Source organism: Fluctibacter corallii (genome assembly GCF_025751585.1).
In the GTDB taxonomy this organism is placed as follows: Bacteria; Pseudomonadota; Gammaproteobacteria; order Enterobacterales; family Alteromonadaceae; genus Fluctibacter_A; species Fluctibacter_A corallii.
This window is the reverse complement of the sequence record NZ_JAOWKX010000013.1, coordinates 1-45,401: the sequence shown is the minus strand read 5'-3', so window position 1 is coordinate 45,401 and position 45,401 is coordinate 1. Positions and strand designations below refer to the sequence as shown.

The window sequence follows — 45,401 nt, the reverse complement described above, 5'->3', positions numbered from 1 at the left end:
TCTTAGACTATGTGTCTTACCAGACAAGCGGCCTGATAGAGTATATCCAAGAGCGGTGAGGGCAAAGCCAAGCAAATATCCTAAAAAGAAAAATGCCAGTCAGCTTAACTGACTGGCATTACGGCTTAGGCCGGGTTTTTTGTTTAAGGCTTAAGAAATTCTTGTAGAAATGCATTGGACACCCACAGGTTGTGCATTCAATGTCGAGTGGATTCTATAAAGTAGTTTGACTGCAAGAAAGCTTCTCTGTCGGCTCACCGATACGTGCGAAGGCACTTGCTTAGCGATAAGCGCGAGCAATTGGGCGTCTATGCGAAGCTGAGCCAAAAGCATGTAATTGAATTAAATATAGACAATTGGAACAAATGCCTGTATGGTGTCGGCGTCTATAGGCGTTTGTATTACTGATGTTTTGCTCTGTATTTTCTTACCTTTTCTGTCTCGAATAAGTTATAAATCTACAATCGCTCATACCTAGTTACGTAATTTCTATAGAAAATATAGTGAGTTATCACTAAAAGTTTATAATTTATTAGAGGTTTATTACATGTCAAATTCAATGACTGGCGTTGTTAAATGGTTCAACGAAGATAAAGGTTTTGGTTTCTTAACTCCATCAGAAGGTGGCAAAGACGTTTTCGTTCATTTCCGTTCTATCGCGTCTGAAGGTTACAAAACGTTGGTTGAAGGCCAAAACGTACAGTTTGACGTAGAGCAGGGAAATAAAGGCCCTCAAGCTGCGAACGTTATTGTTCTATAAGATACCTATCTCTTATATATTGTAGGTCGGGTGTCAATCCGGCCTATCTGTATCAGACTATTCCCTGTCTTCGTATTTTTCTCTTATTCTCTATTAATTCACTGTTTTGCCGACGCAATGCTTAGATCGACTTGTTGAATCTCAGTGTCTATGAAATAGAGCCCCTATTACTTCATAAGGAATGTAATCTATTGTCCTATTCTTATAACGGTAAGGAAATTACTATATTGCCACCCATTACCACTATTTCAGTTAACAAAAATAAAGTGGTATTTTCAGATGGGCTAGGCCCCAAACGTGTTCAGCTAAATAGCTCACTTGAAACACGAAATTTTTTAAACTGGTTGTACGTGAACTAAGTCCTTTCAAACACCTTAATATTGTCTATATTTTTTCGACGCCATTCTTCCAGGCATTTTTACGCTGAATCAGCGTGTTGACTCTACGCAGCTCCACCCTGTACGTTGCTCTAAAGCTAAGTTTTGCTAGGCTCTGGCTTGATTGCATCTGGGTTTATTAGGCTAATCAGTTGCGTGCCAGGTTGTATCGGTTTTTGTGATTCTTTTTTAAACGGTGAAATGCGTCCTTTGGGATCTTGCATAAATAAAGGCGTGTAGTTATTGGCATACTTTTCGTGGTATTCCTGTATGCCGAATTGCTCTGTCAGTGTGGTTTTCTTCACCACTGCGCCACTGGCAGTTAGGCTGGCAAGTTTAGAGTAGGTCAGTGCGCCAAATAAGCCTAGGCTTTTTAAGTATTTATAGTTGGGTAAGTGCGCGTCTGAGTTATTCATGTCGGCGTGATGTAAACCGAATACCCGGTCTTCGCCGAAGATGTGCTGAAAATATTGTGTAATTTGTGCGTTTAAATGCTTGTGAGGTGACAGTACTAATACGTTGCCAATACCAGTTAAGTCCATAGTGCGTTCAGCATGCGCAGAGCTCGGGTTGCCGTAATACGTGGGTATGTTTTCCATGCGTGCTGCTGAGATTGCATCCCAGTTGGTATCACAAATCTTAACGGTAATGCCTGCATTTTGTAACTCTTTTGCCAGCATACGCGCAAAGTTCTGCCCGCCAAAAATAAGATATCCAACGGGAGCAGGTTCACGTTCTCCTAAGAATTGCGCAATTTGTGTTGTGGTTAAGCTTTGAATGGTCACGGTGAAAATAATCACAAAAAATACCAGAGCTACCAGCATCTGTGCGTTTTCGTAACCTTGTTGCTCTAACTTTAATGCAAATAATGCAGAGACTGCCGCTGCAATGATGCCGCGCGGCGCCATCCAAATCACTAACCATTTTTCTTGCCATCGAAGTGACGTGCGCCATGTCGCTAAATACACGCTGATGGGGCGGGCAATTAATAAAATCACCCCGAGAAGGGCAATAGAGCCTAAGGCAATATCCGCTAATTGGTTTAAATCAACTCGCGCTGCGAGAATAATAAATAAGGCAGAAATAAGTAGAACGCTCAGGGTTTCTTTGAACTCGATGATTCTTTCAACGTCGACGTCACGCGCGTTGGCAAGCCAAACACCAATAATGGTTACGGTAATTAATCCCGCTTCGTGGGCGGCAATGTTAGCAAGTTCAAATGCGCCTAATACCATGGTGAGTACGGCAGTGTTAATGAGATAATCAGGAATGGAACCCTTTCTGAGCAAGACACTCATACCATAGCCAAATACAACACCCACTGCCACGCCAACGAGGATGGTTTGGCCAAATGTCATCAGGGTGTGCAGTGTCGCGTTTTGTGAAGAGATAATGTATTCGAACACCAAAACAGCCAAAATCGCCCCGATCGGATCGACAATAATTCCTTCCCAGCGGAGTATTTGCGACACGTTCTTGCTTGGCCTAACGGCTCGTAGCATCGGTAAGATAACGGTCGGACCTGTGACCGTAACAATGGCGCTGAAAAGAAAAGCAATTTCCCAAGAAACGCCGATAAAAAAGTGTGCTGCCGGTGCAACCACAACCCAGCCAATCAGCACGCCTAAGGTACATAATCGCGTAACGACTTTGCCATGAGCTCCGAGCTGCTTAAAATCCAGCGTGAGTGCGCCCTCGAACAGAATAATGGCGACTGAGAGTGACACCAGAGGAAATAAAAGATCGCCAAATAGCGCGTTGCTGTCTAGTACATTAAATACTGGGCCAACCATTATCCCAGTAATAAGAAGCGGTAAAATTGCAGGCAAACGTACTTTGTGCGCAAATAGCTGACAGCTAATTGACAGTAAGCCAATCAGTACCAAAAGAACGATGGGATCTAAACTCATGATTTCACTCCATGAAAGCGCAATAATAATGTTCTGACATAGTCACAATCTGCTTCACTATCTCACAGGGTTGTCATGCAATACTAGACGCTTTATTGAATAAAGTCAGACTTTTACCCAGAACTCAGCAAGCTAAGTTAGAGATGTTCGTTCAGATAATTGATAATGAAATCTCGCAGGAAGCTGGCGCGTCGTGAAAGTAAATTTCCAGTGGGCCAAACTGCATAAATGTCTCTTACTTCACCCGTCCATTCTGGCAATAGATGGATGAGTTTTCCGGCCTTGACTTCTTCCATGACCTCAGTGATTGGGAGTAGGGAAATTCCTTGGCTGTCCAAGGCCATATATTTCGCAAAACTGGTGTCGTTAAATGTATTGGCAAATCGTAAAAATAGCGACTGAGTTTGGTTTGTCGCAGTATGCGTTAAACGCCATTCTTTGGTGATGGTGGTGCCAATAATGCGATGATGCTTTAGTTGCTCAGGTGAAGACACCGTTGGGTTTTCGCTGACATACTGATTAGACGCCACCATGATTTTTGTGATTTGCCCAATCCGCTTTTGATATAGCGAAGAATCAGGTTGCGGTCCTACTCGAATGGCTAAGTCGGCTTTGCTTTTTATTATGTCTTCCATTTGATTACTTAAAATAAGTGTCAGTTGAATTTGCGGATATGCACGTGTAAAGCCTAACCACATGTTTTTCAAAATAGTGTGAGACAGATTGGTGGGCGCCAAAACCGTTAACGGCCCTTGCAAGGAGGCACTTTTGTTCGCCAAGTGTTTTTGGGTTTGCTCAAACTGAGCGACAAGTGGCGCATAGGCGTGAAATATTTCTTCGCCTTCGTGGGTGAGATCACATTGTCTGGCAGAACGGGTAAGGAGTTTAATATTAAGCTGTTGTTCAAGCCGCTGAATTCGACGTGTCACTGTTGCCGCCGGAATGTGAGTGAACCGCGCGGCTTGAGAAAAGCCGCCTTGCTCTACAACATGAACAAATAAACAAAGATCATCAAGCATAATTGCAAAAATGGAAAATAAGATTGGTTAAATGAGTGTATCAACCATTTTAGGAATCTTCTATGATGGCAACGGTAGGTAAAGGATTCACTTTAAGCTAGGAGCAAATCAATGATTCCAACTCGATATACACGCTTTGTTTTTGCCTTTGTGATGGCGTTTATCATGTCTTGTTTGATGTCGTTTTGCATTACCTTGTTCAATGTAGGGTGGATAAATGGCGTTATGGTGATTTGGTTAAAAGCCTGGGCGTTTGCTTTTGCGTTGGCTTTTCCCATCGTAGTGATTATTGCACCTTGGGTGCATGCGATCGTGAATAGGTTGGTTAAGCAGGAGCCAGCACTTGCCGCCGAAGCAGCAGAAATAAAGAAAGGAGCATAAAGTGGAAAAAGCATTTTGGATGGAGCGATGGGAGACAAACCGCATTGCGTTTCACGAGGGAGAGGTGAATGCGTATTTGGCTGCGCATTTTTCTGGGTTGCAGTTAGCTGAAGGCAGTACGGTGTTTGTGCCTTTGTGTGGCAAGACGGTTGATATGGCCTGGCTACGCTCTAGGGGCATCAAGGTTGTGGGTGCAGAACTCAGTGAGCGTGCGGTTCAAGATTTTTTTCATGAATTAGGCATATCACCTAGCGTGTCGAATTCTAGCACGCATCGTGTTTACCAAGCAGACGGCATCACCTTGTATGTGGGTGATATTTTTGAGCTTGATGCTGAGCAAATTGGTCACGTGGATGCCGTATACGACCGAGCGGCGTTAGTCGCACTGCCATTTGAAATGCGAGAACGGTATGCAAAGCACTTATTGGCGATAACAAACCACGCTAAACAATTTGTTGTGCTGTACCAATACGACGAGAATCTGATGCAGGGCCCCCCATTTTCTGTGCCGAATGAAGAACTTAAAGATTGGTATGGGCCTCATTACCAATTTGAGTTGAAAGTGAGTGCGCCCTTACCAGAAGGCATTCGAGGCACGCCTGTATTTTCAAGTGTGTGGCAACTGAATCCCGCTGTGTAACGTTGTTTTAATCGTTTGTCTTCATGCCGTGTTACTCGCGCTACAACTGAGGATGAACTACACTTATCGGTGCCTTTTTACCAAGAGGACGCAACGATGAGTGAGAAAAAAGACCGTTGGGAAGTATACGCAGACAACGACAATAAATGGCGTTGGCACCGTGTCGCCAGAAATGGAAAAGTCGTCGGAGCTGCAACAGAAGGGTATGCCAACAAGGCCGATTGCATTAATAATATGCGCCGAAATGGCTATTCACCACAAATGGGCTATAGCGAGTTAGAGCGTTAAATCTTGAACTACGCGGGTATGGCCCACAAATACTAAAACGCGCATGGACGGAAAGCCTGTTTGCTAAGACTTAACATGCGCGTTTATATTTCGAACGATTGAGCATAATGGTGAATTAGATTTGCTGAAAATCGTTTTCGCTTTCTTGCTTTGATGAAATGCGTCGCTGAATACGAGATTTCCATTCTGGATCAAGGCCACCGGCCTCTAACGCTTGACGTAAATTGTCGATAGACGCATCAACACCATTCATTAAGGTGACAAAGCGCTTTACGCTCAATGAGGGGTTAGGGCGTTCAATGAGTGTAATGGTATCACCTATTCGCATCGTGCCGTTCTCTAATACTCGGTAGTACCAACCGGTAATGCCTTTTTCTTCGATGAAGGCTTCGATATCGGGCACTTCTAACTTGGCACCAATCTTCCAGCAGGGTTTTCTCGGTGAACTTACTTGTACTTTAATGTCACCTAATTGATAGATATCACCAATGAATACGTTATCGTCACGCATGTCTGTGCTACTAATGTTTTCACCGATTGCGCCAGGGCAAAAGCGTTTGTGAAAAAGTGGATAGCGCTTCATTAATGCCTCATAACCTGACAGCGCATACTGGTGTAATGCTTTTTCCGGGCCACCGTGAAAGCGCTTGTCTGCCTGGATATCATTGGTCATGCCAAGCTCATTGACTTGCGCTTCTTGAATCGGGGATTTGTAGATCCCTGATTTTTTGCCCTGTGGTCCAAGTGGCCGCAGCGAACCTGCGAATAAGCCTGTAATATGCATGTCCTTGTGTCTCCAGTGAGTATCTAAATCGCGTTGTACTGTTACTATGATGGGAGGGAATGTACGTCGGGTCAAAATATTTTTTTGCGCCTTTAAACCTTTCTGATTTACCCTGCGACTCATCTTCTAAACAACAAGCAAGAATACGAACCCATTGAATACACAAGGAAATGTTGTCTCTGCTGAAGAAGCGTTTGCCAAAAAAGCCGAACGTGACTTGATTTCAGCGGTGAAAAACGGCGACAAACAGGCATATAAACAACTCTATGAGTTGCACGTTGGTCAGGTGTATAGCCTGTGTTTGCGACTGACAAGCGACAAGGGGCTTGCGGAAGACGCTACGCAAGAAGTGTTTATTCAGCTGTGGCGTAAAATAGCCAATTTTAATGGCGAGAGTAAGTTTTCTACGTGGCTGCACAGCGTGACATCGAATATTACGATCTCATACATGCGCCGCCAAAAAGGCTGGTTTCAAAGAATGTTTAACATTGAAGACTCTGAAGCCATGCATTATGAAGCGTCAGCATCAACCGATGCGGTTGATTTAGATAGTTACATCAGCCGATTACCTGAACGCGCACGGATTGTTTTTGTGCTCCATGCGATTGAAGGTTATCGACATGAAGACATCGCGCAAATGACGAATATGGCAGTGGGCTCCAGTAAAGCCCAGTTTCATCGGGCAAAGCAATTGTTACAAGAGTGGATGGGCTATGAGTAATCAAGATTTTGAGCGCCAGTTGGCTTCGCAAATTGCCCAGCTGGATAAGCAGAAACAACCGGAACGTGACCTTTGGCAGGGTATTGAATTGTCGTTGGCGAAAGATCAGGCCGAGCCTCAGCCACGGAAACAAGCCGGGAATACGGTGATATTACGACAAACCTCAACGTGGGTAGCGATGGCAGCAACATTTGCTTTTGTGGGGGTACTGAGCTGGTTTACGCTTAATCAGCCCGCACCGCAATCTTCACCCGATATGATGGACGTTGCGATGACGTTGAGCCAGCAACATGAAGCGCAAAAGCAGGCGCTGTTGGTACGCTTTGAAGACCAGCCGGCTCTGACCCAAAATTGGCAGCAGCAACTCGCCGAATTAGATGAAGCCGCTAAAGCGATAAAAGCGGCACTGGCACAAGACCCGAATAATATTGCACTACTTAAAATGTTGCAGCATGTACACCAGCAACAAATTGATTTGATCGAAACAGTGCACGCGCCAAAGTGGCAACAGATTTAATTCCTGATAGTGAAAGGATAAGAGTATGAAATACATGTTAATGGGAATCGGATTGTTTAGCGCAGCCTTTTTGGCTGGCGCGGGCGAAAAAATCGATGAAACACTAGAAGTTGAGATGCATTCCCACATAAAGATAGAGCACCTAGGTGGCTATGCGAAAATTATCGGCTGGGACAAATCTTCCGTGCGCGTAGTAGGAGAGCTTGGCGACCGAACTGAAGAGTTTATTTTTCGTAAACGCGGAGATGATGTACTGATCAAAGTGGAAGTAGAGCGTAGCCGAAATAGCTGGAAAAATTGGTCCTCAGATGACGGCGACGAGCTTGAAATTTATCTACCTATTTCAAGCAGCATCAAGTACTCCTCAACCAATGCGAATGTGGAAGTGAATGATGTGCAAGGTGGAGCGAATGTAGAAACGGTTAATGGCACTATCTTAGCGTCTAAACTGGCAGGCCGTGTGCGCTTAGAAGCAGTGAATGGCTCGGTGGAAGCAAAGGATATCTCTGGCCCATTAAAAATGGAAACCGTTAATGGCGATATCAAAGATCGCAGCGACAATACCCATGAGAGCAAATACGAAACCGTGAATGGCGATATTTTGGTTTTCACGCGTTCAACGAGTATCAACGCTGAAACGGTGAATGGCGATATTGAAATGTCTCTTGATAATATCGATGATCTGAACGTGGATACCGTAAATGGTAGTATCGATGCCCGCTTTACTGCGTTGAATAAAAAGGCTGATATAAGGGCGTCTTCAGTTGGCGGTGCAATTTCACTGTATTTTGATAACAACGTGTCTGCACGTTTTGATATTGAAGCGCATGCGGGTGGGCGCATTATTAATAACCTTACCAATAATGCGCCATCGAAAGCCAAGTATGGGCCACGCCGCTGGCTAGAGTTTTCTAAGTCGGGCGGCGACGCTTCGGTAAAGGTATCCACCGTTCATGGACGCGTAAGAATAGACAAAAAATAAGGTAAGGATGCTACATCGTAAAGTGAAGTCATCATTTTAATCACTGAAATACTTAACATAAACACCGCTCATGGATAGCGGTGTTTTTCATTGTTGGCGCGATGCTATTTAAAATCCTGCGCGAACACGGATGCTGCCCTATTATTTCGACTGAAATTGACGCATAATTAGCGTCTTCCCATTAGTGAATTTGATTGTTGAAATCGTGAAAGTAGTTTCTCAGAAAAGCAGCGACGAGAAGGTCGAAAATCTAAAAATACCTCCCCATTCTATCGAGGCAGAGCAATCGGTACTGGGTAGTATGCTGATTGCGCCTGACTCTTGGGATAAAGTCGCTGAAGTCGTCGTTGAAACGGATTTCTATAATCGTTCTCACCAGCTTATTTACAAATCAATACTGGGCTTGCTCGCGAATAACCAGCCTGTTGACATGATCACCGTGTCTGAAGAGCTGGAACGTCAGAATAAACTCGAAGAGGCGGGTGGCTTTGCTTATCTTGGTGAACTAGCCAAAAATACTCCCAGTGCGGCCAACGTGGTGGCCTACGCCAATATTATTAAAGAGCGTGCGATTACGCGTGAACTAATTGGCGTAGCCCATGAAATTGCTGAAACTGGGTACAATCCCGACGGCAAGAACAGTTCGCAAATTTTGGACATGGCCGAAAGCAAAGTGTTTGAAATTGCTGAAAAGCGTTCTGGCAACAGCGAAGGGCCACAAGAAGTTGAACTGGTGTTAGGTAAAACCATCGATCGCTTGGAAGCGTTGATTAAAACCAACAAAGAAGTGACTGGGGTATCAACGGGTTATACCGACCTTGATAAAAAAACCAGTGGCTTGCAACCGTCTGATTTGATTATTGTTGCCGCACGTCCGTCGATGGGAAAAACCACGTTTGCCATGAACTTGTGTGAAAACGCAATGTTGCTGGAAGAAAAGCCTGTGTTGGTCTTTAGTCTGGAGATGCCGGCAGAACAAATTATGATGAGGATGCTGGCGTCGTTAAGTCGGGTAGACCAAACCAAAATTCGTACCGCGCAATTAGATGATGAAGATTGGGCGCGTATTTCGAATACCATGGCGATGCTAAAAGACAAAGATAACCTGTTTATTGACGACTCATCGGGTTTAACACCAATGGAAGTGCGAACACGCGCACGTAAGCTTGCACGTGAACGTGGCGGTATTAGCATGATCATGGTGGACTATTTGCAGTTAATGCAAGTGCCTGCATTAGCTGATAATCGTACATTAGAGATTGCTGAGATTTCTCGCTCTTTGAAAGCCCTCGCAAAAGAACTCAAAGTACCTGTAGTGGCGTTGTCACAGCTGAACCGTAGTTTGGAGCAACGTGCTGATAAACGCCCAGTTAACTCAGACTTGCGTGAATCAGGCTCTATCGAGCAGGATGCCGACTTGATTATGTTTATTTACCGAGATGAAGTGTATCACGAGAACAGTGAGCTAAAAGGTATCTCGGAAATCATTCTAGGTAAGCAGCGTAACGGCCCAATTGGTACTGTCAGATTGACATTCCAAGGGCAATTCTCGCGTTTTGATAATTACGCGGGTCCTGCCTTTGTGGAAGAATAAGTATATTTAAATATACGAAATGGTTGAGCAATGGAATGCCTTTAGTGTATAACTGTCTTACCTTTCCCATATAATAAAAATAAGCCGTAAAGGGATTTTCGTGGTTCGCCTCATTGCGTTTTTTTTCGTTTGCCTACTTAGCTTTTCTTGCAAAGCGTATGATTCCGCATCCTCTGTAGATATTGGCGTATTGAATGGTGGAGCGGTTGAGCTTAATGGCATCATGTACGAGGCGAGTGAAAATCAATGTGATGATGTCACGGTGTATACCGTTAGGCAGTGCAATGCCCTGAGATCGGTGCGTGTTCATTCACCTAATTACGGCTTTATGGCAGACGTTAAATGGTTTGTCTTCTCGGTACACAATAGCAGTCATGAACGACAGCTCGCTTATGTAGAAATCAATCATCCGCTTCTGGATTACATTGATTTTTATCATGTAGACGACCAAAATCGTTTACTCAAGGTTGTCAAAACCGGCGATAAATTGCCTTTTCATGAGCGTCCCGTTAAGCATCCGGCTTTTACTTTTCCCATTGAGCTTGCACCTAACGAAAAGCGAGATATTCGAATTCGTGTAGACACCCTATCGTCTATGCAAATCCCAATTAAAATCTGGCATCCTGATGATTATGTGAGCTTTCTCAGCTTTGAGTTATTGGTGTTTGGCTTGTTTATTGGTGCGATGGTGCTAATGGCCCTGTACAACTTTTTGTTGTTCTTCTCTACGCTGGACAAAGCCTATCTACTGTTTGCACTAACGTTGTTCTTTTATGCATTGGTACAAACGGATCTTACAGGTATCAGCTATGCCTATTTATGGCCTCAAGCGGTAGAGTGGAATGACAAAAGCTTGTACGTGATGGGCAGCTTGGCGCTGATTCATCTTGTGATGTTTGCTTATTATTTTCTAAATTTGGCCGAAAATAGCACCTTTACGCGATTACTCGTCAAAGCCGTAACTGGCTTCTCGTTACTTGGCCTGTGTATCACCCCGTTTGTGCCAAATCACTACTTGGTTGTATCCCTTGCTGTGAGCATCGCTGCGGTGCCTGTGGCCGTTTACTTCAAAGCAGCAGCGCTATTTATTAAGGGCTATACGCCAGCTCGCTACTTTTTGCTTGCCTTTTCATTTTTTGTGGTGTCGATTTGTATATTCATTTTGAATAAATTTGGTGTGTTACCACGTACTTGGTATACCGAGTATTCTTTTCATATCGGCGCAGCGGGCGTGGTGAGCTTACTTTCATTGGCGTTGGCAGATCGCGTGAATCAAGAAAAAAGAGCGCGTGAAAGCGCTCAAACAAAAGCCATTGCAACGCTCAAAAAATTCGAGGAGCTTTATCAGAACTCGTCAGAAGGTCTGTTTCGTCTGAATATGAAAGGGGACTTTATTGCTGCTAACAACACCATGCTGGCGCTGCTAAACGAACCTCACATAGATATGCTTAAGCAGGATGTGTCGAACATTCGGGCGTTAACGCTGGAAGAAAATGATTTACTCGCAGACGTGCTAGAGCACGACCATGTCATGATGGATCTAGAGTTACAGCCTGTTGATAAACCACCTTTTTGGGCGCAACTGCGTTTACGTAAAGTGCTCGATCCGCTTGAAAAAACCCATATTATCGAGGGGTCGGTGGTAGATATTAGTGAGCGCAAGCGAAGCGAAGAGCAGCTAGTGTATTTGGCTAAGGTCGACCAACTAACCGGCTTATGTAATCGGAATGCATTTCAAGAAGCGCTTTACAGTGTTATCCATGAAACTCGCCATCAATGCGGTCAGCATGCGCTTTTTTATATTGACCTTGATAGGTTTAAGCTAGTTAACGACACCTGCGGACATCATGCGGGCGATGAATTGCTTAAGCAATTGGCGACGATGTTTAAATCGCTGTTCTCTGAATCAGCATGTTTGGCACGCATTGGCGGCGATGAATTTGCAATTATTATGCGTAATCTAGGGCGTGATGCATGTGAAGCTTTAGCCAGCGATGTTCAACGTCATCTGGCAAGGTATCGGTTTACGTGGGATGAAAAGCATTTTGATGTGGGGGCCAGCATCGGTATTGTGCCGATTAATAAGTACGCACAAAGCGTGGCTATTTTAATGAATAAAGCCGACTCCGTTTGCATGATGGCAAAAGAATTAGGGCGCAATCGTTTTGTGTATATGGATGAAAACGAAGAAGATGTGCGTCGCCAGATGACGGCAAAAAATATGCTGCTAACGATTCATGAAGCCATTGAGAACAGTCGCTTTGTTTTGTTCAGACAAAAGATTGAGTCACTTCATGATGCCTCATTCAATGGGTTTGAAGTGCTGATTCGCATGCATCATGAAGGTGGGCTGTTAATGCCAGGCGCTTTTATTGATACTGCCGAACGCTACAATGTGATGGTTAATATAGATAAATGGGTGATTAGCGCATTAGTAGATGAACTCAATCGCCACCCTGATCTGCTGGCTCGTTTAGACATGGCCACGGTGAATCTTAGCGCCCAGACCTTGTCGGATAGAAACTTTTTGCCTTATTTGCTCGACTTACTTGAGGCGCATCCTCACATTAGTCAAAAGCTCTGTTTTGAACTAACAGAAAGTGCCGCGCTTAATAATTTGTCAGAGTCATCAGAGCTTGTCGTGCAAATGAAGTGTTTAGGCGCTAAGTTTGCAGTGGATGATTTTGGCAGTGGTTATGCGTCATATAATTATCTTACCAAGCTCCCCGTAGATTTTGTCAAAATTGATGGCTCGTTTTGTTTGAACATTGAAAATGATCCGGTGAATCAAATGGTCGTTCGGTCAATCACCGAAATTGCTCATACTATGGGAATCAAAGTGATCGCCGAGTTTATTGAGAACGAAGCCGCTTTGAATTGCCTCAAGGAGATTGGCGTTGATTTTGTTCAAGGGTATTTCATTGAGAAGCCCGTGCCAATGTTAAGCCAACCGCAACTTTCTTCAGCGGATAAGACGCCCATTCCTTTTTATTCCACCTAAAATAATTTCTCGTCAAATCAACTTCTTATACTACACTGAAGTAAGCACCGGGCAGTCCGAAAGTCTCTCTTCGGGCACCTGTAACAGTCTGAAATGTGGAGTAAAAAATGACAAACGGATTGCTAAGTAAGCCGCTTCGTGGAGCGCGTGCTAAGCCTGCAACTTATCGTCATGACTCAAAGGATACACAGTCATGAGCACACCAAACTGGCAATCTGCTCTGGAGCAAAGTTACGAGCAACTGATTGCTTACCTACTGACTTACACACCAAATCTATTTGGCGCGGTCATATTGTTGTTTATTGGTTGGGTTGTGGCGTGGTCATTATCTCGGTTAACGCAAACATTACTTAAATTGTCTAGTCGCTTAGTCTCGCGATTTTCGTCAAGTCTGTTTTCCGAAAAAATCAGTGAAATTAAACCTTCTCACGCCTTAATTGTGAGCAGAACTATTTTCTGGCTCGTGATGTTGTTCTTTGTCGCTGCGGCAACGTCGAATCTAGGCTTGGATTTCTTTGCTACTTGGATAAGCCAATTGCTTGCTTATGTACCGCGCTTATTGGCTGGCATTGTAATTATCTTTGGTGGTTACCTGTTAGGCAGTGTCATTAGCGTAATGGCGCAAGCTGCGGCAGAAACTGCGGGGTTCAAGCGTAGTCAATTGATTGCAAACGTGAGTAAGCTTGCTGTGATTTTCACCGCTATGGTAGTAGGTATCGAGCAGCTAGGCATCAATTTGCAATTCGTTACCAATCTGGTGATTGTTGTCAGTGGCGTCATGGTTTTTGGTGTATCGCTCGCATTTGGGTTAGGCAGCAAAGATTTAGTTGCAAACATCTTGGGCGCGCGTCAGTGCAAAGCGCATTTTCGCGTAAATGAACGGGTGAGAATGGGTGATACTGAGGGCACCTTAATTCAAGTTACAGCCACGATGATAGTGCTCGAAACAGACGAGGGGCGCGCCATATTACCTGCCAGACACTGCATGGAGTCAATCACGCATGTTGATTTAGGCAAGCAGGAGGGGCAATGAATAGCGCAGACAAAAAACTGGCGATTGCTTTTTTAAAAGAAGAGCCTGCTGCTGCCGCCCATCGATTGGAGCAAATTCCAGAACCGCAAGTGATTGCCGTGTTAACGGCTGCGCCTGCTGCGATAGCGGCAGATGTGTTCAAGTTTATGTTACCCAGTATTGCTGCCAGCGTTATTCAGGATATGGCAGATGACTATGTTACGCCGCTATTTGTAGAAATGACGGTGACAGATTTAAGTCAGATATTGCGTTTAATGCCAGTATCTACACGAACTCAGAAGTTGTCTTTACTGCCCGCTAAAAAACGTGTTCGGTGTGAAACCCTGATTCACTATCCTTCTTATACGGTGGGGGCGTTGGTGGAAACAGATGTACTCACCTTTGATGCAAAGATGACCGTGGAAGAAGCTAGCATTCGTGCGAAGAAGCGCGCGTTTCCCAATGCAAAGACCTTGTATGTGCTAAGTAAAGATCGTCATCTTATTGGTAGCTTGTCTATTTACGATCTTATACGTGCTCCGAATAACGCGCTAGTTGCAGATATTATGACGCATCCACCTATGGTGCTGAGCGGCTACACAGAACAAAGTGCAGCGTTGGGAATGCCCGTTTGGGAAAACAGTGATGTGAGCGCGGTGGTAAATCGAAAAAATGCCTTTGTGGGCGTGGTTTACCATCATGCGCTTCGTAATGCGATTAACTTGCAGGCAAGCCGTAAACAAAAAGAGCATTCAATCGGTGTTGCTCTGATCAACGCATACGGTGCCGTGCTCGCCAATCTTGTTGATGAAGTGACGTTCTTGTCTAGTGATTAATCTCGGGAGTTCTCATGTCTGCTAATGAAGCGGTGTTAGACCAAGCCACGTTTGAACTAACTCAGACGTTTATTAAACGTTATCCAGGTAAAAGTGCACGTTTTTTGGAGCGAATGTCTGCACCGGAAGCCGCACAAATTTTACAATGTCAGCCAGTGTATTTAGTGGCGATTGTGTGGCGATTTTTACCTGCTAGTTCTGCCGATGATATCTTTGTCGCACTTGATAGCAGCTTCGGTACCGACTTAATGTCGCAATTGGACATCCATATCGCTGCAACATTAATGGGGCGGTTAGATGAAGATACTAGACACAACGTTATGGCAACATTAAGCGAATCTCTTCAGCAGGAAATCGCAGACTTGCTTGTGTACCCAGACAATACTGCAGGCAGAATGATGACGACCCACGTTCATGCCTTTAGCGGCGGTATGCGGGTAAAGGATGTGTTGCAACACATTAAACACCGAAAACTACATAGCCAGGATGTGTTGTTCGTTTTGGACGCCGAACAGCATTTAGTGGGTGAAGTGGAGTTGCATCAATTGATTCAAAGCAGTGCAAATGCTCGGTTAGAGGAGATTGCATCTGACGTTAAAACTACCCTCAATGCTTTAGACAGTAATGATGAAGTGGTCGAAAAGTTTGAAGCATACCGAGGTTCTGCGTTGGCGGTGTTGAATTTGCATCGCCAATTGGTGGGAATGATACGTTTTATTGATGTATACCAAACTACCAAAGAAGATTTAGCCACAGACATGCAAACCATGGTTGGGGTAAGCAAGGAAGAGCGGGCACTGTCAACGAGCTGGTTTTCTGTGAAAAAACGTTTACCTTGGTTGCAGGTTAATTTATTAACAGCCTTTGCTGCGGCATCCGTCGTTGGTGCTTTTGAAGGACTCATTTCTGAAATTACGGCGCTGGCCATTTTGCTGCCAGTGGCCGCGGGGCAGTCTGGAAATGCGGGAGCACAAGCTTTAGCTGTGACGATGCGCGGATTAACCTTGCGTGAAATTACCACGCGCCATTGGTCAAAAGTACTATCAAAAGAGATGATGACAGGACTGTTAAATGGTTTAGCGGTTGCTATTACCTGTGCCCTAGGTGTGTATGTGTGGAGTCAATCATTGGGGCTAACTGCGGTGATTGCAATTGCGATGGTGGTGTCTTTAACTATTGCGTGTAGTGCTGGTGCGCTAGTGCCCATTATTTTAAAAAAATCGGGGCTCGATCCTGCGCAATCTTCGTCTATTGTGTTGACCACTGTTACGGATATTGCGGGCTTTATGTCATTTCTTGGTATTGCATTGCTGCTTTCAGATTATCTGCCTAGAGGGTAGCGTGAGATGCAGAAAAGCCAGCTTAAGTCATTAAGCTGGCTTTTTTACTTAGACACTTCATATAAATATATCTGAAGTGTTAGCGTGCGCTCACTTTAAGAGGTGATGCTTAACGCTTGAGTTTTACCTTTTCATTGGCTGTAACCACCGCTTCGATGCGTCGGTTAACGCGATGTGCTTCGCTCGTGTTAGACGTATCAAGTAAACGAGATTCACCATACCCAATCGTTTTTAGTCGAGCTGCATCAATGTTATAAATCTCGCTTAATAGGACTTTAACGGCTTTTGCACGACGGTCTGATAAATCCATATTATAGGCCTCAGAGCCTGGCGCAGAAGTGTGGCCTTCTATTGTTGCAACTGTATTGGGAAAGCGCTTCATAAAGTCAGCGAATTCTTTAATTTTTGACGCGTCTGGATTTCCAATAACGGCACTTTCGTGTGCAAAAAGTATCTCTAAGGTTTCGCGTACTTCTTTTTCCATAAAGATACTGCAACCCGTAACATCGACTTTATCGGTTAGTGGCGTATTCGGGCATTTATCATTGGCATCTAATACGCCATCTTGGTCGCTGTCTAGAGATAATGCACAGCCTTTTTTACCTACCTTTGTACCTTTGGGAGTATTTGGGCATTTATCTGTGGCATTTGGTACGCCATCACCATCAGCATCAGATGGACATCCACGTTCGTTTACACTCATACCTGCGGGGGTGTCGGGGCACGCATCTTTCTCATCGGTTACTCCGTCTTTATCAGAATCAAGCGGACAGCCGTTACTATCTACTGCGGTACCAAGAGGGGTGTTAGGACATTGGTCATAGCCATTATCTACGCCATCTCTGTCATCGTCTGCAGTGTCAGAGCGGGTTGGTATGTCTCCAGTTGTATAAGCGAGTCCTAACTTAAAACCAACATCTCTGTGGCTTTCGCCAAAGTCATGATACACAGCCGCTTCACTGACAAGTACCCATTTTTCTGACAATTTCCAATGTCGGCCTAGTCCGAGGTTGAGTAATTTATGATCGTTGCCGTAAGTGGCAAACTTTAGGCCCGAAAAGAGGAATGTGGCACTGTCGTTAACAAAATACAAAGCGTCAACGCCATAGCGTGTGCCTTCGTCATTAAAATCTGTGATGCCAGCTGCCCGAGAAAAATCAATATCGAGTTTAACTTTTGAAACTTCAAAGCGCGCAGCCCAGTCTGGAGCAAAACGGTAGCCAAATTCGGCACCGTAGCCTTCACCATCATCTAGATATCCATTAGGAAGAGGCTTGTCACCGTCTGGGTTATAATATTCGAAAAAGCCACCAACCCAACTGTTGCCCTCACTTTTTTCGCTAGCGGCGGCAACTGAAGTGATACCTAGTAAAATGGAAGAAAGCAAAAGCTTCTTAAACATGCTCATGTCCTCATTGTGTGTACTGAATTCCTTCGTGTACTGATACAGCTAGTGACACGACCTTATTATTCTTGGTTGATATTTCCGTTTAACGTTGCAACGATGCTACGTTGTCCGCCATGATTGCGGTGCTCACCCAGATAAATTCCCTGCCATGTACCTAGCATTAATTTCCCGCTTCCGATGGGTATCGTCAGGCTGTGTCCGAGCAAACTGGCTTTGAGGTGCGCGGGCATATCATCGGATCCCTCATAGGTATGGGTGTAGTACGGCATATCTTCAGGCACTAAATGCGAAAAATGGCGCTCAAAATCTGCTCTTACCGTAGGATCGGCGTTTTCGTTGATAGTGAGACTAGCACTGGTGTGCTGAATAAAGAGTTCTAGCACACCAGTGTCGTAATAGCTTATCTGGGGTAGCTGGCTTACCACCTCTGATGTGATTAAATGAAAGCCCCTAGCTTTAGGAGGAATATGAATAATAGTTTGTTGCCACATTATCTATCAAAACATATTTCTAGATAGGCAAAGCCCCATTCGCTGGCAAATGGCATAATGACTTTCGGGCCATCAACCTGGTGTGTGATAGTGTGTCCTTTACCCGTAACAATCACTGGCGTCGCCATACCAAATTCGTAGCCTTTGTCGGCTAATTCACTTTTTGCGCCGCCGCAAATCATGTTGGTGATTTCGCCTACCATATCGGTGACTTCTGCATCTAATGATGCAGGCCGTTCTCCTACCATGCGCTCCATGATTTCCAACGCAAGTTGTTCTTCGAAGGTGATGGACAATGAGCCCTTAACCTGCGGCCCAACCATGCCAATCAAACCAGATACATCGCCACGCGCTTGCTCGTCGGTTTTACGCTTTGGTTTGCCTGGCTTAAGTTCTGTTTGAGCCATGGTCTTCAGCACATTCATCAGTGATGAGATAAATGGGTTGATAAATTCAACATTCATATTCTGGAATAATCCTCACAACATTGCGATGGGATACGACGATAGATTTATGTGCTACAAAACACTAGTCAGCTTTTCCGCATCTTTCCAATGATACAACCTTTCACTTATTGAAACGGTATTTTCAATTTACCTGCTCGTCAGTTATTTTCTACTGACACGCAGAGCAGGTTCCATGTGCTTCAATAGTTTGTTTCGTTACTTTAAACCCGTGACTTGCTGCTTGATTGTCTAGGGTTTCTTTTAATCCCGCAGACTGTATTTCTCTGACCTCTCCACACTTATCGCAAATAAGGAATTGCACAGGGTGATTACAGTCAAAGTGATGGCAAGCCACAAATGCATTGGTTGACTCCAACCGATGAATCAGGCCAAGTTCCATCAAAAAATCAAGTGTTCTGTATACAGTAGCAGGCTTTGCGCTCGATTCGGTTTCTTTTAAACTATCGAGCAATTCATAAGCGCCCACAGACCCCTGTTGGCGCAATAGCAATTCATACACTTTTTCACGTAAGTGTGTGAATCTAGCGCCTTTCTTTTCACAGAACGCTTTCGCTTTGTCGACTTGTGTTGCTACTGTCATACTTGAATTTTAGATCTCTTTTATTGCTAGTTTAGCATAAACATAAATAGGGATAAGTTTGAAAAGGGTAACGATAGAATCAGGGCGTGTAAAGGGTAATCATCTATCAATCACAGCGATTCAATCGAAACGTGAAACTTCACTTAGCTTTGTTCAACAGACAATTCATACAGGGCTTGAATCAGTATGTCTTCCAACCCAAACCGCTGTTCCATACTTTGCCCTAGCATGGAAAGCGCAGTATCGAAGGTTTTCCAATTCGGATTCTCTGATGTAAACATATCATTAAAGGCCAGTGCGTCGTCGGTACTTTGTGACAATTCAGGCAATATATTTTGGCATTTTTTTTGTGTGTGAGCGTCTGCTGCTAACGCATCTAGCATGTGATCATAGACTTCAAAATGCCCTGTTGATACGTAATCTACTAACGCTTCGCAGAAGGATAACGTTTGCTCTTCTGATGGGAGTGGCTTTTGCTTTTGAGAAGAAGAAGTGAGGCCTGAAAGCTCACAAAACAAAACGAGTAATCGCTTTCGTGCAGCGAGCCATCTGTCAATCAGATGACTTTCACCACCCCAATTTGCTTGACTAATTTCGATTTGGTTGAGCATCTCGCCGTCTCCTTTATGATGAGAGGCTATATTTTAATCAAAGTATAACAGTAAAATGATAAAATAAATAAAGACCTTTTATACCATAGTGTTAGAGCATGTTATGGTTAGCATTCTACTGCTTAGAAAGGACACAACATGATTAGGCCTGTTAATCAACTACGAAAAGAGCAGGAAGCCTACTGGATAATTTTTTCGAAAGACAAAATAGTCAGTCGAGGTGATATGCCCGCATTAATTCTCGCGAGCTGGCATGAGTTACCAATGATTCACCGTCACTCCGAGCAATTGATTCATGTTGGAGAGCTTAATCATACGCCTTGCTTTGCAGTGGATATGGGATTCGAAGACACAAATGACTCTGCCTTGAGACTGCATAGTTTAAGGGCATTTTTAACGCAGGGTAAAGATCGCTATTTTGAGCTGGCCGCCAGAGCTTGGCAGCAAATATTATTCTTACGTACACACAAATACTGCGGGCAATGTGGTAGTCGCATGCGAGTAATAGATTGGGAGCTTGCTACACATTGCGATACCTGTAAACACCGTTGTTATCCTCGTATCTCACCGTGCATTATCGTCGCGATTAAAAAAGGTGATCACATCTTACTTGCTCAAGGACCTAGTCAGCGTGAACGAGGTATGTTTTCTACGCTAGCAGGCTTTGTTGAAAGTGGTGAGAGCCTTGAAAATGCAGTGCACCGAGAAGTGATGGAAGAAGTGGGTATTCGCGTTAAAAATCTGCGCTATTTTGGCAGCCAGCCTTGGCCATTTCCACATTCACTGATGGTGGGCTACTTAGCTGAGTACGACAGCGGCGAAATTCAGGTTGATGGACATGAAATACTAGAAGCCAATTGGTATTCAAAAGCGACATTGCCAGTTGTTCCGCCGGAGTTTTCTATTGCAGGAAAACTTATAACAGCTGCCCTCAATAATGAATAAGTGATGATTCATTATATTTGCAGTTTGTGTGGTTATCACACTGTAGAAATAAAAAAGCCCTACCGAGGCAGGGCTTGAATTTCATTAGCGTGGAGGTCTCGTTAATCGAGCTTCTTTATTGTTATAATCTCACTAGCGCAGTAGTTTTATAGCAAAGGTTATTGCAAAAGTGCAAGCTTTTATTTGCATAAAACTCGTTAAATTATGCAAAATATTGCATAGATCAAAGAATCTATTGTTATTTTTCTTAACGTTACCATCTAAGGCCGTTTTGGTATAAACTTGCCCGAATTCACTGGATGGTGGTGAAAACGCGCATTGCATTAATTGACAATGTTTTCAGATACACTTTTTCATGTATATGTGTAACGGCCTCACTGAACGGGTGATAGCGCGCCCCATCTATTTTCTGATTCTGTCTTTCGAAAATTGAGAATTTCATGCAGCAATTGAAAAACGATCGTTATTTACGTGCTCTTCTTAAACAGCCAGTTGATGTAACTCCAGTATGGATGATGCGCCAAGCAGGCCGTTATCTTCCAGAATACAAAGCAACGCGAGCGGAAGCTGGTGACTTTATGTCTCTGTGCAAAAACCCTGAATTAGCATGTGAAGTCACCCTTCAGCCGTTACGTCGTTTTCCATTAGATGCTGCCATTCTTTTTTCAGACATCCTTACTATTCCTGATGCTATGGGACAAGGCCTGTATTTTGAAACAGGAGAAGGCCCTCGTTTTAAAAAAGTGATTGAGTCAGCATCTGACGTAGCAAAGTTACCTGTACCAGATCCAGAGGACGAGCTGAAATATGTGATGGATGCTGTACGCACGATTAGAAAGGGCCTTAACGGCGATGTACCGTTAATTGGTTTTTCTGGTAGCCCGTGGACATTGGCAACCTATATGGTTGAAGGTGGATCGAGTAAAGCATTTACTAAAATTAAAAAAATGGCATTTGCTGATCCTAACGCACTTCATGCATTACTGGATAAACTGGCAGATTCGGTGATTCTGTATTTGAATGCACAAATTGCTGCGGGCGCACAATCAGTAATGATTTTCGATACATGGGGTGGTGTGCTGTCTCCACGCGATTACAAGCTATTTTCATTACAGTATATGCATAAAATTGTGGATGGTCTTACGCGTGAAAATGAAGGCCGTAAAGTGCCTGTGACCCTATTCACCAAAAACGGTGGCATGTGGCTTGAGTCTATTGCCGCAACGGGGTGTGATGCAGTGGGACTCGATTGGACGATTGATATTGCAGAAGCAAAAGCACGCATTGGTGATAAAGTGGCGTTGCAAGGCAATATGGACCCATCAATGCTTTACGCACCGCCAGCCCGTATTGAAGAAGAAGTTGCGATAATTTTAGATGGCTTCGGTGAAGGTTCAGGCCACGTTTTCAATCTTGGGCACGGTATCCATCTTGACGTGCCACCAGAGCATGCAGGCGTATTTGTGGATGCGGTACATCGTTTAAGTGCCCCTTATCACAAAGCATAAGAGAAACAGACCATGCAAATTAAGGTGTTATTGGGCGCGTTGATTGGCCTTATCGTCGGTTACTTTATCGGTGTCACGTCTCAACAAGAACGTCTCATTGACAAAGATGAGACACCCACTCAAACACCTTATAACGTCAGTGACGTTCAACGAGATGAACCGCAGCCAGTTTTGTCTGAGATTCCAGCGTCACCCGCTGCGCCATCTACTCAATGGCAGCAATCCGCAGTGCCGGAAGAAAACCCGTTAGATGCAACGCAGGCAGATATTACTTCGACGGGTATGCATCTTAATGAAGGTTTAAGAGAGAAGTTAGCGGAGAAAGCGTTGTACAGTTTCTCTTTTCCTGATGAAGAGACCGACTGGCAAGCCCAAACGTATATTTCCGACTTTTTTGAATTGCACGAGTATGGCCCGCAAGTTGAGCTATACAATTTAAGTTGCTCTGTTCAGGTTTGTGTGATGAATGGTCAATATCATGGTAATAAAGACGAATGGGAAGGCATCGTTTATGACTTACGCAATCAGGATTGGTGGCAATATGCGCATACCAGCCATCGAGCATCATCAAAAGATGATGGCCCAACATATTTTCAGATTCTTGTGAGCCATGCCGAAAACTGATTAGATTACGCGTCTCTGGGAAGGCCTTTTTCGACGCTGCGGATTAGACGTTTGGTGGTTCTATCTAAGGCATCTTGCTTACGCAAATTTTGCTGTTCGATAGCCCAATCAATGTGCTCTTTTACCATATCACTGGCATTGTCACGCTGTTTTTTCAGTACCGCTATAATTGCGTCTTCATAGGGCGCATTACCTAGCCCGACTGCTAAGTTGCGTTGCCATTTGTCGTAGCCGATACGTCGAATAGCAGAGCCCTCGGTTTTTTTCAAAAACGTATCTTCATCCCATAAAAATAGCTCTATTAATGACTTTCCATGGAGATCTTTTCGGGGCTTAAAGTCTTCTTCATCGGTAATATTGGCGTAACGATTCCAAGGGCAAATGAGCTGACAATCGTCACAGCCGTAAACTCTATTGCCAATTAGTGATCTTAAATCTTCTGGAATAGCGCCTTTTTGTTCTATGGTGAGATAGGAGATACAACGCCTTGCATCCACTACATAGGGCTCTACAATTGCGTTCGTTGGGCAAATCGTTATGCATGCGGTGCAACTACCACAGTGCTCTTCAATGGGCTCGTCTACAGGTAATGGAATATTGACAAACAGTTCGCCCAGAAAAAACCATGAGCCCGCCTCCTTATTGAGCGTTAACGAGTGCTTACCCGTCCAGCCGATACCGGCTTTTTCTGCGATGGCATGCTCTAATATCGGCGCGGAATCTACAAAAGGGCGAAAGTTTAGTGCATCGCATGCGTCAAAGATCTTTTGCCCCAATTTTTTTAACCTGTTTCGCATCAGTTTGTGATAATCACGTCCTAACGCATAACGGCTTACGTAAGCCATGTTTCGGTCACTCAAATTTTTAGCAAAGCTGGCATCAGGTGGCAGATAGTTCATGCGCACGCTTATCACCCGTAATGTGCCGGGATGGAGCTCGTCTGGCCTAGCGCGCTTCATGCCATGTTCTGCCATAAAATTCATCTCTCCGTGGTAGCCTTTGTCTAACCACGCCTGAAGGTGAGATTCATGCTGTTTAAGATCGATATCAGCAATACCAACTTGTTGAAAACCTAGCGCTTTACCCCAAGCCTTTATATCCTGTTTAAGTTTGTTCAATTCTTGGTGCGAAAAAGATGACATTAAGGCCGTTACTCCATAACTTTGCAGAGCGCAGTTTATCACACAAAATTTATGTAGCAGGTACAGTTCGTGACAAAGAATCTGTGGCTGCAAAACGCGCAGGTGTCAGTATGTGGACCTTGATGGAACGCGCGGGCACTTCAGCATACCGGGCGCTACGAAATCGCTGGCCTGAGATGACACGTATAGTGGTATTTGTGGGTACAGGGAATAACGGTGGCGATGGTTACGTATTGGCTACACAAGCACGCCAAGATGGCTTGACGGTGTCAGTGTACAGTATTGAACCCTCACAACCCTTAAAAGGGGATGCGCTCACGGCGCGTGAGATGTATGAAAAAGAAGGAGGAAGTGTAAATCCTTGCTCTGATTATCAAGATGAAAGCGATGAGCACGTTATTGTTGACGCGCTTTTGGGAACTGGGTTGTCAGGTGAATTACGAGAGCCATATCACAATGTTATCGACAAAATAAATGCTTCGGCCGCGCCCGTTTTGAGTGTGGACATTCCGTCTGGCATGCATGCTGACACTGGCCAAAATCTGGGCACGGTGATTCAAGCTGAATGCACAGTGACCTTCGTGGGTATTAAGTCTGGCTTGGTAACTGGGCAGGGAAAAGGCTATGCGGGTGAGTTGATTTTTGATGATTTGGGTATTGCTACCCCCTTTTTAGAGGAGAGTCAGCCAAAAGCCAGATGGATAGATTTCGGATCTTATCAACCCCTACCTAAACGAAAAGTAGACACCCACAAAAGCCATTACGGTCGTTTGTTATGTATAGGTGGTAATGCGGAAATGAGCGGTGCAATACGCATGACAGCGGAAAGTGCCATGCGTTCAGGCGCGGGCATGGTTAAGGTGTTTTGCCACGAAAACAGCACGCTGGCAGTGAGTTTAGGAAGGCCAGAGATTATGGTCTCATCGAGCGCACTGGAAGAACAACTAAAATGGGCGACGTGTATTGCGATAGGGCCCGGTTTAGGGCGAGATGAATGGGCAGAAACAACCATGATGAAAACCCTCGATCATGTGCGCCGAACGCCAAAGCCTTTAGTGATTGATGCAGATGGATTGTATTGGTTATCTAAAATGCGTAAACAGTCGTTGGGCGCAAAAGTGACGCCGTTAACCGTGATTACCCCCCATGCCGCAGAGGCTGCACGCCTGCTAGATGCAGATGTGCAGGAGGTGAATGACCAGCGATATCTAGCGGTAGAAGAACTCACGCGTATGTACCACGTCACGAGTATTTTAAAAGGTGCGGGAACCTTGATTCACGAACAAGGTCAGATGTCAGTGTGCGCCGGAGGAAATTCAGGCATGGCCACGGCAGGAATGGGTGACGTACTGACAGGGGTGGTGTCGGCAATGTTGGCACAAGGTATGCCGCCGTATGATGCCGCCTGTTATTCCGTCTGTTTGCATGCGCAGGCTGGGGATAATATTGCCAAAAGCCAGGGGCAACGTGGTATGCTAGCCACAGACCTTATTAGTGAATTTGTTAAACTCGTAAATACCTAATGCAAGATTCCGTTTTTTTTAGTTCTTCAGAGGCGTTAGAGGCATTTGCTGCATCTATTGCCAAAGCGTGTAAGCAGCACACAGTGATATTTCTTGAGGGTGACTTAGGCGCCGGAAAAACCACGTTCAGCCGTGGATTCATTCAAGGCTTGGGGCATACTGGAAATGTGAAAAGCCCAACTTATACCTTGGTTGAACCCTACGAAATTGAAGATTGGCGTGTTTTTCACTTCGATTTATATCGCCTAGCGGACCCTGAAGAACTTGAATTTATAGGGATAAGAGATTATTTTCAGGACGATTGCTTATGCTTGATAGAGTGGCCAGAAAAAGGCTACGGCCGTATTGCAGAGCAAGACTTGGGCATTCGTATTGAAATAGAACCTGAGGGTCGTACACTGTCGCTAACTGCCTTTAGCGAAAATGGAAACCAAATTTTAAACGCGATAAAATAACAAAAATGCGAGTAGTAAAACGCTTTCTTACATTGATTTTTTGTAGCCTATTTATCTTTGGGACAGTAGGCACTGCGTTCGCAAAAAATGCAATTGAAGGCGTTCGAATTTGGCCCTCGCCCTCAAATACTCGAGTGGTTTTTGATCTTAGCGAGTCTCCCGATTACAGTTATTTCACGCTCACGAATCCTCACCGATTAGTAATTGACCTTGCTAATACCAAAGAGAAGTTCAGTATTGCTTCTCTTAATGAAAATAGTGATGTTATCAAAAAGATTCGTACCAGCACGCCGAAAAACAGAGGCAGTACGCGCGTGGTATTGGAATTGTCGCACAGGCTCACGCCAGAAATTTTTGCCTTGCCGCCAACACCACCTTACAAAAATCGGTTAGTGGTTGATCTTGCCCACAGTGAGAGCGCGTCTGCCCCAACAAAATCTGTTGAAAGTAACAATGAGAATAGGGATATCATTATTGCCATTGATGCTGGTCACGGTGGTGAAGACCCCGGTTCGATTGGTCGAGGTGGGACCTATGAAAAGAATATTACGTTGAGTGTCAGTAAAAAGCTCGCAGATTTGATCAATGCTGAAAAAGGGATGAAAGCGGTGCTTACACGCTCTGGTGATTACTATGTGTCACCGAATCAGCGGCCTGAAATTGCACGTAAACATCGAGCTGATTTGTTCGTATCTATTCACGCTGATGCCTTCACAACACCCCAACCAAACGGTGCATCGGTATGGGTTCTATCTATGGGCCGAGCTAACACCGAGTTAGGCCGTTGGATGGAACGAACCGAGCGCCATTCAGAGCTATTAGGCGGTGCAGCGGAAGTCATTAAAGATACCGCCAATGAGCGATATTTAGCACTTGCTTTACTTGATATGTCGATGGACCGCTCAATTGCAGCGAGTTATGACGTCAGTAAAAAAGTGATTTCAGAGCTCAAGCAAGTTACAAAGATGCATAAACGCACGCCACAAGCAGCAAGCTTGGCAGTATTAACGTCGCCAGATATTCCATCAATATTGGTCGAAACGGGTTTTATTTCGAATCCGAAAGAAGAGAAGAATCTCAATTGGGCAGCATTTCGTCAGCGACTGGCTGATCGCATTTTTAATGCGGTGAAGCGCTACTTTGAAAATTCTCCACCAGATGGCACGTTATGGGCGTCGATGAAAAGTAAAAACAGAACTCATCGTGTGCAAAGTGGTGAGTCGTTGTCTTTGTTGGCACAGCGCTATAATGTGCGTGTCAGTCAAATTAAAGAAGCGAACAATCTTCGTTCAGATGTGGTTCGTATCGGTCAGGTTCTGACAATTCCTAGCATTTAGTTTTCCGATACTTAAGTCAACTTATCAAGAGAGTTTATCCGTGCCAATACAGATATTGCCCGCTATTCTTGCTAACCAAATCGCTGCTGGCGAAGTGGTTGAAAGGCCAGCCTCAGTAATTAAGGAGTTGGTAGAGAATGCGCTGGATGCAGGCGCGACACAAATTGATATCGAAATCGAAAAAGGCGGTCACAAGCGTATTTTGGTAAGAGACAATGGCTCAGGTATCGCGAAAGATGAATTGAGCTTGGCACTGAGTCGGCATGCCACTAGCAAAATCGCATCGCTAGATGATTTAGAGCAAATTATCAGCTTGGGGTTTCGCGGCGAAGCGCTAGCGAGTATCAGCTCAGTCGCACGGTTATCTTTGTCGTCAAAACCAAAAGCACAAAGAGAAGCATGGCGAGCGTTTGCTGAAGGGCGAGATATGGATGTTAAGCTTGAGCCGATTGCACACCCTGACGGCACCAGTGTGGACGTGCTTGACCTATTTTTTAACACTCCTGCCAGACGTAAGTTTTTACGCACAGAAAAAACCGAGTTTTCACATATAGAAGAAGTGATCAAGCGAATTGCATTGAGTCGGTTTGATGTTGCGTTTACGCTCAAGCATAACGGTAAGCTGATAAAGAAGTACCCAAAGATAACAGACGAAAAGAATAAATTTAAACGCGTGTCTGCGGTGTTTGGTAACAGCTTTTCAGAGCGAGCGATTCAGATAAATAGCCAATATATGCAGTTTAATCTGTTTGGCTGGATAGTCGGCCCTGGCGGTGAGCGCAACCAAAATGACTTGCAGTATGTATATGTTAATGGGCGCATGATGCGAGATAAGTTAATAAATCATGCGATACGCCAAGCATTTGAAGGCATAATTGATAGTCAGCTTTACCCTGCCTATTGTTTGTATTTAACTCTCCCGCCCGACGAAGTGGATGTAAATGTTCATCCGGCTAAACACGAAGTGCGTTTTCATGAAGCAAGGATGGTGCATGATTTTATCTATCGTGTAGTCAATGATGTGCTTCAGGAGCAGCTTCAATGTAGTGCTTCGGAGCATGAGCGAGCAACCATTTTTGATACGCCGGGAGCTGGTATTACTGAAGATAACCCAAATGAACGGTTGGGAGATTTTCATTCTACTCCAGCACAAGTCAAAGAGGTGGAGCCGTCTCACGCTTATATTAAGCCGCTACAGCACGCGCCCCAAGATGTGCTGGATGCGCATAATCATAATAGACACCCACTTTCTGAATCGAGGCAAACCGGTCATCACGACAATGTAGGCAGCTCGTCGTCAGCAAGACACCCATCCTACGCTTCCTCCCATTCAACGCGTGCCCAAATGACACCAAAGCACCCACGTGTAGATGACAAAGCTGTAGAGGGATATTATGAGTTGATGACTGATGGTGTGCCGCCTGTTACACCTCGAAGCACAGATTATTTGGTGGTTGGGAAGTGGATTTTATTCACCCAAGATAATGGTGTTTATGCGATATCGCTCGTTGAGGCAAAAGCTCACCAAATACGCGCTGATTTTATGCAAAATACGCCGGTAAGCCAGCCGCTTTTGATGCCAGTTTCCATTCATTCTGATAGTTCGTTACTCGCGCACGCACAAATGCTATATGAGCCTCTACTGAACTACAGTATCGAAATTGGCTGGGCCGTAAACAAAATTCTTGTGCGTAAAGTTCCCGCGGGTTATCGAAATTTACCCTGGGCGCCAATATTAACGGAGTTATTGACAGGCACGGTCAATGAGGGAGATTTACTCACTGCGCTTACTCGCACTATTGCGGGCAATATGAATCTGTTGGATCAGGCGGATTCAATTGTGAAATCGTTATTTAGTGAGGATAGCGGTAATGCACAAACTACACTTAAGACATTAAGCAAAGAGGTGCCGTTAGAAATATGGTTGCAGCAACATGCAGAATAATATGAAAAATAATCAACCTCTTGCCATTTTTTTAATGGGGCCGACGGCATCAGGCAAAACAGACCTTGCGATTGAGCTGTGTCAAAATGCCTCATGTGAAATAATTAGTGTCGATTCGGCCTTGATTTATCGAGAAATGGACATAGGTACTGCTAAGCCAACTGCTGAAGAGTTGCTCAAAGCACCGCACAAGTTGATTGATATACTTGATCCGGTACAAAGCTATTCGGTCGCAGAGTTTCGACGTGATGCATTAAATGAGATGAATGCGATTGTTGAGAGAGGTAACGTCCCTTTATTGGTGGGTGGAACGATGATGTATTACAAGGCGCTAATCGAAGGCCTATCACCGTTACCCGAAGCCGATGCGAAAGTGAGACAAACGTTATTAGCCGAAGTCAACGAAACGGGATGGGACGCGTTACATAAGCAGCTAACGGAAGTCGATCCCGTATCTGCTGCTCGAATTCATCCGAATGATCCGCAGCGTCTTTTACGTGCGATGGAAGTTTATCGCATTGCTGGTAGGTCTATGACAGAGTTGCAGGAGGAAAAATCGCCTCCTATACCTTTTGAGGTAAAAAACTTTGCCATTTGTCCGCAAGATCGCGCTATACTGCACGACCGAATAGCCAAGCGTTTCCACATCATGGTGGACAATGGTTTCCAGCAAGAGGTTGAAGCGTTAAAAGCCCGAGGTGATTTGCATTTGGATTTACCTTCTATGCGTTGTGTTGGATATAGACAAATGTGGCATTATCTCGATGGCGATTATGACCACGAAGAGATGATTTTTCGGGGAATTGTCGCTACAAGGCAGTTGGCAAAGAGGCAGTTAACCTGGTTGAGAGGGTGGAATAATCTGACATGGTTAGACACCTTTGCAAAAGACAATTTGACTAAAGTACTAAATGTCATTAATACTGAGTCTTGAGTCTTTTGCTATACAGCCCTGAGTTTTACTGTATACTTAGCGTATGGGTGAAAAACCATAATAAAAAGAAAAGGATATAAAATGGCGAAGGGGCAATCTTTACAAGACCCATTTTTGAATGCACTGAGAAAAGAGCGTATCCCAGTGTCAATTTATTTAGTGAACGGTATAAAGCTTCAAGGACAAGTTGAATCGTTCGATCAGTTTGTTATTCTGCTGAAAAATACCGTGAGTCAAATGGTGTATAAGCATGCAATTTCGACGGTTGTACCGTCTCGTGCGATTTCCATGGTTGCTAATACCCAGGCAGATTCCGATAATAGTCAGCCTGAGTAGAGGTAATTAGGAGAAGTGCTTGTTTGACCGTTACGAAGCAGGTGAGCAGGCTGTACTCGTCCACGTTGATTTTCCTGACGACACCAGTAAAGAAGATTTGCAAGAATTGCAGATGCTGGTGTCTTCGGCTGGCGTCAATGCTGTAGATGTTTTAACGACGTCTAGGCAAGCGCCTCATCCCAAATATTTTGTCGGTAGTGGCAAGGCTGAAGAGATCGCGAACGCCGTTCGGGCTTGTGAGGCCGACGTGGTGATTTTTAACCATTCACTGTCGCCATCTCAAGAACGAAACCTCGAGCAATTGTGTAAATGTCGAGTACTGGATCGTACTGGGCTTATTCTTGATATCTTTGCGCAGCGGGCGCGGACGCACGAAGGTAAGCTTCAAGTAGAGCTTGCTCAGTTGCGCCATATTTCTACACGATTAATCAGAGGCTGGACGCACCTTGAAAGACAAAAAGGTGGAATAGGTTTACGTGGACCGGGTGAAACACAGCTCGAGACAGACCGACGTTTAATTCGAGGTAGAATCAAAGCAATACTACGTCGCTTGGAACGTGTAGCAAAACAGCGTGAACAAGGTCGCCGCTCTCGCAAGCGCGCTGAAATTCCAACGTTGTCTTTGGTAGGATACACCAACGCGGGTAAATCAACGTTGTTTAACACCATTACCGATGCGCATGTTTATGCTGCAGACCAACTTTTTGCGACACTTGACCCGACATTACGAAAAATTCAATTGCAAGATGTTGGTCCCGCAATATTGGCAGATACAGTTGGTTTTATTCGACATCTACCCCATGATCTCGTGGCAGCTTTCAAAGCAACACTGCAAGAAACGCAAGAAGCGGACTTATTGCTTCATGTTGTAGATTATTCAGATGAACAGTATCGTGAAAATATTGATCAGGTGAATGAAGTGCTGGATGAAATTGATGCAGGTGAAATTCAGCAGTTAATGATTTGTAATAAAATTGACCGTATGGAAGGGGTTGAGCCTCGCATTGATAGGGATGATGAGGGCACTCCTATAAGAGTTTGGTTGTCGGCTCAGGAAGGGAAAGGGATTGATTTATTATTTATCGCCCTCACTGAGTGTTTAGCGAAGAGTATGGTGCAGCACACGCTGCGTATACCTCCTCAGCAAGGTAAACTCAGAGGAGCGTTGTTTAGATTAAATTGTATTTCGTCTGAACGATATGCAGAAGATGGCGATTGGTTAGTGGATGTAAGAATGCCAACCAGTGATTGGCATCGCTTAGAAAAGCGCATTGATACCAATTTATCAGATTACGTTGTAAAACATTAATCCATAAATCGAAATCTGAACGTAAAAGGATGTAGTCGGTTCAGGAAATCAGTATTAAATTAACGGAGATAAAGCATGGCTTGGAACGAGCCTGGTGGAAACAACAATGACCCGTGGAAAAACCGCGGAGGTCGTGATCAGGGGCCACCAGATTTAGATGATATCTTTAAAAATCTATTCAATAAGTTTGGCAAATCTGGCGGAGGTGGCTCTGGTTCAGGTGGCGGCAAAGGGCTAGGCAGCCTTGGATTAGGCATGATTGCCGGTCTGCTTGCAGTTATTTGGGGCTTGAGTGGCTTTTATACGATTAAAGAAGCGGAGCGCGGTGTAGTACTGCGATTCGGTGAATTTAGTCATTTTGTAGAGCCAGGCTTACGTTGGCGCCCGAGATTCATTGATTCTGTTATGCCAGTTAACGTGCAATCCGTTCGCTATATGCCAGCTTCAGGCTCCATGCTGACCGAAGATGAGAATGTCGTACGTGTTGAAATGGAAGTCCAATATCGCGTTGTTGAGCCTTACAAATACAGCTTCTCAGTGACTGAACCGGAATCCAGTTTGAGTCAGGCTTTAGATGCTGCAATTCGTTACGTGGTAGGTCATTCAAAAATGGATGACGTGCTTACAAGCGGCCGTGAAGTGGCTCGCCAACAGGTTTGGCAAGAACTACAAAACATTATTGAACCATACAACATGGGTATATCCATTGTTGATGTAAACTTCAAAGATGCACGTCCGCCTGAAGAAGTAAAAGAAGCGTTTGACGATGCCATTGCTGCTCAGGAAGACGAGCAACGCTTTATTCGAGAGGCTGAAGCCTATGCCCGTGAAATTGAACCTCGCGCTCGTGGTCAAGTTACACGTATGAAGGAAGAAGCTCGTGCTTATAAACAACGCGTAACGTTAGAGGCAGAGGGTGAAGTTGCTCGATTTACCGAGTTACTTCCACAATACGATGCTGCACCTATTGTCACGCGCCAACGTATCTATCTTGAGACGATGGAAGAAGTATTTAGTAATACCAGTAAGGTGATGGTTGATACCAAAGGCGGTAACAACATGATGTACCTTCCTCTTGATAAAATGACTGAACGTCAAAGTGGAGCACAGTTACCTGCTAATGTGCGCAATACGCTTGAAAGCCTGAGAGCGAGTGGTGCGACTACAGATACACCGCCGACCAATACAAACTCTGGCCTTCGCAGTGATCGATATCGTTCGGGGAGAAATTAATCAATGAAAAATTTTGTTATTGCATTAGTGATTACCCTGAGTGTGCTCGCGCTTGGTTCTATCTTCGTTGTTAAGGAAGGTAGCCGAGCGATTGTTATTCAGTTTGGTAAAGTGCAAAGAGATAGTGATACTGGAGATACAAAAGTATTCGAACCAGGTTTGCATTTTAAGCTACCGTTGTTTGACCGCGTGGTGCCTTTAGATGCACGCATTCAAACCCTTGATGATCAGCCCGGACGGTTTGTGACGCAAGAGAAGAAAGATTTGATTGTTGATCTGTATGTGAAGTGGAAAATTAAAGACTTTGCGCGTTACTACTTGTCAACTGGTGGCTACAAAGATCAAGCTGAAGCACTATTAAAGCAGAAAGTGAACAACGGACTACGAAGTGAGTTTGGTACGCGTACTATTTCTCAAATCGTGTCGGGTGAGCGTTCTGAGTTGATGGACGAAGCGATGAAGCAAGCCGCTCAGAGTTCAGATGAATTGGGAATTGAAATTGTTGATGTTCGTGTGAAGCAAATTAACCTGCCTACAGAGGTGAGCAATTCTATCTTCCAACGTATGCGTGCAGAGCGAGCAGCTGTGGCGCGTGAACATCGCTCACAAGGTAAGGAGCAATCTGAGATTATTCGTGCAGACATTGATGCAAAAGTGACGGTGATGCTAGCGGATGCTGAACGTGATGCTAGACGCCTTCGTGGTGAAGGTGATGCACAAGCTGCAAAAATATACGCTGATGCTTATTCAATGAATCCTGAGTTTTATTCGTTCTTGCGCAGTATGGATGCATATAAAGCAAGCTTTAATAGCAAGCAAGACATATTGGTTGTTGAACCAGACAGCGACTTCTTCCGCTATATGGTCGATACCAAAGGAAATAAATAAAAATTGCGCCCAGTAGGGCGCTTTTTTTTGCATAGATTAATGTGAACAACTCAGCCGCGTGCCGCTCTGTGTTGCATTGATTCACTTGGTGAGCTGAGTCTTCTACTAGGCTGGTATCTTGCTTGATGCTTCTAATAGGTACCCTCGTGCCGGTAATGGAAGTTGTCGGTTTGAGAATAGATTAGGCGATATTCAAAGGGGGTTTCGTCTAGTGAGGAGCATATTCGGGTCACTTCGATAAGAGGGGTATTCGGCTTTACTCCCAGCCATTGTGAGACATCTTGGTTAGATGGGGTTGCTCTCACTTCATCTACTAGGTTATGAATTGTCATTGAGTATTGGGTTTGTAGAAACTGGTGAATATCATCTGGGAGCTTGGCGTTGTTACTTAACTCGGGAAAGTATTTAAGTGGTAAGTAAATGTACTCAACAGCGCAGATTTGTTGTCTGAAGATTCTTTTTCGCACAATTTCTAGTACTTTGTCACTGCTATCGAGTTTCAATTGTGTTTGAAGTGCCAGACCGGCAAATTTCACTGTTTGACGAATAAAAGCTATCTCTGTTTTTTCAGGGCGTCTACCATTTCTTACAATGGGAAATTGGGATGTATTTTCCTGTTTGTCAGATTGTTCCGCAACAAATGTTCCGACTCCCTGACGACGTATTAATGTTCCTTGCATAGTTAATGCGTTAAGTGATTTTCTGACAGTTCCTTGGCTTACGCCAAACTCATCGGCGAGAGAAAATTCATTGGGTAATACATCTCCAGGTTTCCACTCCTTGTTGAGAATTCGACTTTTTATCTGTTCTTCTACTTGCTTGTATAGCGGCATAAACACAGGTTGTTTGCCTTTACTGCTAGAATTAGAGGATAACGACATAATGAGACACCCACTATTGTTACGTAGGGTGAGAATCTAACGTTGGACACCCACCTTCTCAATAAGGTGACCCATCGGACACCCACTTTATCGATAATATATAAGAATAAAGATAGCAAAAATTTTCAGAATTTCAGGTGGCGGCAGTTCTCAAATTTTCAAAATACCGCCGTGCTCTAAATTTAATGCTGTTGCGCAGCAAGGTGACTAAGCACATTGATGGTGTCAGTTTTCTTCTGAAAGGCTAAACCAATGTTTCGGCATAATGATAAGTGGTCAATGTCCAAACAGACTAAATCATGAAGAATGTCGCTGTCTTCATTGACGGAATCATGAATTGGAATAAAGGCGCACCCTAATCCGGCCCGAACTAATCCTATGGCATATTCGATGGTTTGTATTTTTGCCCTTACGTCTACATGCACGTTATGTAGGTGCAGAGCCTCTCTCAACAAGTTCCATCCCTCGCACGGACTACGCTGAATGAAGGCTAAATCGTGAAGATCAGTAATGGTCAGAGATTCTTTCAGTCTGAGTGGGTGTCCAACAGGTAACACCAGTTTGAACCTGTCCTGCCAGATTGGAATAAACGTTTCTTTTGGGTGCAGCATGTCATCGCTAATAATCCTTGCGTCACATACGTCCTCCGGCGGGACGAGTGAGAGCTCTAGCGTATTAACTTTTGATGTGAATTGTTTCAGAAGCGCGCTCATTCTCGCCACGCCCAAGCCTTTAATGAGTCCCAGTCTGAAAGGTTCTTTAGCATGCTTATCGCGAAATACATCGCGAATGGCAGAAGCTTGGCCTAAAAGTTGTTGTGCCAACGGGTAAAGCTGCTGCCCTGCTTCTGTTGGCTTAATCCCCCTTGGATATCGCAAAAATAACGGTTTCGAAAGGCTGTCTTCTAATTGTTTTATCGCAGAAGAAATAGAGGGTTGGGCGATGTAAAGTCGTTTTGATGCTGCGCTGAAACTTCCTGATTCATAAACTGCTACAAAGTATTTTAGGCTTCTTAAATCCATAGTTAAAATCTATACAAAATAAAGTTAATTAATATTATTCCTCTAGCAGTATAACCTTTATTATCAGTTTTTTAACATATTACTTGCATGAAAATGTCGGTATAAATGTCAGTTGAAAGGTGTACATATGTCTTCAGCAAAACCCCAATTTGATTGGCAAGATCCGTTGTCACTTAACCAGATGCTTTCCGAAGAAGAGCGAATGATGCGTGACACGGCTCACCAATTCTGCCAAGAACGATTAATGACTCGTGTTTTAGAAGCTAATCGTCATGAGCGCTTTGATCGAGAAATAATGAACGAGATGGGAGAACTGGGATTATTGGGATGCACGTTACCAAGCGAATACGGTTGTGCTGAAGTAAATAACGTTGCGTATGGATTGGTAGCCAGAGAAGTTGAGCGTGTCGATAGTGGTTATAGAAGTGCTATGAGCGTTCAATCGTCTTTAGTGATGTATCCAATTTACACCTATGGCACCGAAGAGCAAAGACAACGATTTCTACCCAAGTTGGCAAGTGGTGAGTTTGTGGGCTGCTTTGGACTGACTGAGCCGGACTCTGGTTCCGATCCGGCTAGCATGTCTACTCGCGCTACAAAGGTGGATGGTGGTTACCATCTTACTGGAAGCAAAATGTGGATCACAAATTCGCCAATTGCTGACGTTTTTGTTGTGTGGGCGAAACTGGAAGGTGTTATTCGAGGATTCATCCTAGAAAAAGGAATGAAAGGGCTTAGTGCACCAAAAATTGAAGGAAAGTTTTCACTGCGCGCATCAATTACTGGTGAAATAGTGATGGACAACGTTTTTGTGCCCGAAGAAAACATGTTTCCCGATATCACAGGGTTAAAAGGCCCGTTTGGATGTTTGAATAAAGCGCGCTACGGTATAGCGTGGGGTGCTCTCGGGGCGGCAGAGTTTTGTTGGCACGCCGCACGACAATATTGTTTAGATAGGACCCAATTTGGGCGTCCGTTGGCTGCCACCCAGTTAATTCAAAAGAAACTAGCCGATATGCAAACCGATATCACTACTGGGCTTATGGCGTGCGTGCAAGCTGGCCGACTTATGGATGCAAATGCGCTTGCTCCCGAAGCAATTAGTTTAATTAAACGAAACTCATGTGGCAAAGCATTAGATATCGCGCGTATTGCGCGAGACATGCATGGTGGAAATGGTATCGCAGATGAGTTCCATGTTATTCGACACGTAATGAATTTAGAAGCCGTGAATACCTATGAAGGAACTCACGATGTGCACGCGCTGATATTAGGGCGCGCCCAAACAGGAATACAGGCTTTTTCTGTGTAGTAGAGCGAATGGCATACGCGCTTCATCCCCTGCGCGTGTGCCTTGCTTAGATTTGAGCCTCTCCTTTAGCATCTTATGTCTCAGGAGTACGCATGCAAGATCGAAATGCCAAGCTGAATCAACAATTTATTGATGCAGTCACTCACGCCATATTACCTCGTTCAGATATCTCTCTTTCTTTGGCAGAGAGTGAGTTAACCAAGACCGATTTGATTGATCTATTTGAGTCGCAAATTATGAGTCGTCATCTGGATTTGCGCTCTCGGCTTATGCAAAAAGAAGGTAATAGTTTCTACACGATTGGTAGTGCTGGACATGAGGGCAACGCTGCCGTAGCCAAAGCCCTTAGGTCGACGGACATGGCATTTTTGCACTATCGCAGCGGCGCCTTTGTTGTCCAGCGCAGTAAGCAGGTTGAGGGGCAGACTCCCTTATACGATATGCTACTCAGTTTTGCCGCTTCTTCTGACGATCCATGCTCGGGAGGACGGCATAAAGTACTTGGTAGTAAATCGTTATTTATCCCTCCTCAAACCAGTACAATAGCCTCACACTTACCCAAGGCCGTAGGGACCGCCTTTTCAATCACACTCTCAAAAAAGCTAGAGACAGAGGCATTACTGCCAAAAGATGGTATTGTTCTGTGTAATTTTGGTGACGCGTCTGCTAATCACTCAACTGCTCAGGGAGCGATAAATGCGGCGGCATGGGCAGCGTACCAGTCTGTTCCTCTGCCTATTGTTTTTCTGTGTGAAGATAATGGCATAGGTATCTCCACATCAACCCCTGAAGGGTGGATAGAATCTAACTTTCGCCATCGTCCGGGGCTCGAGTACATTCAATGTGATGGGCTGAATTTGTATGACACCTACCAAAAAACCAGATTAGCGGCTCATATTGCCAGAAAAAGGCGTAAGCCAGTTTTCTTGCATATGCGAACCGTCCGGCTACTTGGCCATGCGGGATCGGATGCAGAATTTGTGTATCGAAGTGAAAAGCGAATTTTGGAAGCTGAAGCGCAAGATCCTTTGTTGCACGGTGCAAGATTGATACTTGAAGCTAACGCGTTGTCTCAGGTCGAGATTATCGACTTATATCGTAGTATTGAAGCGCGTATCGCCAGAATTAGTCGTGAGGCATCAGGTCGACCTAGATTACGCTCGGCTGAAGCAGTAAAGCGCTCAATTGTTCCCAATAAGTCAAACCAAATCAATCAGGAAGTCGTTTCAGAGCAACGTAGAAAAACGTTATTCGCTCATGATGCTCATAATCTCAGTAAAAAGCAGCATATGGCGAAGCTTATTAACTGGGCACTGATAGACGAAATGGCGAAAAGCGATAGCATTGTTTTGTTTGGTGAAGACGTAGGTAAAAAAGGGGGCGTATACAATGTTACTACGAAGTTATTTGATAGATTTGGCCCAAACCGAGTTATTAATACCTTACTGGATGAACAGTCAATTTTAGGGCTGGCGATTGGGCTTGCTCATAATGGCTTCTTACCTATACCTGAAATTCAATTTTTAGCTTATGTTCATAACGCGGAAGATCAAATTCGTGGTGAAGCAGCGACATTGCCTTTCTTTTCAAACGGCCAATTCACTAATCCCATGGTTATTCGTATCGCTGGGCTCGCCTATCAAAAAGGATTTGGTGGTCACTTCCACAATGATAATTCTTTCGCGGTATTCAGAGATATTCCAGGGGTAATTATTGCCTGTCCATCAAACGGCGCAGACGCAGTAGCAATGTTGAGACGTTGTATTCGTTTAGCAAAAGAAGAGCAACGAGTAGTTATATTCATCGAACCTATTGCTCTTTACATGAAAAAAGATCTGCACGATGAAGGTGATAATCTTTGGGCGTTTGACTATGTGCCACCTTCTGAAGAGACACCCATGATGCTAGGTGAATTAGGTGTTCATGGCAGTGGAAAGGATGTATGCATTGTAACTTACGGCAATGGCGTGTATCTGAGCCGTCAAGCGCAGCACAAATTGCAACAGCAGGGTATCAACGTAAAAGTCGTAGATTTACGTTGGTTAGCGCCCCTCAATGAAGATGGAATAATAACTGAAACAAAAGGCTTCAAACAGGTACTTATTGTGGATGAATGCCGCAAAACTGCTTCTATCAGTGAGGCGATTGTTACGGTGTTAATCGAAAATACAGTGACTAAAACGCAGCCCAATATTCAGCGGATTACCGCTGATGATTGCTTTATACCTCTTGGTTCTGCGAGTTTTGAGGTGCTACCGAAAACTGATGAAATCGTTCAGCGCGTGATGTCTATGGTTAAAAGAGAATCGAATTTAAAGTCTGTGGTATGAGAAATGACAAATAACAAACAAACTGCCGTGGTCGTTTGCCCCGGACGTGGCACTTACAATAAGTCTGAATTGGGGTATTTGGCCAGATTTCACTCTGACAAATCCGCGTTTATCGAGCGGATTGATGTACAAAGGAAAATTAATGGACAGCCACTCATTGCTGAGCTAGATCGTGCAGAAAAGTTTAGTTTGGCTAAGCATACGGCGGGTGAGAATGCGTCTTCACTAATTTACGCCTGCGCAGCATGTGACTTCGCTGATATTAATCGGGATAAATACGACATTGTTGCGGTAACGGGCAATTCTATGGGATGGTATATTGCGCTTGCCGTTGCAAATGCATTGAATACAGATAATGCCGCTCGCCTTATTAACACCATGGGTTCAATGATGAAAGGTGGTGTTGTGGGTGGCCAGTTGATTTATCCCATCGTAGATGAGAATTGGCAGGCAGATCCTAATCGCATTATGTTAATCAACGATTTGATTGAAGATGCATCCAAACAGGAAAGTGATATTCGACTTTATTGGTCAATTAATTTAGGTGGTTATGCTGTACTTGGGGGAAGTCAAGCTGGACTGAAATTCGCGCACAGCAGATTGCCTATGATTGATAATACCTATCCGATGCAACTGTTCAACCATGCAGCTTTTCATACGCCTCTGCTAAGTTCAGTGTCTGAACAGGCAATGAAGGAAATGGAAGCATCCATCTTTAACGCCCCTGATGTCCCACTGATTGATGGTGAAGGACATATATGGCAACCGCATAGCGCCGATAGCCATGCATTGTGGAAATACACATTAGACACCCAAGTTCGTGAGACTTATAACTTTACCAAAGCCATTGAGGTCGCCATCAAAGAATTTGCACCTGAAAAAATTATCGTGACCGGGCCAGGTACAACATTAGGCGGAGCGATTGGTCAGAGCTTGGTTAAGTTTCAATGGCAGGGGATGGCGAGTAAAGCTGACTTTATATCCAAACAGAAAACCTCTCCGTTTTTGCTTTCAATGGGCATTCCTCAACAAAGAGAATTGGTTATTTAGTCGCGATTTTCAATTAATTATTACGTTCATATTGGTATGACTAGCCATGAATAGCCTCCCTTTCATGCAGGAAATCGGGTAGTATAGCGCCTCAAAATTTTTCATATACTACGACAGAGGTTTCGATTTGTTAGTGGAAGAAACTGAAAAGCAAACATCGGTAGAGCCAAAAGGGGGATGGTTTTCTCGCTTTCTTGCTACCGTTGAGTGGCTGGGAAACTTACTTCCCCACCCAATCACGTTGTTCGCAATTTTAGCGTTCACTATCGTTATCATTAGTGGCATCCTTGGCTACTTTGATGTTGCGGTTGCTGACCCGCGTCCTATAGGAGCAAAGGGGCGTGATCCCGATGGAATGATTGAAGTCATTTCACTAATGAGTGCTGAAGGGCTTCAAAGAATCGTTACGGGATTAGTGACTAATTTTACTGGTTTCGCGCCTTTAGGAACCGTATTGGTGGCATTGTTGGGAGTATCTATCGCAGAACATTCTGGCCTTTTGCAGACGATTATGCGCTCTTTGGTGATGAATGCATCTAAGCGAATGGTGACAGTAACGGTTGTATTCGCAGGTATTTTGTCTAATACGGCGTCAGAACTTGGTTATGTGGTATTGATTCCACTTGCTGCAATGATTTTCCATTCGTTGGGTAGACACCCACTTGCAGGTTTAGCAGCCGCATTCGCTGGTGTATCCGGCGGTTATAGTGCTAACTTACTGCTGGGAACGGTAGATCCACTGCTATCGGGTATTACCGAATCTGCAGCGCATATGATTGCACCAGACTACACAGTAGGGCCTGAAGTCAACTGGTATTTTATGTTCCTTAGTACGTTTGCAGTTGCCATCATGGGCGCATTTGTTACGGAGAAAATTGTAGAGCCGCGCTTGGGTAGCTATGACGAAAGTGGTGCTGCCGATGATCTTCAAAAACAAGACATGCATCCCCCAACGAAGCAAGAAAAGAAAGCGATGCGTATGGCGGGTTTGGCGTTTTTGGCTGTTGTTGGGGTACTTGCGCTTACCATTGTTCCTGAAAATGGAATATTGAGACACCCAGAAACTGGCGCGGTGGCAGGCTCTCCCTTCTTAAAAGGTATTGTTGCGTTTATATTCATCACATTCGCGATTCCAGGGTTTGTATATGGCAAATTTGCGGGAACGATGAAAAACGACAAAGACGTCATTAACGCGATGTCGAAAAGTATGGGAACGATGGGGCTGTACATTACGCTTGTATTTTTTGCTGCCCAATTTGTTGCCTTTTTTAAATGGACAAACTTAGGCACAGTATTAGCGGTAAAGGGTGCAACCTTGTTACAAACCTTGGGACTTGATGGTCCTGAAGTGTTTATCTTGTTTATCATCATGTGTGGTATCGTGAACTTATCTTTAGGAAGTGCGTCTGCGCAATGGGCGGTGACAGCACCTATTTTCGTTCCTATGTTAATGTTGATCGGTTTTGCTCCAGAAGTCATTCAGGCCGCATACAGAATTGGTGATTCAGTCACTAACGTTATTTCACCAATGATGAGCTACTTTGGCTTAATTCTCGCAGTAGCCGCGCGTTATCAAAAAGACTTGGGGATGGGGACGCTGATTGCTCTTATGCTCCCATACAGCATGGTCTTTGTGGCTGGATGGACTGTACTGTTTTATGTGTGGGTGTTCCTACTCGGTATGCCAGTTGGTCCTGGGGCTGCAACCTATTTCGTTCAATAATTGTTCATAGGCGGCTAGTGCCGCCTTTTTTAGAACCTTTTCTAAGTTTTTATCGTAGAAGCAGGATTTAGCGGGAAAAATCATGAAGTACAGAGGAAGTCCCTCTTTTTCACATAAACAAGCTGACAAAGTTGGTGTGTTAATTACTAACCTAGGCACACCAGAAGCCCCTACAACAAAAGCACTGCGACCTTATCTAAAGCAGTTTTTATCAGATCCTAGAGTGGTGGAAGTACCCAAAGTGATTTGGTGGCTTGTACTTAATTTGGTTATATTGCGCTTTCGTCCCAAACGCAGTGCTCATGCATACTCAACAGTATGGACCGATGAGGGCTCGCCTTTGCTTCTCCATACTCAAAAGCAAGCAGAAGCGCTACAACAAAAATGTAAAACACAACTAGGTGAAGGGGTAGTGGTGGATTTCGCTATGCGTTACGGTAGCCCGTCTGTTTCAGAGGTAGTTGATGCAATGCTACAACAGGGCGTGCGTAAACTGCTGGTTCTGCCGCTTTATCCTCAATACTGTGCCTCGACGACCGCTTCTACCTTTGATGCACTTGCTGATGATTTTACAAAAAGAAGGTGGCTCCCTGAATTACGTTTTATCACTCATTATCACGACGAGGATGAATATATTCAGGCTGTAGCAGATAAAATTCGTGAACACTGGAGCGAGCATGGTACTGCAGACAAGCTACTCCTTTCTTATCATGGCATTCCTAAACGATACCTAACGAATGGCGATCCCTACCATTGCGAGTGTCATAAAACGTCTCGCTTAGTTGCTGAGAAACTTGGGCTCAATAAAGCACAATATATGACTACGTTTCAGTCACGCTTTGGTAGAGAAGAATGGTTAACACCCTATACAGATGAAACGCTGAAAAGCTTACCGTCGCAAGGAGTTGAGTCTGTGCAAGTAGTCTGCCCCGGCTTTTCTGCTGACTGTTTAGAAACCATTGAGGAAATTGGCGTTGAAAACCGTGACTATTTCATGGAAGCTGGTGGTAAACGCTATGAGTATATTGAGGCACTAAATAGCGATCCTAAACATATTGATGCGTTATACGCTATTATTGAACGCAACTTATATGGTTGGAATGCGGTGTTGGACAACACTGATCGAGAAGCCAGAGCAAAAGGATAACCACCAATGAATATGCCCCATTTTCCACCTCCGTTGAGAGAGGCTCAAGATCTGGCTAACATGTTAGATACGGCGATTCGAATCCCATTTTTGGGTATTCGAGTGGGGCTTGATTTTTTACTTGGATTAATTCCTGTTCTCGGGGACGCTATCACGCTTTTGATTTCTTTTAGAATCATTAGATTAGCTAAAACGTTGGGTGTCCCCAATAACAGAATTACGGCGATGGTAAGAAATTGTGTTATCGACTTTGCACTGGGCTTTATTCCTTTTTTCGGAGATATCGCAGATATCTTCTTCAAAGCGAATAAAGCGAATGTGAGGATGATGGAACAGTGGTGGTTGAGTCAGCATCGTCAAGACATCCACGGCAACACGCAGGCTGCGCTTGAAGAATGGGAAAAGAGCTTGCCAAAGGAGTAGGTTTTTTATCCGCCACTTTTGGAGTGGGTGTCTTGTTGAGGTTTGTCTATCGCATGCTCTATAAGGTGATTTAAATCTACTATCGATAAACATGCCTTATTTGTTGCGGTTAGAATGACTTGAGGTGCAACGCCTGCTTTACGGGCTTCTTCCCAACGAGCAGCGCACAAACACCACTTGTCACCTTTTTGTAGCCCAGGGAAAGCAAACTCGGGCCGAGGCGTAGAAAGATCGTTCCCTCTATTCATTGAAAATTGAAGAAATTCGTCAGTCATCACGGCACAAACACTGTGATTACCAGTATCTTCTAGTGTAACGTAACAAAACCCCTCACGTGTAAAACCCCCATTACCACAACAGAGCATTAACGGTGAGCCCAATACATTACTTTGGTTAGCCATATTGGTTTCCTTAGGTAGTCTTTTTCTTTGCACATTGCGTATATTAATTAAGTTTAGACACCCATAGTTTTAAGGTCATCATAAAAAGGCATGTTAGATAAAAGCGTTAAGCAACCTCTTCCTTCGAATGTTTCACCAGAGGAAGTATCAAAATTTGATTTTCTTGCTGAGCAGTGGTGGGATCCGAATGGAAAATTTAAAACTGCTTTAGCCTTTAACCAAGCTAGAACTGATTTTATGTTTGATGCCATCAAACGTATTAGAGGTTTTGGAGACGGCGTAAGTGGATTATCTGTGTTAGATATTGGATGCGGTGGAGGGTTAATTTGTGAACCGTTTGCCAAAAGTGGTGCTGAAGTAACGGGAATCGATGCAAGTGCGATGAGTATTGAAGTGGCAAGGCGGCATGCAATTATGTCTGGATTGAACATTCGATACGAGCATCGATTGGCCTCACAGTTTGTAGAAGAAGACACCCAATTCGATATTGTTGTCAACGCAGAAGTGATTGAACATGTGCCAGATCAGCAGCAATTAACGAGTGAGGCATGCCAGCTAGTGAAACCTGGAGGCTTGCTAATTATGGCAACGCTAAATCGTACAATTAAATCTTATCTTGTTGCTATTTTGGGTGCGGAATATCTGCTTAGATACCTTCCAATTGGAACTCACGATTGGCGTGCCTTTGTCACACCTGAAGAGTTAAGTGGATGGGTCGCTTCTCGGGGAATGGACTTAATGGAAAGTCAAGGATTTGCGTTGAATCCTCTATCAGGCAAATGGCGTTTTACGTCATCTCTCGCTGTTAATTACATGTCGGTATGGCGCAAACAATCTTAAATTGGTTTTGTAACCGTCGTTAGATGACAAATCTTAAGCATTAATTATTGCGGTAAAGACACCCATAGTAAGCAGGTAAACTGGACCATACTAAGCACAAAAATACGTTACAGTAGAGGCAATTGTTGATAAGGAGGTCACAATGCCAACACCACGCTCTAAGCAAATTAGTCTGTCTCAAACCCCATATTACCATTGCGTTTCTCGTTGTGTACGTAGGGCGTATTTGTGCGGTAAAGATGCACTCACGGGCAAAAGCTTTGAGCATCGCAGGGGCTGGGTAGAGAAGCGTCTATTGTTCCTCGCTCAGGTGTTTTGTATTGATGTTTGTGCTTATGCCGTAATGAGTAATCATACTCACTTGGTGTTGAGGG

At 44.4% G+C, this 45,401-nt stretch carries 43 protein-coding genes and 1 pseudogene; 32 read left to right on the top strand and 12 right to left on the bottom strand.

Annotated features, from left to right (window positions below; translation table 11 throughout):
- Positions 1–547: 547 nt before the first annotated feature.
- The gene (cspE, locus tag OE749_RS18155) at positions 548–760 is read left to right on the top strand and encodes a transcription antiterminator/RNA stability regulator CspE (RefSeq protein WP_263713914.1); all 213 of its coding nucleotides are present in this window, start codon (positions 548–550) and stop codon (positions 758–760) included.
- Between the two features lie 475 nt (positions 761–1,235).
- Here the strand turns inward: cspE and OE749_RS18150 are convergent, their stop codons facing one another.
- Both OE749_RS18150 and OE749_RS18145 read right to left on the bottom strand, forming a co-directional pair.
- A complete protein-coding gene (locus OE749_RS18150) occupies positions 1,236–3,047 on the bottom strand; it encodes a cation:proton antiporter (protein WP_263713913.1) in 1,812 nt (603 codons plus the stop codon).
- Positions 3,048–3,184: 137 nt separating this feature from the next.
- Positions 3,185–4,066, bottom strand: coding sequence for a LysR family transcriptional regulator (locus OE749_RS18145; RefSeq protein ID WP_263713912.1), 882 nt, complete (start codon positions 4,064–4,066; stop codon positions 3,185–3,187).
- Between the two features lie 111 nt (positions 4,067–4,177).
- On the opposite strand from OE749_RS18145, the gene OE749_RS18140 reads away from it, so the two are divergent.
- The 3 genes from OE749_RS18140 (at position 4,178) to OE749_RS18130 (ending at position 5,375) form a co-directional block, all read left to right on the top strand.
- Positions 4,178–4,447, top strand: coding sequence for a DUF2798 domain-containing protein (locus OE749_RS18140; protein ID WP_263713911.1), 270 nt, complete (start codon positions 4,178–4,180; stop codon positions 4,445–4,447).
- Between the two features lies 1 nt (position 4,448).
- The gene (gene tmpT, locus OE749_RS18135) at positions 4,449–5,087 is read left to right on the top strand and encodes a thiopurine S-methyltransferase (RefSeq protein WP_263713910.1); all 639 of its coding nucleotides are present in this window, start codon (positions 4,449–4,451) and stop codon (positions 5,085–5,087) included.
- Between the two features lie 96 nt (positions 5,088–5,183).
- Entirely contained in the window at positions 5,184–5,375 is a 192-nt protein-coding gene (locus OE749_RS18130) for a YegP family protein (protein WP_263713909.1), read from the top strand.
- Between the two features lie 115 nt (positions 5,376–5,490).
- Here the strand turns inward: OE749_RS18130 and OE749_RS18125 are convergent, their stop codons facing one another.
- Positions 5,491–6,159 carry an MOSC domain-containing protein gene (locus OE749_RS18125; protein ID WP_263713908.1) on the bottom strand — a complete coding sequence of 223 codons (669 nt, stop codon included), beginning with the start codon at positions 6,157–6,159 and terminating at the stop codon, positions 5,491–5,493.
- A 154-nt stretch (positions 6,160–6,313) separates the two neighbouring features.
- Between OE749_RS18125 and OE749_RS18120 the strand changes: the two genes are divergently transcribed.
- The 8 genes from OE749_RS18120 to OE749_RS18085 all read left to right on the top strand — a co-directional run bounded on the left by OE749_RS18120 (position 6,314) and on the right by OE749_RS18085 (position 16,162).
- The gene (locus OE749_RS18120) at positions 6,314–6,880 is read left to right on the top strand and encodes an RNA polymerase sigma factor (RefSeq protein WP_263713907.1); all 567 of its coding nucleotides are present in this window, start codon (positions 6,314–6,316) and stop codon (positions 6,878–6,880) included.
- On the top strand, positions 6,873–7,397 hold the full coding sequence (locus OE749_RS18115) for a hypothetical protein (protein ID WP_263713906.1): 525 nt from the start codon (positions 6,873–6,875) through the stop codon (positions 7,395–7,397). The genes OE749_RS18120 and OE749_RS18115 overlap by 8 nt, the downstream gene beginning before the upstream one ends.
- A 25-nt stretch (positions 7,398–7,422) precedes the next feature.
- On the top strand, positions 7,423–8,379 hold the full coding sequence (locus tag OE749_RS18110) for a DUF4097 family beta strand repeat-containing protein (RefSeq protein ID WP_263713905.1): 957 nt from the start codon (positions 7,423–7,425) through the stop codon (positions 8,377–8,379).
- A gap of 205 nt (positions 8,380–8,584) precedes the next feature.
- The gene (gene dnaB, locus OE749_RS18105) at positions 8,585–9,973 is read left to right on the top strand and encodes a replicative DNA helicase (RefSeq protein WP_263713904.1); all 1,389 of its coding nucleotides are present in this window, start codon (positions 8,585–8,587) and stop codon (positions 9,971–9,973) included.
- A 100-nt stretch (positions 9,974–10,073) separates the two neighbouring features.
- Positions 10,074–12,974, top strand: a complete 2,901-nt coding sequence (locus tag OE749_RS18100) for an EAL domain-containing protein (RefSeq protein WP_263713903.1) — start codon at positions 10,074–10,076, stop codon at positions 12,972–12,974.
- 193 nt (positions 12,975–13,167) lie between these two features.
- Complete coding sequence (locus OE749_RS18095; RefSeq protein WP_263713902.1) at positions 13,168–14,007, top strand: mechanosensitive ion channel family protein; 840 nt, start codon at positions 13,168–13,170, stop codon at positions 14,005–14,007.
- A complete protein-coding gene (locus OE749_RS18090; RefSeq protein WP_263713901.1) occupies positions 14,004–14,822 on the top strand; it encodes a magnesium transporter MgtE N-terminal domain-containing protein in 819 nt (272 codons plus the stop codon). Before OE749_RS18095 ends, OE749_RS18090 begins: the two co-directional genes overlap by 4 nt.
- A 14-nt stretch (positions 14,823–14,836) precedes the next feature.
- Positions 14,837–16,162 carry a magnesium transporter gene (locus tag OE749_RS18085; protein WP_263713900.1) on the top strand — a complete coding sequence of 442 codons (1,326 nt, stop codon included), beginning with the start codon at positions 14,837–14,839 and terminating at the stop codon, positions 16,160–16,162.
- Positions 16,163–16,271: 109 nt separating this feature from the next.
- Here the strand turns inward: OE749_RS18085 and OE749_RS18080 are convergent, their stop codons facing one another.
- The 5 genes from OE749_RS18080 to rsd all read right to left on the bottom strand — a co-directional run bounded on the left by OE749_RS18080 (position 16,272) and on the right by rsd (position 19,719).
- Positions 16,272–17,564 (bottom strand): OmpA family protein, encoded by a 1,293-nt coding sequence (locus OE749_RS18080; RefSeq protein ID WP_263713899.1) that lies wholly within the window; start codon positions 17,562–17,564, stop codon positions 16,272–16,274.
- Between the two features lie 65 nt (positions 17,565–17,629).
- Complete coding sequence (locus OE749_RS18075) at positions 17,630–18,061, bottom strand: secondary thiamine-phosphate synthase enzyme YjbQ (RefSeq protein ID WP_404828207.1); 432 nt, start codon at positions 18,059–18,061, stop codon at positions 17,630–17,632.
- Positions 18,061–18,525 carry a chemotaxis protein CheX gene (locus OE749_RS18070; RefSeq protein WP_263713898.1) on the bottom strand — a complete coding sequence of 155 codons (465 nt, stop codon included), beginning with the start codon at positions 18,523–18,525 and terminating at the stop codon, positions 18,061–18,063. Before OE749_RS18070 ends, OE749_RS18075 begins: the two co-directional genes overlap by 1 nt.
- A gap of 151 nt (positions 18,526–18,676) precedes the next feature.
- A complete protein-coding gene (locus OE749_RS18065) occupies positions 18,677–19,108 on the bottom strand; it encodes a transcriptional repressor (RefSeq protein WP_263713897.1) in 432 nt (143 codons plus the stop codon).
- 143 nt (positions 19,109–19,251) lie between these two features.
- Positions 19,252–19,719, bottom strand: a complete 468-nt coding sequence (gene rsd, locus OE749_RS18060) for a sigma D regulator (RefSeq protein ID WP_263713896.1) — start codon at positions 19,717–19,719, stop codon at positions 19,252–19,254.
- 138 nt (positions 19,720–19,857) lie between these two features.
- Between rsd and nudC the strand changes: the two genes are divergently transcribed.
- The 3 genes from nudC (at position 19,858) to OE749_RS18045 (ending at position 22,796) form a co-directional block, all read left to right on the top strand.
- Complete coding sequence (gene nudC, locus OE749_RS18055) at positions 19,858–20,664, top strand: NAD(+) diphosphatase (protein ID WP_263713895.1); 807 nt, start codon at positions 19,858–19,860, stop codon at positions 20,662–20,664.
- Between the two features lie 440 nt (positions 20,665–21,104).
- Positions 21,105–22,172 (top strand): uroporphyrinogen decarboxylase, encoded by a 1,068-nt coding sequence (gene hemE / locus OE749_RS18050; protein WP_263713894.1) that lies wholly within the window; start codon positions 21,105–21,107, stop codon positions 22,170–22,172.
- A 12-nt stretch (positions 22,173–22,184) separates the two neighbouring features.
- Complete coding sequence (locus OE749_RS18045) at positions 22,185–22,796, top strand: hypothetical protein (protein ID WP_263713893.1); 612 nt, start codon at positions 22,185–22,187, stop codon at positions 22,794–22,796.
- A gap of 5 nt (positions 22,797–22,801) precedes the next feature.
- On the opposite strand, the gene queG is transcribed toward OE749_RS18045, so the two are convergent.
- The gene (queG, locus tag OE749_RS18040; protein WP_263713892.1) at positions 22,802–23,938 is read right to left on the bottom strand and encodes a tRNA epoxyqueuosine(34) reductase QueG; all 1,137 of its coding nucleotides are present in this window, start codon (positions 23,936–23,938) and stop codon (positions 22,802–22,804) included.
- On the opposite strand from queG, the gene OE749_RS18035 reads away from it, so the two are divergent.
- From OE749_RS18035 to hflC, 9 genes are all read left to right on the top strand, one after another.
- On the top strand, positions 23,932–25,461 hold the full coding sequence (locus OE749_RS18035) for an NAD(P)H-hydrate dehydratase (protein ID WP_263713891.1): 1,530 nt from the start codon (positions 23,932–23,934) through the stop codon (positions 25,459–25,461). The genes queG and OE749_RS18035 overlap by 7 nt on opposite strands.
- The gene (tsaE, locus tag OE749_RS18030; protein ID WP_263713890.1) at positions 25,461–25,916 is read left to right on the top strand and encodes a tRNA (adenosine(37)-N6)-threonylcarbamoyltransferase complex ATPase subunit type 1 TsaE; all 456 of its coding nucleotides are present in this window, start codon (positions 25,461–25,463) and stop codon (positions 25,914–25,916) included. The genes OE749_RS18035 and tsaE overlap by 1 nt, the downstream gene beginning before the upstream one ends.
- Positions 25,917–25,921: 5 nt before the next feature.
- Positions 25,922–27,253: an N-acetylmuramoyl-L-alanine amidase gene (locus OE749_RS18025; protein ID WP_263713889.1), complete on the top strand. Its 1,332-nt coding sequence runs from the start codon at positions 25,922–25,924 to the stop codon at positions 27,251–27,253.
- A 40-nt stretch (positions 27,254–27,293) separates the two neighbouring features.
- Entirely contained in the window at positions 27,294–29,198 is a 1,905-nt protein-coding gene (gene mutL / locus OE749_RS18020) for a DNA mismatch repair endonuclease MutL (protein WP_263713888.1), read from the top strand.
- Positions 29,188–30,132, top strand: coding sequence for a tRNA (adenosine(37)-N6)-dimethylallyltransferase MiaA (gene miaA, locus OE749_RS18015; protein ID WP_404828205.1), 945 nt, complete (start codon positions 29,188–29,190; stop codon positions 30,130–30,132). The genes mutL and miaA overlap by 11 nt, the downstream gene beginning before the upstream one ends.
- Before the next feature lie 81 nt (positions 30,133–30,213).
- The gene (gene hfq, locus OE749_RS18010; RefSeq protein ID WP_263713886.1) at positions 30,214–30,468 is read left to right on the top strand and encodes an RNA chaperone Hfq; all 255 of its coding nucleotides are present in this window, start codon (positions 30,214–30,216) and stop codon (positions 30,466–30,468) included.
- A gap of 19 nt (positions 30,469–30,487) precedes the next feature.
- A complete protein-coding gene (hflX, locus tag OE749_RS18005; RefSeq protein ID WP_263713885.1) occupies positions 30,488–31,777 on the top strand; it encodes a ribosome rescue GTPase HflX in 1,290 nt (429 codons plus the stop codon).
- 75 nt (positions 31,778–31,852) lie between these two features.
- Entirely contained in the window at positions 31,853–33,010 is a 1,158-nt protein-coding gene (hflK, locus tag OE749_RS18000) for an FtsH protease activity modulator HflK (protein ID WP_263713884.1), read from the top strand.
- Positions 33,011–33,013: 3 nt separating this feature from the next.
- Positions 33,014–33,898, top strand: a complete 885-nt coding sequence (gene hflC / locus OE749_RS17995) for a protease modulator HflC (protein ID WP_263713883.1) — start codon at positions 33,014–33,016, stop codon at positions 33,896–33,898.
- Between the two features lie 131 nt (positions 33,899–34,029).
- Here hflC and OE749_RS17990 read toward each other — a convergent pair whose 3' ends face one another.
- Positions 34,030–34,779 (bottom strand): GntR family transcriptional regulator, encoded by a 750-nt coding sequence (locus OE749_RS17990; protein WP_263713882.1) that lies wholly within the window; start codon positions 34,777–34,779, stop codon positions 34,030–34,032.
- 182 nt (positions 34,780–34,961) lie between these two features.
- A complete protein-coding gene (locus OE749_RS17985; protein WP_263713881.1) occupies positions 34,962–35,801 on the bottom strand; it encodes a LysR family transcriptional regulator in 840 nt (279 codons plus the stop codon).
- A 127-nt stretch (positions 35,802–35,928) separates the two neighbouring features.
- On the opposite strand from OE749_RS17985, the gene OE749_RS17980 reads away from it, so the two are divergent.
- The 6 genes from OE749_RS17980 (at position 35,929) to OE749_RS17955 (ending at position 43,786) form a co-directional block, all read left to right on the top strand.
- Entirely contained in the window at positions 35,929–37,113 is a 1,185-nt protein-coding gene (locus tag OE749_RS17980; RefSeq protein WP_263713880.1) for an acyl-CoA dehydrogenase, read from the top strand.
- 92 nt (positions 37,114–37,205) lie between these two features.
- Positions 37,206–39,443, top strand: coding sequence for a thiamine pyrophosphate-dependent enzyme (locus OE749_RS17975; RefSeq protein ID WP_263713879.1), 2,238 nt, complete (start codon positions 37,206–37,208; stop codon positions 39,441–39,443).
- A gap of 3 nt (positions 39,444–39,446) precedes the next feature.
- Positions 39,447–40,493: an ACP S-malonyltransferase gene (locus OE749_RS17970; RefSeq protein WP_263713878.1), complete on the top strand. Its 1,047-nt coding sequence runs from the start codon at positions 39,447–39,449 to the stop codon at positions 40,491–40,493.
- 127 nt (positions 40,494–40,620) lie between these two features.
- Positions 40,621–42,216, top strand: a complete 1,596-nt coding sequence (locus tag OE749_RS17965) for an AbgT family transporter (protein WP_263713877.1) — start codon at positions 40,621–40,623, stop codon at positions 42,214–42,216.
- Between the two features lie 82 nt (positions 42,217–42,298).
- Positions 42,299–43,363, top strand: coding sequence for a ferrochelatase (hemH, locus tag OE749_RS17960; RefSeq protein WP_263713876.1), 1,065 nt, complete (start codon positions 42,299–42,301; stop codon positions 43,361–43,363).
- 6 nt (positions 43,364–43,369) lie between these two features.
- Positions 43,370–43,786, top strand: a complete 417-nt coding sequence (locus OE749_RS17955; RefSeq protein ID WP_263713875.1) for a DUF4112 domain-containing protein — start codon at positions 43,370–43,372, stop codon at positions 43,784–43,786.
- Between the two features lie 5 nt (positions 43,787–43,791).
- On the opposite strand, the gene OE749_RS17950 is transcribed toward OE749_RS17955, so the two are convergent.
- A complete protein-coding gene (locus tag OE749_RS17950) occupies positions 43,792–44,187 on the bottom strand; it encodes a DUF2237 family protein (protein WP_263713874.1) in 396 nt (131 codons plus the stop codon).
- Between the two features lie 90 nt (positions 44,188–44,277).
- On the opposite strand from OE749_RS17950, the gene ubiG reads away from it, so the two are divergent.
- Both ubiG and OE749_RS17940 read left to right on the top strand, forming a co-directional pair.
- Entirely contained in the window at positions 44,278–45,027 is a 750-nt protein-coding gene (ubiG, locus tag OE749_RS17945; RefSeq protein ID WP_263713873.1) for a bifunctional 2-polyprenyl-6-hydroxyphenol methylase/3-demethylubiquinol 3-O-methyltransferase UbiG, read from the top strand.
- A gap of 142 nt (positions 45,028–45,169) precedes the next feature.
- A pseudogene (locus OE749_RS17940) lies at positions 45,170–45,401 on the top strand (transposase); the annotation flags it as partial.

What these genes read in the sequence shown, in the direction of transcription:
- OE749_RS17950 (WP_263713874.1), bottom strand. Translation starts at nt 44,187, where the DNA reads ATGGCTAACCAAAGTAATGTATTGGGCTCACCGTTAATGCTCTGTTGT.
- OE749_RS18080 (WP_263713899.1), bottom strand. Translation starts at nt 17,564, where the DNA reads ATGTTTAAGAAGCTTTTGCTTTCTTCCATTTTACTAGGTATCACTTCA.
- OE749_RS17985 (WP_263713881.1), bottom strand. Translation starts at nt 35,801, where the DNA reads ATGGATTTAAGAAGCCTAAAATACTTTGTAGCAGTTTATGAATCAGGA.
- OE749_RS18125 (WP_263713908.1), bottom strand. Translation starts at nt 6,159, where the DNA reads ATGCATATTACAGGCTTATTCGCAGGTTCGCTGCGGCCACTTGGACCA.
- OE749_RS18140 (WP_263713911.1), top strand. Translation starts at nt 4,178, where the DNA reads ATGATTCCAACTCGATATACACGCTTTGTTTTTGCCTTTGTGATGGCG.
- OE749_RS18025 (WP_263713889.1), top strand. Translation starts at nt 25,922, where the DNA reads ATGCGAGTAGTAAAACGCTTTCTTACATTGATTTTTTGTAGCCTATTT.
- queG (WP_263713892.1), bottom strand. Translation starts at nt 23,938, where the DNA reads ATGTCATCTTTTTCGCACCAAGAATTGAACAAACTTAAACAGGATATA.
- rsd (WP_263713896.1), bottom strand. Translation starts at nt 19,719, where the DNA reads ATGCTCAACCAAATCGAAATTAGTCAAGCAAATTGGGGTGGTGAAAGT.
- OE749_RS18150 (WP_263713913.1), bottom strand. Translation starts at nt 3,047, where the DNA reads ATGAGTTTAGATCCCATCGTTCTTTTGGTACTGATTGGCTTACTGTCA.
- cspE (WP_263713914.1), top strand. Translation starts at nt 548, where the DNA reads ATGTCAAATTCAATGACTGGCGTTGTTAAATGGTTCAACGAAGATAAA.
- hemE (WP_263713894.1), top strand. Translation starts at nt 21,105, where the DNA reads ATGCAGCAATTGAAAAACGATCGTTATTTACGTGCTCTTCTTAAACAG.
- OE749_RS17975 (WP_263713879.1), top strand. Translation starts at nt 37,206, where the DNA reads ATGCAAGATCGAAATGCCAAGCTGAATCAACAATTTATTGATGCAGTC.
- OE749_RS18145 (WP_263713912.1), bottom strand. Translation starts at nt 4,066, where the DNA reads ATGCTTGATGATCTTTGTTTATTTGTTCATGTTGTAGAGCAAGGCGGC.
- tsaE (WP_263713890.1), top strand. Translation starts at nt 25,461, where the DNA reads ATGCAAGATTCCGTTTTTTTTAGTTCTTCAGAGGCGTTAGAGGCATTT.
- OE749_RS18130 (WP_263713909.1), top strand. Translation starts at nt 5,184, where the DNA reads ATGAGTGAGAAAAAAGACCGTTGGGAAGTATACGCAGACAACGACAAT.
- OE749_RS18090 (WP_263713901.1), top strand. Translation starts at nt 14,004, where the DNA reads ATGAATAGCGCAGACAAAAAACTGGCGATTGCTTTTTTAAAAGAAGAG.
- OE749_RS18070 (WP_263713898.1), bottom strand. Translation starts at nt 18,525, where the DNA reads ATGAATGTTGAATTTATCAACCCATTTATCTCATCACTGATGAATGTG.
- OE749_RS17980 (WP_263713880.1), top strand. Translation starts at nt 35,929, where the DNA reads ATGTCTTCAGCAAAACCCCAATTTGATTGGCAAGATCCGTTGTCACTT.
- OE749_RS18110 (WP_263713905.1), top strand. Translation starts at nt 7,423, where the DNA reads ATGAAATACATGTTAATGGGAATCGGATTGTTTAGCGCAGCCTTTTTG.
- hflC (WP_263713883.1), top strand. Translation starts at nt 33,014, where the DNA reads ATGAAAAATTTTGTTATTGCATTAGTGATTACCCTGAGTGTGCTCGCG.
- OE749_RS18095 (WP_263713902.1), top strand. Translation starts at nt 13,168, where the DNA reads ATGAGCACACCAAACTGGCAATCTGCTCTGGAGCAAAGTTACGAGCAA.
- OE749_RS18045 (WP_263713893.1), top strand. Translation starts at nt 22,185, where the DNA reads ATGCAAATTAAGGTGTTATTGGGCGCGTTGATTGGCCTTATCGTCGGT.
- OE749_RS18035 (WP_263713891.1), top strand. Translation starts at nt 23,932, where the DNA reads ATGACATTAAGGCCGTTACTCCATAACTTTGCAGAGCGCAGTTTATCA.
- OE749_RS18075 (WP_404828207.1), bottom strand. Translation starts at nt 18,061, where the DNA reads ATGTGGCAACAAACTATTATTCATATTCCTCCTAAAGCTAGGGGCTTT.
- OE749_RS18115 (WP_263713906.1), top strand. Translation starts at nt 6,873, where the DNA reads ATGAGTAATCAAGATTTTGAGCGCCAGTTGGCTTCGCAAATTGCCCAG.
- OE749_RS17955 (WP_263713875.1), top strand. Translation starts at nt 43,370, where the DNA reads ATGAATATGCCCCATTTTCCACCTCCGTTGAGAGAGGCTCAAGATCTG.
- miaA (WP_404828205.1), top strand. Translation starts at nt 29,188, where the DNA reads ATGCAGAATAATATGAAAAATAATCAACCTCTTGCCATTTTTTTAATG.
- ubiG (WP_263713873.1), top strand. Translation starts at nt 44,278, where the DNA reads ATGTTAGATAAAAGCGTTAAGCAACCTCTTCCTTCGAATGTTTCACCA.
- OE749_RS18085 (WP_263713900.1), top strand. Translation starts at nt 14,837, where the DNA reads ATGTCTGCTAATGAAGCGGTGTTAGACCAAGCCACGTTTGAACTAACT.
- hflK (WP_263713884.1), top strand. Translation starts at nt 31,853, where the DNA reads ATGGCTTGGAACGAGCCTGGTGGAAACAACAATGACCCGTGGAAAAAC.
- hfq (WP_263713886.1), top strand. Translation starts at nt 30,214, where the DNA reads ATGGCGAAGGGGCAATCTTTACAAGACCCATTTTTGAATGCACTGAGA.
- OE749_RS17970 (WP_263713878.1), top strand. Translation starts at nt 39,447, where the DNA reads ATGACAAATAACAAACAAACTGCCGTGGTCGTTTGCCCCGGACGTGGC.
- nudC (WP_263713895.1), top strand. Translation starts at nt 19,858, where the DNA reads ATGATTAGGCCTGTTAATCAACTACGAAAAGAGCAGGAAGCCTACTGG.
- hemH (WP_263713876.1), top strand. Translation starts at nt 42,299, where the DNA reads ATGAAGTACAGAGGAAGTCCCTCTTTTTCACATAAACAAGCTGACAAA.
- OE749_RS18065 (WP_263713897.1), bottom strand. Translation starts at nt 19,108, where the DNA reads ATGACAGTAGCAACACAAGTCGACAAAGCGAAAGCGTTCTGTGAAAAG.
- OE749_RS17990 (WP_263713882.1), bottom strand. Translation starts at nt 34,779, where the DNA reads ATGTCGTTATCCTCTAATTCTAGCAGTAAAGGCAAACAACCTGTGTTT.